Genomic DNA, 57,671 nt, shown 5'->3' on the forward strand with positions numbered 1-57,671 from the left:
CCTCCAATCTCGGCATCAAGAACCTCCAGCGCATTGTGCCGAACCTCACCCAGTGGATGGCCGAGGACGGCAAATACTTCGACAACCTGGAGGAGGTGTACGACAACGTGATCGGCCAGCTGCGCCGCTACACCGGACACGTAACCAATAACGTGGCCGGCGTCATTGAATGGCAGCGGACCGCCGACGAGAACAAGCCCGTGTACGAGACCGTCGACGCCGCCCGCCAGCGGGCCGCGGTCAACTTCCTCAACCGCCAGATCTTCACTACCCCCGAGTGGCTGATCGAAGAGGAGATTCTCAACCGCATCTCCCCCAGCGGCGTGGCCAGCAAAATCGAACGGCTGCAGAAGGGCGCCCTCGGCACCCTGATGACGACCGATCGCCTCAACCGTCTGGCCGAGCAGAAGGCCATGGACGCCAGCAACTACGGCCTCATGGACCTGATGAAGCAAACGCGGGAAGGCATCTTCACCGAGGCCAACACCAACTCCACTTACGGCCGGACGCTGCAGCTGGCCTACGTGGATGGCCTGACGGGAGTACTCAAAAACGATGACGCCAGCGCCGACGTGAAGGCCGCCGCCCGGGCGACCCTCCGCAACATCAGTCTGGACATGACCAAAAAGGCCCTCAACGACAGCGACTTCCTGAAGAACGCCTTCGGCGAGCAGGGCCTCGTCAGCGGGCACCAGAGTGAAATTGCCCAGCGCATCAACGTAGCCCTCCGGGGAATGGACGCCATGATGAAAGGGAAATAATCCTTCCCCAGCGTCTTTAGTGCGGGCCAGGAACATGCTTCCTGGCCCGCATTTTTTTTGCCCATGTCGCCCGTATTGCTCCTCCATCCCGATGACCACCTGGTCGTTGCCCTCCGTGATCTGCGGGCGGGCCAGGAGGTGTCTTTGCCGGACGGAACGGCGATCACTATCCGGGAGGATATCCCGGCCAAGCACAAGTTTTCCCGGACGGATTTGGGCGACGGCGCGCAGGTGCGGATGTACGACACCGTAGTGGGCCGGGTACGTGGAATCCTGGGCGCGGGCGGCCGGGTCACCACGGACAACCTCCGGCACGCCACCGACGATTACCAGCTCGACCATCACGTCGCTCCCACTGGACGCCCCCGGACGTCAGCCACCTCCGCGATCGGCGGTGGTTGGGCTACGCCCGGCCGGATGGCCGGGCCGGCACGGCTAACTACTGGCTCATCGTCCCCCTCGTATTCTGCGAAAACCAGAACGTCGCCACCCTCCAGCGGGCGCTCTCCGAGCAACTGGGCTTCGCGGCGGGAAAAGCGTCGGAACTGGACCTCTCGGCCATGATTCTGGCGTACCGGGAGGGCGCCAGCGCGGAGGCGCTGCGGGAAGTGCCGGTGCGCTACCGGGTGACCGAACGGGCGCGCTCTCCCCTCTTCCCCAACGTCGACGGCATCAAGTACCTGCTGCACGAAGGGGGCTGCGGCAACAGCAAGAGCGACGTGGAGGCCCTGCTGCGCCTGCTGGCCGGGTACATCACCCACCCCAACGTGGCCGGGGCCACGGTGATCGGATTGGGCTGCCAGTTTGCCCAGGCGGGGATGCTGCGGGCGGCCGTGCAGCGCAGCGCCCCCGGCTACAATCGCCCGTTGTACATCCTCGAACAACAGCAATACGGCACCGAAGAGCAGCTGCTTACCGAGGCCGCGAGGGTCACCTTCATTGGCCTTACCGAAGCCAACCGGATCACCCGCAGCCCCCAGCCGCTCCATAACCTGAGTCTGGGCCTGGAATGCGGCGGCTCCGACGGCTTCTCGGGCATTTCGGCCAACCCCACCCTGGGACGGGTTTCTGACCTGCTGGTGGCGGCGGGCGGGCGCGCCCTCCTCGCCGAGTTCCCCGAACTCAACGGCGTGGAGCAGGAGCTGGTGAACCGATGCCGCACGGCCGAAAGTGCCCAAAAATTTGTGTCCCTCATGCGGGCCTACGCCGCCAGTGCCGTGCGGGCGGGCTCCACCTTCGCCGACAATCCCAGCCCCGGCAACATCCGCGAGGGACTGATCACCGACGCGATGAAGAGCGCCGGCGCCGCCCGCAAGGGCGGCAGCAGTCCGATCGTCGACGTGCTGGACTACGGTGAAGTCGCCACCCGGGCCGGCCTCCACCTGCTCAACACTCCCGGCAACGACGTGGAGTCCACCACCGCCCTGGCCGGGGCGGGCGCCAACCTGATCGTGTTCACCACGGGCCTGGGCACGCCCACGGGCAACCCGGTCGCGCCCGTCGTTAAAATTGCCTCCAACTCGGCCCTCGCCGAGCGCATGCCCGACATCATCGACTTCGACTGCGGGGCCATCATCCGCGGCAAAACCACCATCGACGCCCTGGCCGAGCAGCTCCTCAACTACCTCCTCGAGGTAGCCAGCGGCCGGGTGACGCCCGCCGCCGTGCGGCGGGGGCAGGATGACTTTATTCCGTGGCGGCGGGGGGTGTCGTTGTGAGGCGGGGAAAGAGGCTTCAGGCCTTAGGATACAGGATTAAGCAGACAGGTCAAACCTTGGCGAACATTCGGAAAAGGCTTGCTCCGCAGGCCGGTCGTGGGGAAAGCCCAATGGTGCCCGTCGCTATGCGGCGGGAAAAGAGGCTTCAGGTTTTAGGATACAGGATTAAGCAGAAAGGGCAAGCCGTGGCGAACATTCGGAAAAGGCTTGCTCCGTAGGCCGGTCGCGGGGAAAGTCCAATGGTGCCCGTCGCTATTTGGCGGGAGCAGGATGGCTTTATTCCGCGGGAGAGGGAAGTCTTGATGGGAATGCATCACCTCCCGCCATAAACCTTCGCCGGATAAATCCGGCGCTACTGAATCATCTGGTGTTCTGCCTAACCGTTTTAAGAAGAGAACCGGGCTCACCAAACCACCCGGTCGCCCAACTTCACGTTGTGCCGTTGACAGAAGCCGGCGTTGACCTCCAGGACGTACTTCGCGGGGGCTCCACTGGGGATGGGATCGGTACTCTTCGGGGTCGTATCGGGGGCGATGGAGACGATCTCCTTGTCGGAATCGATGTAGATAATGTCGAGGGAAATCAGGGTATTGAGCATCCAGAAGCTCTGGGGCTCTTCGGCTTCCATGAGGAAGAGCATGCCACGGTCCGCCTGCATTTGGGGGCGGTACATCAGTCCCTGGACGATATCCTCGCGGTTATCGGCGATTTCGATGTCGATGTTGACCAGGGCGTTGCCGGTGGTCCCATCACTGATGGTGAGTTCGCCTTCCTTGGTGAAGGTGGGCCCGCCGCTGGCGGGCTGACGGGGAATGGACATAAGGATAAAACCGATGAGGGCCAGGCCCAGTAAGCCGACGATGGTCCATTTGGCCCAGCCGGAACGCTTCTTGGGTTGGTAATTGTCGGTAATGCTGCGGCGCTTCGGCGATTTGGGTTTACGGGCCATGGAGTCTGGTAGTTGGGGAACTTTGGGGCGGAATTGTCGTATCGCGTCGCCCGAATCGGCCCAAAGATAAGACTTCGGACAACCACCCTCGCTTTTGGGCGTTTGTAAAGGGCACCAGCGATGCTGCGGCGCCAACGGCGCCCGACCTGGCATCGCCACGGCATTCAGAAAGTATCCCCGACGAAAATGGCCGCAAACGGCGCTCCAATTCTGCTCCCCTCCACGACTTCCGCCGCCGCTACGCGGCGGGCCGAAGCCCTGATCCCCACCCCCTTCGGAGAATTCCGCATGATCGCCTATTCCGCCGACCCCGAAGCCTACGCCCCCCACCTGGCCCTGGTGCACCCGGACATGGACCCCTCCGCGGAGGTGATCACCCGCATCCACTCGGAATGCATCACGGGGGACCTATTCGGGTCGAAGCGCTGCGACTGCGGGGAACAACTCAACCGCTCCATGCGCATTGCCGCCGCCGGGGCGGGCATTGTGATTTACCTCCGACAGGAAGGCCGGGGCATCGGCATCATCAACAAGCTCAAGGCCTACCAACTTCAGGACCAGGGCTTGGACACCATCCAGGCCAACGTTCACCTCGGCCTGGACATTGACGGACGGGATTACGCCGTCGCCCAGGGGATTCTACAGGACCTTGGCGTCAGTAAAATTCAGCTACTCACCAACAATCCCGAGAAGGTGGAAGCCTTCGGGGAAGGGCCGGTCGAAGTAGTACGACGCCTACCCATCGTCGTGGACCCCAGCAAAGAAAATCGGGGGTACCTCCACACGAAGGAAACCAGCATGGGCCACTGGCTCAACCTCTTCCACTAGCGCCCGATCAAGTGGCCGCCGGCAAGCCAAGGTAAGCCCAGGTTAACCCCAGCAGGATTACTCCGGCCAGCAGACTCAGCACCCAGTACCACTGCTCCCGGCGACGCTCCGCGCGATACTTCTCCAGCAGTTGTCTGACGACCAGTTTACTGGCCACGGGGTGAGGCTTGCCATTTTCCCGACTGCTCTCCCGGGAAGCCGAACGCTCAAACAGGTTATTTCTCCCCTTCCGTAAGGAGGCGTTGGCTTTGACGCTGTTGATCATGTGTGAGCTGAATCCGGCCATGGCTTTGGTGTTTGGTGTACCATTCAATATCGGTTACCACCATTTTCTTACCCAATTTACCGGGCCAATCCCGGTTCCGCATCGACGAACACCGCCCGCACGAAAAACCCCGGCCCACGTGGTTACGCGGCCGGGGGAAACCCTACAATCAGGGTTTGAACTATGTGCATCCTCCCTGGAATAAACCAATTGTTCTCGTTAATAGGGCCAGGGCGTTCGTCAACTCAATCTTTGGTCAACCATTACTAGTATTTTATCCACTTTACGGTTTGCGATCCGCTGGGAGCGTCGGTCCGCAGCAGGTAGAAGCCGGGGGGCAGGTCACGAACATCGAGGGGCTGGCCTTCGGCCAGCGTGGCGGCCCGCAGTGGACGTCCGTGCTGGTCCAGCACCGTGACCGGGCCGCCGGCGAAGCCATCCAGATAAAGCTCGTCCACCGCCGGGTTGGGATAGGGCCGGATGGCCACGCCCTCACTACGGTCAACCGTCACCAGCCGCACTTCGCTGAAGCTTTCCGTACCGTCGAAATCTACCTGGCGCAGGCGGTAGTAGTTCAGGCCCGCCAGTGGAGCTTCGTCCAGAAACGTATAGGATTGCTCCTCGCTGGTCGTGCCGGCACCTGCGACCTCGCCCAAGGCCACGAAGGAATCCCCGTCGCCGCTCCGCTCAATCGAAAAGTGGCTGTTCCCGGATTCGGAAGCCGTTTGCCAGTCGAGCAGCACCCGTTTTTTGGGCGCCAGCCGGGCGGTGAACGCCAAAAATTCGACGGGCAGTGAAAGGTCCGTGCGGAAGAGGTAGAAGGTGGAGAATCCCCCCGTGAAAAATTCGTAGAAGCGGTCCGTTTGTTGGCACCCCCGAAAGCCGACCTCGGTCAGCGCCATGGCCTCGGCGTTCTGGGCCGAATAGCCCGATCCACAGTCATCGTCGGTGGTCTTGATGATGGAATAGGTGTTGGGGTCGCCGCCGAGGGCCGCCAGTTCTTCTTCCAGGTAAAAGAGCCGCACGTAAACGGGTTCCCGATTGGGTTGCACCTCGTTACCATCTTCGTCAAAGAAGGTAATCGATATCCGTTTACTCAGGTGCTCCAGCGCACCACTTCCTTCCGTGGGGGAGCCGGTACGGTAAACGCTGGTCACCGCCTCAAATAGATTCGTGTTATTGCCGATGATGAGCTCGGCGATCAGTTGTCCCTGGGGGGTTCTGATTTCATTGACGGCCTGTCCGACCGCCAGTTCCGTGGTCGTACTCACGCAGTTGTTGCGCTCTCCCCGGAAAATGCCGTCCAGCACGTTGAGCGTCACCGTGGCCGTACAGCTGGCCTGATTCCGGGACTCATCCTCCACCGTCAACGTCACCACGGTGGCACCGGCGTCGTCGCAATCAAGGCTCGTCACGTCCAGGAACCCACCGGCGATCGAACCGCAACCGTCGGAGCTACCGTCGTCAAACATCCCGGCATTCAGGCTAAGGGTTTCGTCCTCCAGAATGGTAAAGGTCCGGTTACGGCAGCGGGCCACCGGCGGCGCGAAATCGCCCTGACTGCAGATAACTTTGACGGTGAACACCACCGTTTCCGTCACCAGATTTCCGCCCTCATCTTCGGCGGTGTAGGTGGCCGTCACGTCGTAGGTGCCGGGGTCCGCGGGGGCCGTATGAATGGCCCGGGCAGTGATCGACTGGCCGGGTTGTAGCACAAAGGAGGTAGTCGTTACTTCTCCGAAAAGGTCCGTCGTCCAGGCGTGATTCGTCAGAGGGCCAAGGCCGGTATTACTGACGGGGTACTCGACGTAAATATTTTCTCCGGCTCCCGTCGTGATCTGATCACCGCCGCCCGTTCCAGTGCCGCAGGTAGCCAGGCTGGTTGGGTCCGTGCAAATGTCCGAGGCCAGGTAAGTTTCCACGTCGAGCGTGGAGGACGGCTCCACCACGATTACGGTATACCCAAAGGTTACCGTCAGCACGTTTCCGCCCTCATCCTCGGACGTCCAGGTGGCCGTAATGTTGTAGGTGCCGGGGGCATCCGGGGCTTTTTCCAGTGTCTGCCCGATGATGGTAGTTCCCGGATCCAGGTTAAAACTCGTGTTGGCCACTACGCCGTAGCGGCTGTCCGTCCAGGCGTGGTTGGTCAGAAAACCCGGCCCCGTATTGGTAACGGGGTACCGGATCAGCAGGGAGTCGCCCGCCGCTACGGTGATCGTCGAGGGACCATCGCTGGCACCGCAGGTCGCGATGCTGGTGGGGTCCGCACACACGTCTCGCGCCCGGTAGAGCTCCACCGACAGCGTACCGCTGGGACCCTCCACAATGATGGTGTAGATGAAGGTTTCCGTCAGCACGTTTCCGCCCTCATCCTCGGACGTCCAGGTGGCCGTAATGTTGTAGGTGCCGGGGGCATCCGGGGCTTTTTCCAGTGTCTGCCCGATGATGGTCGACCCCGGATCCAGGTTAAAACTCGTGTTGGCCACTACGCCGTAGCGGCTGTCCGTCCAGACGTGGTTGGTCAGAAAACCCGGCCCCGTATTGGTAACGGGGTACCGGATCAGCAGGGAGTCGCCCGCCGCTACGGTGATCGTCGAGGGACCATCGCTGGCACCGCAGGTACCAAGATCGGTGGGGTCCGCACACACGTCCCGCGCCCGGTAGAGCTCCACGGACAGCGTACCACTGGGCCCCTCCACGATGATGCTGTAAAGGAAGGTTTCCGTCAGCACGTTGCCGCCCTCGTCTTCGGCCGTCCAGGTGGCCGAGAGGAGGTAGGTCCCGGGGACATCCGGGGCTTTTTCCAGTGTCTGCCCGATGATGGTCGACCCCGGATCCAGGTTAAAACTCGTGTTGGCCACTACGCCGTAACGGCTGTCCGTCCAGACGTGGTTGGTTAGAAAACCCGGCCCCGTATTGGTAACGGGGTACCGGATCAGCAGGGAGTCGCCCGCCGCTACGGTGATGGTCGCGGGGCCATCGCTGGCACCGCAGGTGCCAAGATCGGTGGGGTCCGCGCACACGTCCCGTGCCCGGTAGAGCTCCACGGACAAGGTACCGCTAGGTCCCTGCACGATGACGGTGTAGTTTGCCCGTCGGGTAAGCGCATTACCCGCCGGGTCTTCGGCCGTCCAGGTCAATTGATAGTTGTACGTTCCCGGTGTGAAGGGTGCGCGTTGCAGGCTCTGGGCGATAATCGTTTGCCCGGGCTCCAAATCGAAGGCAGTGCTGGCGATTGGCCCGAAGACATTGTCCGTCCAGACGTGGTTCGTCAGCGTATTCAGGCCCGTATTCGTGGTGGGAAAGCGAAGCAGAAGGCTATCGCCGGCGGCCACCGTAATGGTACTGGAGCCTCCACTGGCACCACAAGTACCGAGGTCCGTCGGATTGGCGCATACTTCCCGGGCACGGTAGAGCTCTGCCGAAACCGTCCCTCTGGGGGAGACGACATCAATTTTGTAGGTAGACTCCCGGCTCGCCTGATTCCCCCGGTCATCTTCCACCAGGGCCTCTACGGGAATTTCCAGGGTTTCGGGGTTGGTAAATCCGGGATATCTCCGGGTGATGGTGTAGGTTTCTCCCGGACCCACGAGGATATCCGAGAAAGCGACCACCTCACCAAACCGGTCGTCCCGAATGCCGAGCTTGGTGATTTTCACTCCCGCCGTATTGTTGATGACGCGGTAGGTGACCACGATGTCATCGTCCTGCCCGGGAAGGTAGGTGAGGAATTCCATTCCCTCGGGAACGGGGTCGCAGTCGTCGGGGTCGGGATTCATGCAGTAGCCTTCCGCCAAACCGACGTTGGTCGTCAGGGTGAGTTGGGCGCGAGCGCAGGTGCAAAGGAAAAGCAGAAGAGCAAGGGATAATAGAGGGCGCATAGTTCTAGAGGATTTCTCTAGGGACGGTAGCCCTGCCCGAATTCCACAACGGGCTCGAAAATACTTTTGGGGAGGCTTTCCGGGCTAACCCGACGGAAAAAATTCCCCTACCTTAGTCGAATGGCAAATTTGCTGGAACAGTTATACGTTCACCTGGACGCGGCCGACCTCTGGCACGATCGTTTTACCATCAAACGCGGGGAGCACCTCCACATGGAGGGTAAAACCGACACCAACATCTATTACGTGGAAGAAGGAACCCTGCGTTCCTACGTAGTGGTCAACGACGAAGAGCAGTGCATCCGCTTCGGGTACGCGGGGGACTTTATTGGGGCGATGGATTCTTACATCAACCATCGCCCCACCAATTTCAATACCCAGGCGTTGAAAAGGTGTACCGTTCGGGTGCTTCGCCAATCGGACTTCCAGGGCATGATGGTCTCCTCCCCCGCCCTGGCCGAATTGTGGCAGCGCATCATGAGCTGGATGATCGTAGGGCAACTGGAGCGGGAAATTGACCTGCTCACGAACTCTCCCGAAGAGCGCTACCTTCGGGTTTTAAACCGGGGCACTAGGGTGTTCCAGGAAATCCCCGCCAAGTACATCGCCAATTATCTGCGGATGACGCCGGAGACCCTGTCTCGGGTCCGGTCCCGACTGGGTTAGTCGGCGGCAACCGACGGTGTAAAACTTGCCTGGATTTTAGCGGGATTCCAGCTCCTCGATGACGGAGCGGTAAAAATCGTTGTCTGCGGACAGATCAAAATCGAAGCTGGGCAGGCTCAGGGCCGCCGAAGCTACGGGAACGGCAAGTACGGGAAGCAACAGTAGGAAATAGATCATTACGAAAGCGTTTAGGGTCAGTTAGAAATCCTGGATGGTACCAGTGTTGCCCTAGGGACGTTCCATTAACCAAAAATCCACATGGTGCCCAAAAAATCTGTCGCCAAAAAAGAAACCCGACGGAGGGGACGTCCGTCGGGTTTGCAGGAATGATCCGCAGCGTACTACTTCCCTAAGTACAGACCAAGTCCGAGTTGGAAAGCGGTCAGGTTACCGGCGGTGGCACCGCTAAGGGGCAGCAACCGGACGATACCACCCTCCAGGAAAATCCGATCAATGGGTTGATACTGGATAATTCCCCGTAGCTGGCCACTGAGCGCAAAGTTGGTCTCCTCGGACAGCTGGAGGTGTTGCCCGGCAATGACTACCGTACTCCGGTTGCTTACGCGCTGCGCCGCAGCGTAGGCACCAACACCGGCCCGGAGGCGGCCGGGTCCCAGGAGATAATTGGCGCCGAGGCTTAGTTCCTGGATGCCTCGTTCCAGGCGGTAGGTACCCGCAGTTTCGTACGGTTCCTCCGTAGTTTCTGAAGACCACGGGAAAACGGTTACGGGAAAGCGCCCTTCGGCGCTGGCGCTGGTGTAGCCTCCACGGACGTCCACCGAAAGTGGCCCCGTAAGCCCGAAACGTAGATGCGTGCCAAACTGGGTGGAAGGCGAGGGAGAAGCCACCATCATTTCCGTGGTGCCCGTGAAGTCTCCGAGGTAAAACTCCCCCGAGAAGCCTTCGAGCAAGCGTGCCATGACGTCCGGATTCCCGTAGATTGCGTTCATCACCGCGGCGGTAGATTCCGGTCCGAAATCCAGGGAGGCATCAAAGGGATTCCTGCCTGCCCCCCCAAACAATCCGACCGCAAACCTGGACCGTGGGCCACCCGGGTGGCCAAAATTCCCGACGACTTCGTCCCAGTCTTCCTTGGGGGCTCCTTCCAGGTCGTTGCCGTTTTCTTCGGGTACGCCTTCGTCTTTGTTTCCCCGATGCAGTCCGGTATTGCGCACCGTGTACGGACGGCCGTCCTTGGTCCACCACAGCCACTGCAGGTCCTCTGCTTCTACACCCTTGAGCTCCAGCTCCACCTCCTGGTTCCGTCGGATGGTTCCCGTGGTTACGAGGTTCAGTACGTACAGCGTTCCGGTCTGGCCCTGACATACCTGTTGGCAGGGTCGATCGGTTTGGCGGACGTCGCAGTCGCAGGTAGTTACGTCCTCCTCTTCAAAGACACCGCCGGACTTTGCCGGGTCGTCTTCGGAGTTTCGGGTCCGGTTGAGTACCGTAGGTGGTTTGCGGGAAACGACGTGCAGGTCATTGATGCCGAGTTCTACTCTTTCTCCGTTTCTCCGACCACTGTAGGGGTGGGATACTTTCACCTTAGTCACGGTTTCTCCTTGGGCGACGAGATCGCGGTCCAGGCTGGCGCCACTGGCGTTCGTACCCGATCGGCGCTCATTATTGTACGGCTCCGTTGCCGGGCTATCGTCGACGGTCCACCACCAGCGGCGAATCCGCAAGCGGCAGTCTTCGGAGGTGAAGGAAAGGGTAGCCACGCCCTTATTGGGTAAGCGACCCCGGATGATGTCCCAACGTTTTTCGGTTCCGTTGGTGGCGGGACCTTCGAAGTTGGCCCGCTCCGTTGAGGGGCGGCCCGGAAAGTTGTGGCTCTCGAGGGTTGCGCCCGTTTCTTCGAACTCGATGTGGAGGTCCGTCACCTCTCTTCCGGTGTTGTTTACGAAGCGGAAGGTGCCGTCGCACTGGGCCTCCAGAGGGGCGATTCCACAAAGTGGCAATACGAACAGTGCCGTGATGATGATGGATAAGGATTTCATGGGTAAAGGATTTAAGTTGATTAAAATTTGTTGCGTTGGCCAACGGTTGGCGGTAAGCGGACCGGGGTTTCGGGAGGAATACGGTGGCATGATGGGTGCGTTCCGCTTCCGGGTGGAGGCGGTCAGTAGGGGCAACCGTACTTAGTTATTCCGTTATGGAGATGGAGCCGTAGTCCCGGGCGCAATGCCACTACGTTAGCGGGGAAAGGGTTGATTTACCATAGGCGATACTTGTTTTCTCCCGGATATTTCCTCCGGACATTACAAGTATCCTCCCTCCGCGCCGGACCACCCATTACAATTTTCCGTCATCCCGAAGCGACAATGACTGGTCGAGAATCAGCCTCGGGGGCATCCATCAACGATGAACCCAATGAACGGCGGGCGGAAGGCGGCTTGCGCCATTACCTGGAATGGCAAAAATTCCCTTGGGCCGGGGTGCTACCTTCCCGCTTTGACCATTTTTTTGACTCCGGAACGGTTCCCCGTGTGCAGCTGGACCCAATAAACCCCCGGAGGTAGTTCCCCGAGGGGTAACTCAATCACCCCCTCCCCGGCTGCGAGCAACGGGGTAACGTACTGCTTTACCGGGCGCCCCACGGCGTCAAACAGGGAGGCTTCCAGGCGGGTGGCTTCCGGCAAAACGTATTGGAGCTGAGCTTCTTCCCGCACGGGATTGGGAGCCAGCGTCCAGGTCCGGAAGAACTCGGCCGCGGGGTCATCCAGGGCCGTAGCGGTGACGCAGGCCTCGCAACCGTGGATAAAAACGAAGGCTTCCTTATCCGCTTCAAACGCTCCGTGCCGGGTGCATTCCATCAAAAAGGCATCCCAGACCAATTCCGTCAGGGAGTCACAGGTGATGGGGAATAATTTGACGTCTTCAACGATGATCAGGGAAAAGGTAACCGTGGGGCTGACCGTTTGCGTTATCGGACTGGTGAGGCCATCTTCGTCGCAAACGGCAAATAGAGAAAAAGTATGCCGGACGGTCGGGAGGAGGTCCTGCTCCACGAAGGGGTCCGTAACCATAAAATCCTGGGCGGGGAGTCCTTCGGGTTGATAGCGTATTTGCCAGAAATCCACGGTATCAGCGGCATCCCAGCCGAAGGCAACGAAGCCTGGTGTGAAGGTTTCGATGAAAAGGTTGGTGGGAGTGGGGCAGGCAGCGTCTACCCCATCCTGACCAAAATCCAGGATCAGGCTGGAGCCCGTGTGTATCGTTCCGTCCGTACACTGGTTCACGGCGGTAAAGCGGTGTACTCCCTGGGGGGAGAAAGTGATGGAAATTAGCGGGGCCTCCGACCTCACCACCTCCCGGACCTCTTCCCCGTCCCGGACATATTCGTGCAGTAATTCATAGGTAAGGACTTCCGCTTCCCCGGAAAGAAGGAAGGAGGCCCGGGCTTGCGTAAAGTCCAGTTCCAGGCTCTGCAGTTGCAGCGTGGAGCCGCTACAGAGGGGCGCATCCTGAGTCCGAAGCACGCCAGGCAGCAGGCTGAGGAGCAGAAAAAAGGGGAGCAGTTTCGACATGATTGAGGGATCTAATCAATAAAATATGGTCTTAAGAGTCTCCGGAACCACTCAATCCTTGATTAAATTACCGTATTCATCAGGGAATTACAACTCCAGTCATGCATCGTCGACTCACGGAACTGTTGCGAACCTTCGGGCCAGAGGAACTGGAGCGGCTGGATTTATTCCTGCAATCCCCCTACTTTAATCAAAGTCAGGTCCTCCTAAAGCTGGGGACCTTCTATTTGGAGTACGCTCCCACTTTTGATGATGCCGGCTTCCAGGACACTACGGCCTTTGCCCGGATATTCCCGGAACACCCCTTCCAAAAATCCCGCATCAATAAGTACCACTCCCTACTGTACGGACTCGTCAGAGAGTTTCTGGTCCATCAGTCCGTTGCTGCCGGTAACGAGGAGGCCTACCGGAAGCGACTGATTGCGTACGACCAACGGGAGTTAGCGCCCCACTTTAAAAAAGAAATGGAGCAATTGGTGCGTCAGCTCGACCAGAGTCCGCTGCGGAATGCCGACCACTATTTCCAACGGCTACAGCTTGCGCGACTGAACTACGCCTACCAATCCAGGAGGGACGAACGGGACGGCGACATTGGCCTCCAACTGCTGAACGATGCCCTGGACGTGCACTTCGTCATCGAAAAACTCCGGCAACTCAACCGGATGATGGCCCGAAAGCGGGCCGTGAAGGTGGAATACGTTTACAGCCTGCTGGAGGCCACCCAACAGTACCTTGCAGACCGGGAGGTTGCGGATAATCCGGCGATCAGGGTTTACCAGTCCCAGCTTCGCCTGCAATTGTCCCCCACCGATCCGGCGCTTTACCGGGCGTTTAAACGGGAAGTACTGGAGCTGGCAAAATTTTTCACGCCCACGGAACAACGGGAGTTATTTACCTCCCTGGAAAACATGGCCAAGTACTGCTCTTCGCCGGCCGACTACCCCCGGGAGTTGTTTTCCCTCTACGAACGGCAGCTTAAGGACGGCGTGCTGGCCCCCGAAGGGGAGATTCATCACAGCCTGTTCCGTAACATCATCAGTGTGGCCATCCACCTCCGGCATTTTGGCTGGGCCGAGCATTTTCTCGCTTCCAATGCGGAGGCCATCGTACCGGGCGAGTTCCGGGAAGACGTCTGCTTACTCGCGCAGGCGGAACTAGATTTTTATCAGTCCCGTCCGGCCGCGGCCATTGCCAGCCTTCAGCGGGCCAACCCCAAAGACGTATACTACAAGCTTACGGCCAAAACCCTCCAGGCGAGGGCCTATTACCAGCTCCGGGAACTGACGGCGCTGGACAACTTCCTCAACACCTTCACCAAATTCATTTACGATCAACAAAAGCGCATCTCCCCGGGCAAGGTGAAATCCTACCGCAACTTCATCAATTATTTGCGCCGGCTGACCAGGCTGGCGACCCAGAACGCCAGGGCATCCGACCAGTTTTTGAACGGCCAGTGCATTACGGATTATGACGTTCTGGAGGGCCTCCGGGAGTTACGGGTCGACGTAGAACAAGAGGGCTTTTTTATGGGCTGTAATTGGCTTCTAGCCGAAATTAACGGCCTGACAACGGCTAAAGTCGCGGATTCCGGTCGGAAGTAGCGCTGTTTGTCCTAAACCTTGCGTTGGATCAAGATTCGGGGACCTTTCGGGGAGGATCTTTGCCATGAACCAAAACGATAGCCCCATGAAAGCCCGTTCTTCCCGCGAACTCATCGATAAACTCATTGACCGCACGCAGTCCAATCTGGAGGTGGCCCGGGAGATGCTTGCGCTTCCGGTGGACACCCTGCACCTGCGTCCACGCCCAGAAGCCTGGAATGCCCTGGAGTGCCTGGAGCACCTCAATCGGTACGCGGAATACTACAACCCCGAGATTCGTCGCCGGCTGGAATCCACCAAGCATCGGACGCAGACGGAATCCTTTACCAGCACCCGTTTGGGCAATTACTTTGCTGCGGGAATGAAGCCCGGTCCCCAGACGAAAAAGATCAGCACCTTCAAAAGTATGAACCCCCACCAGGATGATCTTGGCGTGGAAGTTGTCCACACCTTCATCAAGTATCAGGAGGACATGCTTGAGCTGCTGGAGGCCGCCCGGTCGGTTGACCTGACGCGCACCAAGACCGGCATCAGCATTACCAATCTGATCAAGTTGCGTCTGGGGGATACGCTGCGGGTGGTCGTGTACCACAACTGGCGGCACGTGGCCCAGGCCCAGGCAGCCATGGCCCAAAGCACCACCCCGATCGCGTCATAACCCGAGAGACAAGCTTACTCCGCCACCCGGTCAACAAAGGCCTCCGGATCGGTCTTTCTTTCGAGACCGCCGGGGGTCATGATCCGGACCTTTCCGTACACCGGACGTTCCTTCCATCCCTGATCGTGGAGGCCAAAGAGCCAGGCGACGTTAGCGAATGAATTGGCGTCCCGGCCGTCGATAAAATACTTGTTGTTGAGGTAAAGCGCGGTCTGGTAAGCGTAGCGCGGGGTGTTCGTAAAGCGAATGATCTGCTTACCCCAGTACATCCGCATGTGGTTGTGGAGGTAGCCCCCCTGCTTGATTTGCCGCATGGCCGCATTCCAGTACGGATCACTGGTGTCCGCGGCTTCCAGCTCGTCGCGGGTGTAGACCTTTTCCCGGTCGTCGTCCGCGTGCTTTTCGAGACTTTCGCGCGCCCAGTCGGGGAGGCAATTGTAGTTGTCGTAGTTATCGTTGTAGAAAACGAAATTGTGGGTCAGCTCCCGGCGCACCAGCAGTTCCTCCAGATAACTCTTCCGGTCGTCCGTCGCCCGTTTATCCAGCAGTTCGCTGAGCAGGTAAGCGGGGCTGATTTGTCCGAAATGCAGGTACGGGCTCATTCTACTGACCCGCTGTTCCACCGGATTGCTGCGGTAATCATCGTAGTCGGACAGTTCCTCCTTCAGAAACTTGCGAAAACGCTTTTTCGCCTCACCGGTGCCACCGGTGAAGTCTTCCACCGGTGCCACGCTCCGGTCGATGTTCATTTGATCGAGGAGGGCGTCAACGGACGTAAAATTCAGCTTATCGATGGAGAAGGACTTACTGGATTTTTGGGCCGAACGGTGGGCGGGGCGCTCAAGGTATTCTTGGTACTGCTCCATCAGCTGTTTGCGAATGGTGCGGGCAGCGTATTCCTGCTTGTCACTGGCGACCTCCACCGGAACCACCAGATCGCTTTCGACGCGAATCACCTTGACCGCCGCGGATTCCGCAACCTTCTTGCGCCACTCCCGATGAAACCTCAGGTAGCCCCGGTCGCAAACGATGAGGCTGGCGTCCTTACCCAGGGCCAGGCAGACCTCGGCCGGATCGCCGAAGCGCAGGACGAACTTGATGTTGCGGTCCAGCAGCGCCTCCTGCACTTCCAGGAGACCTTCGAGCATAAAGCGGAAATGGCGCTCGTTCCCGTCGGGATAATCCTGCATCAACCCGAAGCCAACGACCAATCCCTGGTCCAGAGAATTGGCCATCCGAACGGCATATTCCAGTGCGTGGTTCCATTCCGTGCGCTGACTGTGCTGCATCCAGTACAGGACGTACTTGCCGTCCTGATCGATGTCTTTTTCGTTGAGGGCCGTTACCCGATCGGGGTGAATGTCCGCAAAGTCTTTTGGTTCGGTGTCGGTTGCCATGGAAATCCTTTTCGTTGAAAGGAAGATGGGGCGGAGAATGTTCGGCACCGCCTGGCGGTCCGCCGACGCAAGGTTTCCTTTGGGGAAAGCAACATATTCCCCGGCCAAAACGTCATTTACCTACAAACTACCCTTCAACAACCAATGAAGCAATCCTTCTCCATTTTCGCGCTGGCGGCCGCCCTACTCTTTTCCGCCAGTTGCAACACCACAAAAAACGCCACCGCCCAAACTGAAGAACCCGTCGTCATGGAAGTCCGCAACCTGGACACGATGACGGTGAGCCCCGAAAGCAACGGGGTTATTGAATACGAAGCGGAGGTTGAAATCCCCAACGAACGGCCGGTTTACCGTGCGGCCTACCAGCGCACCTTTGACCTGCTGCACACCAAGCTGGACCTGTCCTTCGACTGGGAAAAAGAAATGGTCATCGGCCAGGCCACCCTGAAGTTGACGCCCCTTTTCCGCCCGGCGCGGGTGCTGGAGCTGGACGCGAAGAACTTTGACTTCAAGTCCATCAAGCTCTTCAACGGCACGGCCCTGAAGTACACTTACGAAGGGGACAAGCAAAAGGTCTACATCACCCTCGACCGCGAGTACCAGCGGGGAGAAGAAGTGGAGCTGGTCATTGACTACACGGCCGTCCCGGCCCAGTCCGGAGGCAGTGCCGCCATCACCTCTGACAAGGGATTGTTCTTTATCAACCCCCGCGGCGAAGAGGGGGACAAACCCACGCAAATCTGGACCCAGGGCGAAACGGAAAACAACAGCCGCTGGTTCCCCACCATCGACAAGCCCAACGAGCGCTGTACGCAGGAAATGTACGTGACGGTAGACGACCGGTTCACGACCCTCTCGAACGGTGCACTCGTGAGCAAAAACAAGAACAGCGACGGTACCCGCACCGACTACTGGAGGCAGGAGCTTCCCCATGCGCCCTACCTGTTCATGCTCGCCATCGGCGAGTTTGACGTGGTGGAAGACGAGAAATGGAACGGTATTCCCGTCAACTACTACCTCGAGCCCCAGTGGGCACCCTACGCCAAGGACATCTTCCCCTACACCCGGGAGATGCTCACCTTCTTCAGTGAGCTGACCGGCGTAGAATATCCCTGGCAGAAGTACAGCCAGGTGGCCGTACGGGACTACGTTTCCGGCGCCATGGAAAATACCACCGCCGTCATCTTCGGGGAGTTCATGCACGGTACGGACCGGGACCTGATCGACATTGACCGCAACGAAAAAATCGTGGCCCACGAGATGTTCCACCACTGGTTCGGCGACTACGTCACTTGCGAAAGCTGGAGTAACCTCACCCTGAACGAGGGTTTCGCCAACTACAGCGAATACCTCTGGATGGAGAAAAAGCACGGCGCGGATGCGGCCGATCACCACATGCTGCTGGAGCGTTCCGGTTACTTCGGTTCGGTGGCTAACGGCGAGCCCCACGAGCTCATCTGGTACGACTACGACGACAAGGAGCAGATGTTCGACGCCCACAGCTACAACAAGGGCGGTGCGGTGCTGCACATGCTCCGTCACTACCTGGGCGACGAGGTCTTTTTCGCCAGTCTGGAATACTACCTGACGGAGAACCAGTACTCACCGGTGGAAGTCGATGAACTGCGGATGGCCTTTGAAGAAATTTCCGGAGAAGACCTCAACTGGTTCTTCAACCAGTGGTTCCTGAAGGCCGGTCACCCCCAGCTCAGTCTGGAAACGAGCTACGCCGACGGAACGATCAGCCTGACCGTCGAACAGACGCAGGATACCGAAAACAACGTTCCCGCCATTTTCCGGCTGCCGGTCAACGTGAACATCTACACCAACGGCCAGACGGCGCCCCGCACGGAGCGCATCGTGGTGGACCAGCGTAAGCAAACGTTCACCTTTGCCTCCGACGATGCGCCCGACGTGGTCATTTTCGACCCCGAGCACGTAATCCTGGCCACATACAGCTACACCAAAACCGCCGACGAACTGGCGGCCCAGTTCAGGGTAGCGCCCAATTTGGTGGATCGTTACCTGGTACTGCAACGGATGTCCAACAAAGACGACAGCCCCGTCAAGGAGGCCACCTATTCTGCCGGACTTCAGGACCCGTTTTACGCCGTGCGTACGCTGGCACTGGAAAGCATGGGTGCGCCTACAGAAGCTCAGTTGCCGCTGATCCGAAAGATTGCCATGGAGGACCCCCACTCCGAGCCCCGCTCCACGGCCATTGCCCTGCTGGCCGCCATGGAGGATACCAAGCTGAAGGAGATCGCCACGGCGGCCCTGGACGCTCGTTCCTACCGCGTGGTGGCCGCCGGCCTGAGTGCGCTGGTGGCAGCCGACCCCACGGCGGCGGCGGCCGCGGCCGCCAAGCTGGAGGGTTCCGACAACCCCGACATTACGGCGGCCCTGGCGGCCCTTTACGGACAATCCGGTGACCTGAGCAAGCTTCCCTTCTTTGAGAAGCAGTTCAGCAGCATTGACGGCTTCCCCGCCATCGAACTCTTCGGTGCCTACCAGGGCCTCCTCTCCTCCGGAGACGCCTCCGTCATTACGGAAGGCGTGGAAAAACTCCAGGCCGTAGCCACCAATATGGGACAAAGCCCTTGGCGCCGGCTGGCCGCCACTAAGGCCATCAACGACCTGATGAGCGGCATGATGGAGGGAGAGGAAAACGCGGCACTGGTGACCATGATGAAGGAAACCATCAAGGCCATCAAAGCCGTGGAAACCGAGCCCCAGTTGCTCCAGATCTACCAGCAATACGGCGGATAAGGCGTCAAATACCGTCCAAAACCCCGATTTGGCAAAGAAATTAGTCCTACGGTACACCAATCAGGGGGGACGGGCGTTTAATGGACAAGTTTTAACCAGCGCGGCGATGCACTCCATCGCCGCGCTATTTTTTCGGTATGCGCGCAAATCGTTTTCTCCCCCTACTGTTCCTTCTCGGCCTGCTGTCCTCCTTTTCCGCAAAGGCACAGCTGGAAATGCGTGGTCTGGAAATTGGCCCCTGGGCCGGTGCCTCCTTTTACCTCGGCGACCTGAACACGGACTTCCGCTTCGACCGCCCCAACCTGGCCGGCGGCTTTGCCGCTCGCTACAACTTCAACCACCGGCTGGCGGCCCGGGTGAGCTTCAACTACGGTAAAATCGAAGCTTACGATAGCGACAGCAGTAACCCCTTCGAACAAAACCGCAACCTGAGCTTTCAGTCGGCCATCTTCGACGGAACGGCGCAGTTCGAGTTTAACTTCCTGCCCTATTTCCACGGCCATAAGGAATACTTCTTCACGCCCTACGCTTTCGCCGGAATCTCCGTATTCAATTACAACCCCAAAACGGAAACCGACGACGGGGAGCTGGTGGAACTGCGTGGACTGGGCACCGAAGGACAGCTTCGCGGAGAAGAATACCTCGTATTGAGCAGCGCCCTGGCCTACGGCATCGGCCTCAAATGGGACCTCTCCTACGAACTGAGCATGGACCTCCACGTGGGCGTCCGCAATGCGAGCACCGACTACCTGGACGACGTCAGCACCGTCTATCCGGATGCTTCCGACCTCTTGCGCAGTCGCGGCCCCCTGGCGGCCGAGCTATACGACCGCAGCCTCCTGCTCGACGGTGAAGGCAACCGTATCGACCGGGAAGGAGAACAACGCGGAGACGACACCATGAACGACCGCTACATCTTCGTCGGTCTCGGGTTCAATTACTACTTCGGTGACGTCCGCTGCCCCGATTACGGCAATAAACGCAGCCGTCGCCGGCGGCGCTAGTAGTCCGCTTGCTACCTTTGCTCCCATGGTTGAACAAACGTCCTTCACGCTGGCGCCGCGTCCGCGGGGCTACCACATCATTACCCGGGAAATCCTGAGTCAGCTACCCCCGCTTCCGCCCAAGGGTATGTTGCACCTGTTCATTCAGCATACCTCGGCCGCGATCACGGTGAATGAGGCCGCGGACCCCGACGTACTGACCGATTTTGAATCGGTCTTCAATCACCTCGTACCGGAGAACCTTCCCTTCCTCGTTCACACCATGGAGGGCCCCGACGACATGCCCGCCCACATCAAGGCCGCCATGATCGGGCACAGCGTCACCATCCCCATCACCAACGGCCAGCTCAATCTCGGCACCTGGCAGGGCATTTACCTCTGCGAATTCCGCAACCGGGCCAGTGGTCGCAAGATGGTCGCTACGGTTTACGGATAATCCGTTGGCAGCCGTTAATGGTAAGTACGAATTGAGCACAGCGGAATAATCGTCATGGCTTACGCAGGTGCCGGGCCTTTGCGGTCAATAGCCATGAGGTGGGATGCCCCCGGCCGCAATTGACCTTCGATGAGGGGACTATCTTTACTGGGCGGATACATTCCCTTAATGCCCCCTCATGAAGTACATTTCCTCGAGCTTATACCGAAAAATGATCGGCCAGGCCCGGGCCGAAGGCATGACCAGTGCGGACCTCTCGGTATTTGCCCTCCCCGACGAGCAGCTTCGGGCCGTGGAAGCCGTGCCCGCCGAGCAGTTTTTCGAGCTTCACGAAAAGTTGGACGAACACCTCGGCCCGGGCTTTGCCGTCCGGGTGGGCCAGGAAATGAAAATCGAGGATTATGGGGTACTGGGGCTGTCCTGGAGAACCTGCTCCCGAGCCGGAGAGATTTTCGAGCGCTGTGAGCGCTACTTCATGCTGCTGTCCAACACCTACCTGTTTAAGGTCAATCACCGCGGAGCACTCTCCGACATTCTGCTCCTCCGCGAGCCCCACCGCAGGGGCGTGGCCCTCTCGAACGAAGCAACCCTTTCCGCCTCCGTGGTCGTTCTGCGGGCCATGACCGACGCTGACATCTATCCCGTCAGCGTCTCCTTCAAGCACGCCGCTCCGGCCAACACCGCCAGCCACCAACGGGCCTTTCAGTGTCCCGTCCACTTTGACCAGGACTTTTACCGGCTCACCTACCGGCGGGAAGATCTCGACCGCCGGACGGCCAAAGCCGATAAAAGCATCAATAGCTTCCTATTGGACCGGGTCGCGGAAGAAACCGAGGGCATCACCGTGGGCGCCGACGAACTGGCCCGGGACCTCGAAACCCTGGTCCGGGATGCCTTACCCAGCGGCATCCCCACCCTCGGAGCGATGGCCCAGCATATGGGCATGAGCAACCGTACCCTGACCCGCCGATTGACGGAACGAGACATTCAGTTCCGGGAGCTCGTGCACAAGGTGCAGGAGCAAGTCGCCCGGGAGCTGCTGAGTACTTCGGCCAACAGTGTGGCCGAGATCGCCTTCCAGACGGGTTTTTCCGAACAGAGTGCCTTCAGCCGGGCCTTCAAACGCTGGACGGGAAACTCTCCGGCCGCCTACCGCAGGGGCTTCTGAACTTAAGCTGTTCCGTGAATTAATCCTTTGGCCATCAAGTCCTTGAATTTTCCAGTAGCGGCAAGGCATGCCTTGCCGCTACCATTTGCCCCTCTGAACTGCCCCGATTCCGCAGGAACCGCTGATGAAACCTCACGGAACAGCCTACTTCTAAACTATTTGGCAAGCTACATTTCTCATCAGGGTCAGGTTATCCCCAAAACTGTAGGCCAACCCTACGGGCCTAATCCTGCGTCGTTCTTTTTCCACTAGTGGGGCATTTGGCGCAAAGTGCCAAAACATTGGCCCGCTAAGTCAAGCATCCCCCTGAGTACGGCCGGAATTTTACATCCGTAATCAACAACGATTATCGGATGATGAAAATACTCCTATTCCTTTTCGCCGGCACCTGCTTGCTGGCTGCCTTCCCGGCGCCCCCGAATCAGCCGGTTGTCACGACCGATCCGCTGAAGGAAGCGGCCTACCAGATCCTGGAAAAAAAGTGCAACGTCTGCCACCGGAAGAAAAATCCCTTTATGGTCTTCAAGCCCCGGAACATGGAACGACGGGCCGAAAAGATTTATCGAGCCGTATTCGTACAGCAGCGCATGCCCAAACAAACCGGAACACCCCTGACCGAGGAGGAGTACCGGACCCTCAAAACCTGGCTAGAACAACAAAATATTCTCCCATGATCCTTACCACAAAGACCCTGCTGCTGTTTGCCGCCATCTTCCTGACCGGCCTGTCGGCCGGCCTCTTCTACGCCTGGCAGGTGTCCGTCATCCCCGGCACCCAACGGATCAGCGATTCGAGTTACCTCGAGACCATGCAATCCATCAACAAGGCCATTCTCAACCCCGCCTTTTTCCTCATCTTCTTCGGGTGCTTACTTGCCCTGGGGGCCGCTACGGCCCTCCACTACCAACGGGGAACCTCCTTCTGGCTCCTGCTCGCTGCCTTCCTGATCTATCTGATCGGCACCTTCGGCGTAACCGCCTTTGGCAATGTCCCGCTAAACGACCAGTTGGAAGTCCTGAACCTCACGGACCTCGATGCCGCCAAATCCGGAGCGTTCCGGCAGACCTACGAACGGGGCTGGAACTGGTTCCACCTCATCAGAACCGGCTGTTCGGTCCTGGCTTTCCTCCTGGCCCTGCTGGCGGCTTTTCAACCCCTAAAAGCTTAGTTCTCCGCGGTAACCGGAGAAGTTAATCCTCCCATTCATTTAACCCCCTGAATCCATTAATCATGAAAGACAACATATTAGTCATTGGCGGAACCGGAAAAACCGGCCGCCGGGTAGTCACCTCCTTACGGGCCCTTGGCCATCACGTCCGCATTGGCTCCCGCAGTCAGACTCCGGCCTTCAACTGGGATGACCCCAGCACCTACGCACCCGTTCTCGAAGGCATGGACAAGGCCTACGTGGTGTATTCCCCCGACCTGGCCGTTCCCGGCGCGAAGGATGCCATCCGGGCCCTGGTCCGGGAATCCCGGAAGGCCAAGCTCAAGAAAGTAGTTCTGCTCTCCGGAAAAGGAGAACGGGAAGCAGAAGCCTGCGAAAAAATCGTAGCTGATTCCGGCCTACCCTACACCCTGGTGCGGGCGTCGTGGTTCAACCAGAATTTCAGCGAAAGCTTTCTACTGGAACCCGTGCTTGCGGGTCACGTAGCCCTGCCCATGCCCGACGCCGCGATTCCCTTCGTCGACGCCGACGACATTGCCGAAGTCGTCGTAAAGGCCCTGCTGAACGATACCCTCGACGGGCAAACCCTGGAAGTCACCGGCCCCGAAAAAATCACCTTTGCCACGGTCGTCCGGGAAATCGCGCGGGCCACTGACCGGGAGATTACCTACCAGGCCATTTCCCTGGAGGAATACGGCAGGGCACTCCGCAACGCCCGGCTCCCGGACGATTACGTATGGCTCCTGGAATACCTCTTCCGGGAAGTGCTCGGGAACGACGAGAACCAAACGGTTTCGCCTGACTTTGAGCGTCTGACCGGCAAGCAGCCCACCTCCTTCCGGGAATACGCTCGCAGGGTAGCCCAAACGGGCGTGTGGTCGCCCAAAATCGTCTCGCCGGTCTAAAAATCGGTCGGATGGGTCGCCCATTGGTCGCTCCAATGGGCGGCCTTCTCTTAACCCGGCGTGGCGGATAGCTCCAGGTGGAGGATGGGATAAGGCTTCCCGGTCCCGTCCAGGGGTGACCGCCCAACCAGCCTGAATCCATAATGCCGATAAAAGCCCAGCGCGCCCTCGTTCTGTTCGTTCACGTCTACCTTTCGTACCCCCATCTCCCGGATGGCATACGTTAACAGCACACCTCCAAGTCCCTTCCCCCGATGATCGGGGTGGAGAAAGAGCATTTCCAGTCCATCGTCCGCTACGCCTAGGAATCCCATGATGTTACCAGCAGCATCGCGGCCGGCCCGTAGGGTCACGGCGTCCAGGTACTGCTCCAGGATCAGGGGACGGAAATACTGGATGTCCGCTTCCCGCAGAAAATGGTGGGTGGCACGAACCGAGGCCTCCCAGAGATCTACCACCACTGGGTACTCTTCCCGCTCAATGGGGGTAATTGAAAAATGCATACCTGATTAGTTAACGGCGCCATGGCCAAAATAGCGGTCGGCCGCCCTCCGACACCCTGTAGGTGACGAGCAAGCGGCCGACCAATTTGACGGAGCCTTATCTCCGCTATTTTTACGCTACGTGACTTACTGCACCTGGAAAAGTGCGTTGGCGAACAGCAATTTACCGTTTTGCCAGAAGCCCCGGTAGAGGGGATTATCCACCAGGTAAATTACGTGGCCACGCCCCATATTCTCTACCCCGAAAACCAGGGTTTCCTGAATCGTCTCGTAGGCCCGGTTGCCAATGAAGCCGGACACGAAAGGCTTGGTCCGCAGGCGGCCCACGTTCTGCCCGTTATCCAGGTACTCGTAGGCGGTACTTCCGGTTTTCAGGCTGAAGTACTGGTCACCGATGCCGAAACTCAGGGGGTGGGTATCGTCAAATTCCACGCCGAGGATGGCCCCGGGATTGAAGCTCTCGATGAAGCGACGTTCCTGTCCCGCGTAGGGCAACAGTCGGGAATCTTCCTCTCCCTCATCGGCGTCTTCCTGCTCCTTGGAGTCCAGGCCGAAGGCGTCATTACCCGCCAGCGTCCGGTTGGCCGAGCCAATGGCGATCACCTTGCCGCCACCCCGGATCCAGTCCGTTAGAACTTCCGTTTCCCGTTCTCCCAGGCGGTAGTAACCGGCCGGCATGACCAGGACGTTGTAGTCGCCCTCGGCCACGTCCGTCAGGTCATCAACCCAGAAGAGACTGACCGGGTAGTCGAGGTCCTGCTCAAAGTAATACCACACCTGACCGAACTGATTGGGGTTGGTGCCTTCGCCACTCAACACGGCCACCTTGGGAGCGTCGATGAGGTCGTAGTTGCTTCCTCCGAGGTCCCCACCGGCGTTGACGCTGAAACCCGTCTTCAGGATATCCAGCGATACCTCATTGGCGTTGGCGGCTTCGCGGACCTTCCTGGTGAAGTCTGCCGTCTTCCGGTTGTCTCCGCGATTAATGATCAGCGTTCCCGCCGGGTAGGTTTTTTCGCCGAAGGTAAAGTCGGAGGCAGAGGTACGGACCTGCACGCCGGCTTCCAGGACGTCCCCCAGGAAGCGGGCGGAACTCATGTCTTCCCAGGCCACGGCGTAGGCGTAGACCCCGCTGAGGTCACCGTTGAGTGGACTGGCGTAAGCGGTCATTTCCACCGGTGCCGTTTTCACCGTCAGGCGCTGGGTGCTGGCGTAGGCGTCAAGTCCGTAGGCCATCGGGAGGGACCAACTGGTGATATCATAGGTCACCGAGTCTTCCACGAACACCTGGGGGTCAAACAACACCTGGGTGAGGACGGACCGGGGCTGAAAGGCACTGATGATCAGGTCACCGGCCTTTAACTCCGCGGAAACCTCCCGGCCTTCGCGGTAGGAGTACATCCGGCCGCTGGTGCCGGCCTGGGCCTGCTGGTAGAGAATGCCGTTGCGGTCCAGAAGGGTCGTCAGGGCCTTCATCCGTCCCCGGGGCGTGGCTCCGCTGACGACGTAGGTAAGGTATTCTCCCTGGGGGTCGGTAACCGCCCGGGTAAAGTAGTCTTCGAACTGCCCCACGAGGCGGTCAGCTTCCCGGTGGGCGATTTCCACCGTACTCAGGGCGGTCGTGCGGTGGTGGGTTACGCGGTCGTCCAGCGTCAGGACGTCTCCGGTCGGCAGGTCGATGGCCCGGCCGGCACGGCTGTGGCCACCCTGCTCGTAGGTCATACCGATGGCTCCGTTGAAGGTGGGCCAGGTGTCCCCGTAGCTGGGGTACAGCAGGTCAAAGCGCTCGCGGGTGAAGTAGAGCCAACCCTCGCGATCGAAGTAGCGAGCGTGGTTCTGACCGATTTCGACCTGAAAGTCTCCCTGGAAGTCGGTAATGTATTCGTGGAAGGGCGCGGCCGCAGGTGCAAAGTAGTAGGGCGAGGTGTAGCCCTGTTCGTGCAAATCCGCGTGGACGTGGGGCATCCACTCCTTGTACTTGACCATCCGCTGCCGGGACTCGACCTGGGTCTGCCAGGCCCAGTCGCGGTTCAGGTCGAACAGGTAGTGGTTGACCCGGCCTCCGGGCCAGGGTTCATTGTGCTCGCGGGTGGCGGGATGGGGGTCCAGTCCCTTGGTGGCCGTCTGGCGGTACCAGTTGGTGTAGCGGTTGTAGCCGTCCGGGTTGATGCTGGGATCCAGCACGACCACCGTATTTTCCAGCCAGGCGCTGATGCGGGCGTCGTTGGTGTTGGCCAGGTCGTAGAGGACGCCCATACTGGCCTCCGAGCCGGCCGCTTCGTTGCCGTGGACGCTGAAGGAGAGCCAGACGATGGCAATGTCACCGATGCTCTCGTCGGCTTCTCCGGGAGGCAGCAAACCGGCCTTGACCAGGTTGTTCTTGCGGATGGCCTCCAGGCGTTCCATATTTTTGGTGGTGCTGACGTAGGCCAGCAGCAGCGGGCGGGCTTCGTTCGTGCGGCCGTATTGCTCGAGCTTGACGCGGGGGCTGGCCTCGGCGATGGTTTCGTAGTAGTCCACCAGCATGTGGTGGGGCGTGAAGGTTTCCCCAAGGTCGTGGGGCAGAAATTCACTGGGAGTGGGAAGCTGGGCGCCGAGCGCCGTAGTAAGGAGCAGGCAAATGGCCCAAAGGAATGATCTCATGATAATCTGGGGAACAGGTTAAGGAGCGTAAAACTACAAAAGAGCCGGCAACGAATGCTTACGCTGCACGGCAGACACAACTAAGGACCCCGGTTCTCAGTTTTAAACAGTGATGATCCATTGGCTTCGGGATCGGCAAACCCCTGATTTTGTCGATCTTGGCTGCCGGAGGAACTTCATCAACTTCCCTAACTTCTTTGCCCATGCGTACCCTTCTGCTCTGCTCCCTGCTGATGATTCTTTGCACCTGCGTCCGCGCCCAAACCTTGACGGTAAGCGACGAGATGACGATGCGAACGGACACCCGCTACGACCTGATCGGGAAGCTCGGGGGGCAGGTGTTGCTGCTGCAGGACCGGGAAAACAAGCATCTGCTGACCGCCTACGACCGCGGCATGCGGCAAAGCTGGGAAAAGGAGCTGGAGCTCCGGGGCCGCAACATCCGGGTGCTGGAGTCGGTCGCCCGGCAGGACGGACAGGGCTTTTACCTCCTGTACCTGTTCCGGGAAAAGGGGAAAAACCACCTGCAGCTCGACCGCTACAATCCCGCCGGCAACCTGCAGGACAGCACGACCCTCATCGATTTCGGGCTCTTCGTCAGCAACCCGGAAGACGAAATTTTTCGCTCCGAAGACGACACCAAACTGCTGGTCCTCCTCGTCGAGCAACAGAGTGAGATCCGCTACGTCACCGTCGACCTGGAAGCTATGGAGGTGATGTACGACAGCAAGCTGACCCCGGAGAAATTCTTCTTCAACGACGATTTTCTGCAGGCCGAAGTCACCAACGAGGGCGACATGTACTTCATCATCGAGCGGTACAATTTCCGGAGTAAACGCAAGGACCACGAATACGAGATTCACCAGTTTCGGGCCAACAACCGTCAGGTATCCAGCTTCAACGTCAACCTCAAGGACAGCCTGACCTACGACATTTACTTCCGCTTCGACAACCTCAACAACCGCCTGCTGGCCGGCGGACTGTACTCCACCAAAGAACTTACGCGGGCCAACGGCTACTTCTTCCTGAAGATCAACCCCGGCAATCCCAGTGCGCCCTCCACCTACTTTCAGCCCTTCCCGATGAGCCTGATCGAGAACGTGACGGAGAAACGGGTGAACAAGAAGAACCCCAGCATCGACGAGCTTTCCGTCCGTGACATGGTGATCCGGCAAGATGGCGGAGCCGTGATCATTACCGAACGCAACCGGCAGCTGGAGCGGCGCAGCAGCGCCGCGCGGGCCCAGGTGATCAACAACTTCGGGATTCGCCCCCTCATCGATTACCACTACAATGAGCTGATCGCCTTTTCCGTCCACGCCGACGGGCAGCCGCACTGGACCAACATCCTCCACAAAAAGCAGTACAGTCAGGACGACGGTGGGGTGTATTCCAGCTACCTCCTGATGCGGAGTCCGAGCCGACTTCGCTTCCTGTTCAACGACGAAATTCGCTTCGAGAATACCGTGAGTGAATACGTCATGAACGGACGGGGAGAATTCGACCGTAACAGCTTGTTCCACACCCGGGACCTCAACCTCCGGCTGCGGTTCCGCGACGGCATTCAGGTGGCGGGTAACGAAGTGATTCTGCCCAGTGAGCACCGCAACAAACTGCGGCTGGTCAAGATGACCTACGAGGGGAAGTAGTTTGGCACTTCTTCCGGCCATTAGGTGACTAGCAGCAGAGTGCCTACCTTGGGAAAAACCTACCGTAATAATGAGATTATCGTTTTGTGCTTTCCTGGCGATTGGTGTAGTGCTGCTGGGGTCAGGATGTACCCCGAAGTCCGCCGAGGCCGTCGCCGCGGCGACGGCGACGACCACCACCGTAGGCTACGACAGCACGGTGGACCTCGCCCCCGGCGAAAGTCTCCAGTTGGAAAAGTCGACGAGTAATTTCACCTTTCTGGGGGTGGCTAGCGACAATCGGTGTCCGAAGGGCGTCAACTGCATCCAGGCGGGTGCGGCCGTGGTGCGCATCGGCTTGCCCGACGGTGGGGTCCGGGAGCTGACCGTCCGGGCCGGAGAAAAGACCCTTCCCCGCTTCAGCGTGAAGGACGGGCTCGTGCAGCTCCTGGCACTCAATCCGTACCCGGAATACGAAAACAACATTCCCGAGCAGGATTACCGCCTGCGCCTGAAAATTATGCCGGCGGCGGCCCAGTAAGGTTAATCACGATAATTCTCCAGCATGTTCTTCCCCATTGGTGATGACCAGGTGCACCGCGGGTTCACCCCCTTTTTCTCCTACGGCTTCATCGCCCTCAACGTGATGATTTTCTTCTACCAGTCGTCCCTGGGTGAGGCCGGAGCGGAATTCATCTACAACTACGGCTCCATCCCCCTGGAATTTGAACGCGGAGAAGATTACCACACCCTCATCACCAGCATTTTCCTGCACGGCAGCTGGATGCACCTGATCGGCAACATGCTCTACATGTGGATATTTGCCGACAACATCGAGGCCAGCATCGGCAACGTCCCCTTCCTGATCTTTTATTTTCTCGGCGGACTGGCCGCCAGCCTCTGCCACATCTACTTCAACGCCGGCAGTCAGATTCCGGCGGTGGGCGCCAGCGGCGCCCTCTCGGCGGTGATGGGGGCCTACATCGTGATGTTTCCCAAGTCCAACATCCGCGGCTACCTCCTTTTTTTCCGGATCAACGTGGCCGCCTGGGTCTTCCTCGGCTTCTGGTTCTTCCAGCAATCGCAGGCGGGCTACGCCAGTCTGGGGGACACCAGCGGCGGCATCGCCTGGTGGGCCCACATCGGGGGCTTCGTCTTTGGGGTGCTGTGCGGCTTCTTCTTCCGGCAACGTTACGGCGTGCCGGAGCTGGACCGGGGAAGGGACCGGTATGCGTAGGAAGTTTAATCCGGGTCGACCAGCTTGCGGAGCACGTTCAATTCAGGCCGACCGGCTTGCGGAGCAAGCCTGATCCAGGGCGCAAGCGCGCAGGTGCCGGCGCTATCGGTAGGGCCAGGGAATCTGGTACATTTAAAACTACTGGTCCTTCCGTGGGTTTACAAGGGATACCAATAGCTACGGCCCTAGCGGAGATCGTAGGTTAGCAAGAACAGGAAACGCTTTATGGCAGATACTCCCAAACGAACGGACGTCAACCAACTCGGTGAATTTGGCCTCATTGACCACCTGACGAAGGACTTCGGTCACCGGCAGCTCACTACCCTACTCGGCGTGGGGGATGATGCGGCCATCATCGACACCGGCGGTCCGGAACAGTTGGTCGTCAGCACGGACATGCTGGTGGAGGGCATTCACTTTGACTTTGCCTACACCCCCCTGAAACACCTGGGCTATAAGGCCGTGGCGGTCAACGTTTCGGACATCTGCGCGATGAACGCCCGTCCGCAACAGATCACGGTCAGTATTGCGCTCAGCAATCGCTTCAGCGTAGAAGCGTTGGAGGAGCTTTACGCCGGCGTTCGGCTAGCCTGTGAATTTTACGGCGTGGATCTCGTGGGGGGAGACACCACCAGTTCCACCCGGGGACTGATCATTTCGGTGACGGCCATCGGCCGGGCCCCCGCGGGTCGGATTACCCGTCGCAGTGGCGCCAAACCCGGCGACCTGGTATGCATCACCGGGCACCTCGGCGGTGCCTACCTGGGCCTGCAGCTCCTCGAACGGGAAAAGCAGGTTTTTCTGAGCAACCCCGAGATGCAACCCAAGCTCGACGGAGAGACCGCTCCCCTACTCGAGCGCATCCTCAAACCCGAGGCCCGCACGGACATGATCGATCTGTTCGCCAAGAACGACATTGTGCCCACCGCCATGATTGACATCAGCGATGGCCTGGCCAGCGAAATCCTGCACATCTGCAAGGCCTCCGGCGTGGGGGCCATCATTGAGGAAGGGAACGTACCCATCGCCCAGGAAGCCCAACTTCAGGCCCTGGAATTTAACCTCGACCCCATCACGGTAGCCCTCTCCGGAGGGGAAGACTACGAGTTGCTCTTTACCATCGATCCGGGTGAGGTGGAAAAAGTCCGGTTCCTGCCCGACCTCTTCATCGCCGGTGAGATTACGGAGGCCAGTGAGGGAGTGCAGCTCCATACGACGGGGGGCAATATTCACCCCATCACGGCCCAGGGATGGAATCATTTTGAGGGCTGAGGGAGAGAAAGGAAGAAGGAAGAAGGAAGGATGCTAAGGCTAAGGAAGTAAAGGGAAAAGTAGGGAAGAAGGAGCCATCTGCTAGCGCATGACCAGCTCCTCGCGGTCGGGTCCGGTAGAGACCATTGAGACCCGGGTACCAAGCTTTTCTTCCAGGAAGGCGACGTAGTCCAGGCAGGCCTGGGGCAGGTTGGCTTCTTCCTTGACGCTGGTCAGGTTGGTATTCCAGCCGGGCACTTCGGTGTAGACCGCCTCGTAATTTTCGTGGCAGAGATCGAAGGGAAGCTCGTGGGAGAGCTCACCCTCCACGCGGTAGGCGTCGGCGGCCTTCAGGGTTTCGAACTTATTGAGTACGTCCACCTTGGTAACGACCAGCTGGGTCACGCCGCTGAGCATAATGGTGTAGCGGAGCTGAACGAGGTCGATCCACCCGCAGCGGCGTGGCCGTCCGGTGGTGGCGCCGAATTCTCCGCCTTCCTTACGGATGAACTCACCGACTTCATCGTGCAGTTCGGTGGGGAAGGGGCCGCCTCCGACCCGCGTGCAGTAGGCTTTGGTGATGCCGATGACTTCGCCGACTTTTTGGGGAGCGATGCCAAGTCCCGTGCAGACCCCCGCCGTGATGGTGTTGGAGGAGGTCACGAAGGGGTAGGTCCCGAAGTCAATGTCGAGCATACTGCCCTGAGCACCCTCGGCGAGGATTTTCTCTCCGGCATCGATGGCCTGATTGATCCAGAATTCTCCGTCGACGAAGGGAAGAGATTGGAGGCGTTCTACGGCCTTGAACCATTTCTCTTCTTCACCGGCCAGGTCAAACTCGATATAGGGGTAGAGACCGACAAGGTCGAGGTGCTTTTGTTTCAGGCGTTCGTAGCGCTCCCGGAAGTCGGGGGCTTCCACGTTACCGACGCGCAGGCCGTTGCGACCGGTTTTATCCATGTAGGTAGGTCCGATGCCCTTCAGCGTGGAACCGATTTTGCGGTCGCCCTTGGCGTTTTCCCGGGCGGCGTCCAGCAAACGGTGGGTGGGCAGGATGAGGTGGGCCTTGCGGGCCACGAAGAGGCGGCCGGCGTAGTCGACGCCAGCGGCGTCGAGTTGGTCCAACTCCTTACTCAGGGTGATGGGGTCGATGACGACGCCGTTGCCGATGAGGTTTTTCAGTCCCGCGCGGAAGATGCCCGAGGGTACCGTGTGCAGCACAAACTTCTTTCCGTCAAAGATGAGGGTGTGTCCGGCGTTGGGACCGCCCTGGAAGCGGGCGATAATGTCGTATTGGGGGGCAAGGACGTCAACAATTTTTCCTTTGCCTTCGTCTCCCCACTGGAGACCTAGAAGTACGTCTACGGCCATGAATTACGGCTTTATGCGGGTGGCGGTGGACTATTCCACGCCGTACCCTCGAAAACGTGGTCAAAGGTACGAAGAGATTTGATGTTTGAGATTTGAAATTTGATGTTTGACGTTTGATGTAGGGGGAAGGATGCTGGTCCTGGGGAGGGGCGCTTGGAGTTTGACGTTTGATGTTGAGGAAAGGGCATTGGTCTTGGGGAGGGACGCTGGGATTTTGATGTTTGACGTTTGACGTTTGATGTAGGGGTAAGGATGCTGGTACTGGGGAGGGACGCTGGGATTTTGATGTTTGACGTTTGATGTAGGGGGAGGGACGCTGGTACTGGGGAGGGACGCTGGGAATTTGATGTTTGACGTTTGATGTAGGGGGAAGGATGCTGGTCCTGGGGAGGGGCGCTTGGGTTTTGATGTTTGACGTTTGATGTAGGGGGAAGGATGCTGGTCCTGGGGAGGGGCGCTTGGGTTTTGATGTTTGACGTTTGATGTAAAGGGAAGGGCGCTGGGATTTTAGTATGTTGGTACTTTAGTCGGTTAGTCTTGCACTTCCCTGAATAGTTTGGGGAAAGAGGAGGGGCAGAGACCGTTTAATGGGGCATAGATGGGCGGTGCCAATGCTGCCGGCAATGCTAATTTCGGGTAGGTCATGGCACCTGCGTCAGCTAAATTGAATATTCCGGGATGCTTCACGCGCACAACATCCTGCTGGAGGGGTTGTGAAACGCCTAGCGCCAGGAGATGGAAAGTTTAATGTTTGGGGTGAAGCCGAGTCCCATGGTATCGATGATGTCGAGGGAGAATCGGGAGGGGTTCAGGCGATCGGGGTCGCGGCGGGAGAGGAAAAATTGTCGGTGCAGGATATTCGACTGGTCGTACACGTTGAGGAAGGAGATGCCTAGTTGCCCCCGGAAGGAGTTATCCGGTGGTTGCCAGTTGTAGAAGAGGGAGAAATCCAGGCGATGAAAGGCGGGCAGGGTGATAGCATTAAGTCGGCCGTAATCGAGGCGGGCCCGTACCCGGTCGTCCACCACCTCTTCCCGGACCCTGAGGACCCGGGTGAAGCGTGCTCCGGTGTGCCACCGCCATCCGAGGGAGGCGGTCCAGGGCCCCACGGAAAAGCTGTTCATCAGCTGTAGTTCGTGGCGGCGATCATTATCGGCCGGGACGGGCGGGCGGCGTCTTCCCGGAAATTCCCATTCCGATTTACTCAGGGTATAGATTACCCAACTGCGCCAGGGGCCGATTCTTTTTTTGAGGAGTGCGTTGAGTCCCTGGTTGCGGGAAGTGATCTCCACGAAAACGTTGTCCAGCTGATCAATATCGAGGGAGGTGGAGGAGAGTCCATTGATCCGTTTGTAGTAAAGCTCCACGTCAAAGAACCAGGAGCCAGGCTGACCGGTAAAACCAAGACTGACCTCCCGGCCGTTGGCCACGGGGAATTTTTCTCCATCGGCCAGGACCCAGAGTGCAGCGCTGTTGCCGACGGACTCCGGATTAAAGTCAATCAGCTCAACGGGAAACTGGTGGGTCTCACCGAATCCGGCCTTTAACCACCAGGACTTACCGACCCGATAGCTTCCGTCCAGACGGGGCTCAAAAAACAGCTCGTCCGTGGGGGCGTAGTACTGTGCCCGCAGTCCGACCTCAACGCTCAGTGGCGAAGAGGGTCGGTTCCAGGCCCAGCTACCGAAGGCGGCCATCGCCTGGGCTTCTCCTTCGTTAACGGCCCGCCGCTCCCGGTCGGATACCAGGGTATTAATCCCCGTCAACTCGAGGGTATGCGCAAACTGCTGCCCCTGTAGCCCGACCTTGAAGCGACCATTTTCCGGCGTGATGCGCTCGTATTCTGCCCGGAGCGAGTATTCTTCGATGCCGCTGAGCCTTGACTCCGAAATTTCGGTGTTCCGGGCGGAGTATTGATTCCCCCCCTGATTTTCAAAGCGCGTAAAGGCCGCCTGCAGGAGAATACTTTCTCCCTTACCAACCGATTGGCGCAGGTTGAGTCCAAGTCCGTGGTTATCCGTTTCCAGGGCATCCGTAAACTGCCGGGTGCCGGTGGAAGCATAGGTGAACTGGTCGTACTGGGTGAATCCGCTCAGCGTGAGGTCCGTTTCCCGGCCGATGTCCCAGTGCAGGCGACCATTGAGTTCGCGGAAGTTGAAGGATTCGGTTTCCTCTCCACCGAAGATCTCGTGCAGATTGGCGCTTTGCAGCACACCGTCCCGGTAGCTGCTGTAGGTGGGGCCGGTCAGGAGTAAGTCCACTGAGGACCGACCGGCAAGGTGGAGGTCCGACGAACCGGCCACCAGGGGCACCTTCAGGTGACCGTCGACGCCGAGCAGGCTCAGTCCGGCGCCACCCTGCAGGTGATCGACGACCTCCCGGTCCGTTTCCATATTGATCAGTCCGGAAACGCGACCGCCGAAGGCGGCATCCGCCTGCCCGCGCAGGATTTGCATTTTGTCAATCAGCTCCGGGCTGAAGTTGGAGATCATCCCGAAGTAGTGCCCCGGGGAGTAGACGGGAATCCCGTCCCAGAGGATCAGGTTCTGATCCCGGCTCCCCCCACGGATACTCAGGTTGCCCGCCGTTTCGCCCTGGTTGGTGATGCCGGGCAGGAGGCCGGCCAGGCGGTAAACCTCCTGGTCCACGAAACCGGGAACATTGGCGCTGGCGTTGGGAGTGAGGGTGAGTCGGCGACCGTCGGGGGAAGCCAAGATACCGTCCGTGAGGTATTCCCGGATTTCGATGGTCCCCAACTCGACGGCCAGGGGCGTTAGCCGGATAACCTGATCGGGGGAAAGGAGCAGGTCACGGAGGGATAAGCGTTGTTGCTCGAACCCCAGGTTCGACACCAGGAGGGTATCCCGCACGGAAGAGAAGAGCCTTAAGGACATACTACCCTCCTCATCCGCTACCCCACCGGCGCGGCTTCCGAGCAGGCCGATCTGGGCGAAGGACAGTCCCTTCCCCTCCGGATCGACAATGTGCAGGGGAATTCTCCACTCCCGATCAGCACCTTCGGCCAGACGCCTTACCGTGACGTAGCCTTCCCGGAGCCAGCGTCCCTGGAGGCCGTAGGCGCCCAACAGTCGCTGCTCCACCCAGTTCCAATCTGCCGCCCGGAAGGAGCAAGAAACGCGGATGCCTTCGAGATCGGCATCCTGAAAGGAGAAGCGCAGGCCCCGTTCCGTTTCCAGCGACTGGAGGACATCCTTCAGTGGTACGTCCGTGTACTCGGCGGAAAGGGAGAAGGCGTCCGGTGACTGTCCGTGGAGGCTCATCATCGCGCCCCACAGAAAAAGCCAAAACACTATCCGGATCCTCGTTTGCTGAGGCATGCCATTATTCATTCGGAAGGACCTCCAGGCGGCGGCCTTCTAATTTATACGTCAATCGGGTGATTGGATCGAAGATGACCTCAAGGGCCAGGGGTAAATCGTCATTCGGGAAGGTGACCGTGATCGGCTCGCCGTCCAACAGGCCTTCGGGAGCGGACAGTTCCAGATCATACTGTCGGGTCAACTCGGCCAGCACTTCGGCGAGGGGCCGTCGGGAGAAACGGGAGCTGCCGTCCAGCCAGTCGGTAATCTCCCGGGCCAGGGTATCCGCAGTGACGGGCGTCTGGCCGTCCGCGTAGGCAACCGATTTTCCGGGCGTCAGCAGAAAGGTATCCCGTACGCCGGCGAAGCTGACCGACACGCGTCCTTCCGTGCAACCAACTTCCATGAAGCCGTCGCGGGTGTAGACGTTGAAGGCCGTTCCCAGTACCGTTACGGTACCCAGGGACGTGTTGACGGAAAACGGCTCGGCGGCTTTTTCCACCTCAAAGAAGGCTTCTCCGGTAAGGGCTACCTGCCGCTGTCCTTCGGGTTGATCGAAGCGGAGTTCACTGTCCGCGTTCAGGCGTACGGTGGACCCTTCGGGCAGCCGAATGACTTCCGTGCTGCCGGGTGCACTAACGAACTGATTGGAAGAACCAGGGAAGAGAAACCACACGGATAGCAGAACGCCCACCAGAGCGGCGGCGGCGGCCATCCAGGGCACGAGTCTTAGGGCGATGCCGCGGGATGCCGTGGACTTGGGGGTGGCCGGGGACTTGGCCAGGGTCGCCCGCAGGCGCCCCAACTCCGCCCGAGCGTCGTAAGCCGGGAGGGAGACCTTATCCATGGCCGCGACGATTTTCTCGTAGTCACCGAAGTCACTACGGGCCCGCAGGGCGGTTTCTTCACCGTCCTCCAGCTCCCCGCTGATCCAGCGGGCCAAAAGCGTGTCGTCCGAGAATTTTTCGTCTGCCATGGTGATGGTCAATTGGTGAAAGCAGGGCTTTCTGCTGACTGTAATCCCTTACTTCCCGAATACCCTACCCCTGCGGGAAGATTTTTTTAAATACCGGGATGCAACTCCCGCAAAGTCGTCAGGGCGCGGTGCATTCTTTTCTCCACGGCCTTCTGGCTGATGTCGAGCAGCTCAGCAATTTCCCGGTACTTCAGGCCATCCATCCGGTTGAGCAGGAACACCTCCCGGGCGCCTTCGGGGAGATTGGCGATGGCCCCCATCAGCTGCTCGTGAAATTCTTTTTCTTCCAGGACGGCTTCGGGCGAGGGGGCGTCTTCCGTCCGGTGGCTGGCCCAGTCGGTATACTTTTCGGCGACGACCGTGCGGCGGATTTGCTTGAGGAATAAATTTTCCGCTACCCGGAAGAGCCAGGCCTTGGCCGCTTCGGGAATGACCTTGCTGCAATTTTCGTAGAGTTTGAGGAAGGCGTCCTGGACCAGATCCGCGGCCCGCTCGGCGTCGCCCGTCCGGTAAAGCAGGAAATTGCGCAGCAGGGGTGCCACCCGCAAAAAGGTCTGGTCAAAAACCGATTCCTCACATACTCCGGCGGGGCCTGAATCTTCCACGGAAAAATAATTTTTCAGAAAAATTGACTCGAAAGGTAGGGTAAAAATTGTCCAGGGGATTAAAGAAAATGTTCCGCGGCGCCACTGGAACAACATAATCCCATCACTCTTAACTGGCACGTTGCCAATTAATACCCAAATCAAAATCCATGCGTACCATCATTAAAACAATGCCCCTTGCGCTGCTGCTTTGCGGCCTCGGTTTTTTCTTCACGAGCTGCGATGAAGATCAATTTCAGGAAAGCATCGAACCGACCCTGGAAGCCGACTTTGAAATGAACGAGATCGTCGCCCTGGCCCTGCCGCCAGCGGAGGCGACCAGCACCCTGACCAAGAGCGATCGTTGCTTCACCTTCGTCTACCCCGTAACCTTCAGCCTCCGCGGCGGCACGGAAGTGACCGTGGAGAGCGACGAAGAACTGGAGGCCCTGCTCACGGACGTCCGTGGCAACATGGGGGCCCTGCGCCCCAACTTCCCCATCACGGTCCTGATCAACGGAGAGGAAGATAACGCCCGGACCATCGCCGGCGCGACCGCCTTCCGCGCCCTCGTGGATCGTTGCGCCGGGGATAACGACGGGCAGCGCGACTGCTTCACCTACAACTTCCCCATTGACCTGACCATTGACGGCGCTACCGTAACGGTAAACAGCGGGGAAGAATGGCGTGCCGCCATTCAGGAAGCCGGCCGCGGTGCTACCATTCGCATCAACTTCCCCATCACCGTAACGGTGGGCGACAACACCCTGACCCTGGAGAATGCCGTGGCCCTGCAGCGCCTCCGCCGTCGCTGCGCCATCCGCAACGACCGGGTGGACGAACGCGGACACCCCTGCTTCCGCTACGTATTCCCCGTGGACCTGACCATTGATGGCGCCACCGTAACGGTGAACAGCTACCAGGAATGGCGTGATGCCGTGGTGGAAGCCGGACGCGGTGCGTCCGTGGAAGTCAACTTCCCCGTAACGGTCGTCGTACCCGGGCAGGATGCTCCCCTGACGGTGGAGAGCCGCGAGGAGCTGCGCGACATTCGCGAAAGCTGCGTGGAGGACCGCACGCCGGGTTGCTTCTCCATCAACTTTCCCATCCGCCTGATGGTGGGTGACCGGGTGATTCGGGTGAACAGCTTCGCCGAGTGGCGGCGCGTGATCGCCCGCGCCGGTGGACGTAACGTAAGCATCGTCTTCCCCATCATCGTCACCTACGACGACCGCGACCGCCGCGTGCTGGTCAACAACGCCCGGGAATACCGCCGCCGCATCGCGGCCTGTCGGGCGAGTGACGAGATCGAAGCGCCCTGCTTCCGCTTCGTCTACCCCCTCGACCTGGCGGTTGGCGACCAGGTATTCACGGTAAATAACCTGCGGGAGATGGCGCGCGTCCGCGCCGAGGCCGGCGACCGGGACGTGAGTTTCGTCTATCCCTTCTCCGTTACCCTCCCGACCAGCGATGCCCCCACGGAAATTGAAGATCCGGAAGCCTACGCCCGACTCCTGGCCTCCTGCCAGGAATAAACGATAAGCCTAACACTATCTTTTAGTATTTCTTCGCGCGGCCGGATTCCCGGCCGCGCTTTTTTTGTGTGGGGCTGGGGGGCTTCCCCGTAGCACACTCAAAGGTGCTGCGCACCCTTCGAGGTGCAAGGGAGGTTTCCTCGACTCCTCGAAGCGCGCTGGCCTGACGCAGTCAGACAGCTCCTTTGAGCGTGCCTTCGGGGAAACTTCAAGTAATCAGCACAAGTGAGGGATTTCCGCAAGCACACTCAAAGGTGCTGCGCACCCTTCGAGGTGCAGGAAGGTTGGTAAATTCGAAAGCTTTCTCCTACCTTAAGGATATGCCTAAGAAACACCCTACACCACTTTATCCTAACGGTTACTACCATATTTTCAACCGAGGTATTGACCGTGAAATTATTTTCCAGGAAGCGGAAGATTTTCAGGTCTTCAAGAGACTGCTGCAAAAGTATATACCTGAAATAGGGGTTCTCCATGCTTATGCACTCATGCCTGATCATTTTCACCTGGTTATCAGCACACATTCCGCCGAGAATCTCGCCCCCTTCAGATTAAAGGATCCCCATGGTTTATCCAGAGTGATTGGACACCTACAAAACGCCTACGCCAAGCGATACAATAACCGATACCGTAGGGTAAGCGGCCTATTTGAAAGAAAATTCGAACGCAAGCTCGTTGCCTTAAAAGAATACTTCAGGACGCTTATCCTTTACCTACACTTCAATCCCCAGAAACACGGTTTCATCCGTTCATACAAAGACTATCCATGGACTTCCTTTCAAGAATACTTGAGGTCAAATAACCAAGCGCTCATCAACCCACAAAAGGTGCTTTCCCTTTTCGGTAGTCGACAGCAATTCCTAGAAGCTCACGAGCAACAAGACAACATTTTTTGGGCCAAAATCCTGGAGCCATAAATCTTCCTCGGCTCCTCGAAGCGTGCTGGCCTGACGCAGTCGGACAGCTCCTTTGAGAGTGCCTTCGGGGGAAATTTCAGGAATCAGCGCCAATCATGGATTTCTGGAAGCACACGCAAAGGTCCTGCGCACCCTTCGAGGTGCAAGGGAGGTTTCCCCGCCCCCCTCTGCACCTGCGCTCCGCCGCAATTAATTTAATTCGGCGATCCCGACGAGCAAACGGAACTCGGGACGTCGCCCAAATCTTCGCCCTAAGCCGAGAAGCGGACCAATTTCCGGGACGGCGGTTGAACACAAATGTCTGCTGGTAGATTAAGTAGGCGATTTCGTAGAGAAAGGAGGTCGTTTAACAATCCATTAAAGATATCGCGGCGTCCTTTGTGGCGAATTTCATTGAAATGCTTGTTTGAACTTCAATCAAGCCAGCAAACCAAAACCCAAAAAGCTCTAAGCCTTGGCCCAGTTGCGGGCTCCCCAAACAACCTAGCATGCGCAAATTTTATTTTCTTGCCCTGCTCTTCGTCCTTGCCGTTTCGAGCCTCGCCGCTCAGGATAAGGTAACCATGAAGGGCTACGTTCGCGACGCGAGCAACGGCGAAACCCTCATCGGTGCCACCGTTTTCCTGGAGGGTACCACCCGGGGCACCACGACCAACGAATACGGATTTTACAGCCTCACCGTGGATCCCGGTGACTACGTCGTCGTGGCCACCTACCTGGGCTACGACGACCAGCGGGTAACCCTCCAGCTGCTCGGCAACATCACCCAGGATTTTGAGCTGTCCGAAGCCGGCACCCAACTACAGGAAATCGTCGTCACCGCCGAAGAAGAGGACCAGAACGTCAGCACCGTGCAGATGAGCGTGGAACGGCTGGACATGGCCACCATCGAGCGGCTACCCGCCCTGCTCGGGGAGGTGGACGTACTGCGCAGCATCCAGCTGCTGCCCGGCGTAACGACCGTGGGCGAAGGCGCTGCGGGCTTCAACGTACGCGGGGGCAGCATTGACCAAAACCTGGTGATTCTGGACGAAGCGCCCGTCTTCAATTCCAGCCACCTTTTCGGCTTTTTCTCGGTCTTCAATCCCGACGCGGTGAAGGGCGTCAAGCTCTACAAGGGCGGCATCCCCGCCCGCTACGGCGGGCGACTGTCGTCGATCCTTGACGTGCGGATGAAGGAGGGCAACAACAAGAAATTTCAGGCCCAGGGCGGCATCGGGACCATCTTCAGCCGCCTGAGCATCGAGGCCCCCATCGTCAAGGACAAATCCTCCTTCCTGCTGGCCGGCCGCCGCTCCTACATCGACGTGCTGGCCGCCCCCTTCCTCGGTGATGGCCTTTCGGGGACGGCCCTGAACTTCTACGACCTGACGCTGAAGACGAACTACAAATTCAGCGACAAGGACCAGATTTTCCTCTCCGGCTACCTGGGACGCGACGTCTTCAAGCCCGGCGATCAGGCCGGCTTCAGCTGGGGCAACGCCACGGCCACCCTGCGCTGGAACCACCTGTTTAACGACCGGCTGTTCAGCAACCTGACCTTTTACTACAGCGACTACGACTACGCCATCGACTTCGGCGACGACCCGAACGAAGACGCCTTCAACTGGGACGCGAGCATCATCAACCTGAGCCTGAAGCCGGAGTTCAGCTACTTCATCAACCCCGACAACGTCGTCCGCTTCGGCGGACAGACGATCTACTACCGCTTCGAGCCCGCCAACGCCGTGGCGGTCAGCGACGGACAGGAGATCAACATCAGCATCACCAATCAGTGGGCGCTGGAAAACAGTATCTTCCTGGAGAACGAGCAGAGTATCTTTAAGCAGCGCATGAAGCTCAACTACGGCCTGCGCCTCTCCCACTTCGCCTACCTGGGCGGCCGCAACCTCTACACCTTCGGGGAAGCCCCCGCCGAAGGACTGGCGCGCCCCCTGACCGGCATCACCCCCACCGAACGCGGCGAGGTGATCAAGGAATGGTTCAACCTGGAGCCCCGCGTGTCGCTGCAGTACCAGCTCAATCCGGCCAGCTCCCTGAAGGCCAGCTACCAGCGCACCGCCCAGTACATCCACCTGCTGAGCAACACGGCGGCCTCCATCCCGCTGGACATCTGGACGCCCAGCACGAACAACATCGATCCCCAGCTGGCCGACCAGTTTGCCCTGGGCTACTTCCGCAACTTCAAGGACAATGCCTACGAGTTCTCGCTGGAGGGCTACTACAAGGACTTCGACAACCTGATCGACTACGTCGACGGCGCCGACCTGGTGCTGAACGAATTCGTGGAGGGGCAGGTCCTGGTGGGTGAAGGCCGGGCCTACGGTGCCGAGCTGCAATTCAAGAAAGTCAAGGGACGCTTTAACGGCTGGGTCAGCTACACGCTCTCCCGCACCGAACGGCTGGTGGAGGGCGTGAACAACAACGAGTGGTACCCCAGCCGCTTCGACCAGACCCACAACCTGAACATCACGGGCTTTTACGACCTGAGCGAGCGGACCGAGCTGAGCGCCACCTTCGTGTACAACACGGGCACGCCGCTCACGCTGGCCACCAGTGGCTACTACCAGCTGGGCTACTTCGTGCCCAACAACGACGGCGACGGACGGAACAACTTCCGCATCCCGGACTACCACCGCCTCGACCTTTCGGTGACGATCAAGCCGAACCCCGAGAAGGCCGACAAGCGCTGGCGGGGCACCTGGGTCTTCGGGGTCTACAACCTCTACGCCCGCCGCAACCCCTTCACCGTCTTCGGCGATCAGGTCGAGGGACGGCCGCTCGTCGGGCAGCCCGTCGACACCCAGGCCATCCGCCTCAGCGTGGTGGGCAGCATCATCCCCAGCATCAGCTACAACTTCAAATTCCAGTAAACACCTCCACCCGCGGCCGCTTTTTGGGCGACATAGCGCGGGTGCCAAGAAAAATGGGTAAAGCCATGAAAAACATCATCAACATAGTCCGTCTCGGATTGCCACTTCTGGCCGTGAGTCTGCTCTTCCTCCGCTGTGAAGACACCATCGATCTGCCCTCCAGCTTCGAGGAGCCCCAACTGGTGGTGGACGCCTGGCTCACCAACGAGTCCGTCCCCCAGACGATCAACCTGACCCTGACGCAGGACTTCTTCGACAACCGCCTGCCCACCACCGTCACCGACGCCCAGGTGGTGGTGTGCCAGACCGAGATCGGCAGCAACTGCTTCGTCTTCGAGCACACCACCAACGGGCAGTACGTCTGGACGCCCGCTCCGGGGGAAACCCTCGGGGAAGTCGGGGAAATCTTCGGCCTCGGCATCCAGCGCGGGGAAGAGCAGTACGCGGCCCTGGCGCCCCTCAAGCGGGTGCCGGTGATCGATTCCATCAGCATCCAGTTTGAGGAAGAATCCCTCGCCCTGGACGAGGGCCTCTACGCCCAGGTGTACGCCCGCGACTTCGTCGGCATCGGCGACACCTACTTCATCCGCAGCACCATCAACGATACCCTGCTGCAGCGCCCCCAGGAGATCAACATCGCCTTCGACGCTACCTTCGACGCTGGCAGCGGTACCGACGGCATTGCCTTCATCTTCCCCATCCGCTTCGGCATCAACAAGCTGGACGATAACGGCGCCCCCATCCCCCTCGTGGACGGGGACAAGGTGGAGGTGGACCTGTGGTCCATCAGCACCGAGGCCTTCGCCTTCCTCTCCATCGCCCGCGACCAGATCACCAACGGCGACAACGGCATCTTCGGCATCCCCGTGGCCAACTCCCCCAGCAACGTCATCAACGTTGCGACGGAGGAACCCATCCTGGGGGTCTTCAACGTCGCTGCGGTCAGCAGCGCGGAGAAGGTGGTCGAGGAGTAGGGAAGGATTGGATGATGGAAGGACGGAGGGATTGAAGGATAGAAGGATTGAATTAATCAGGAAAGCCCTTTAGGGGCGGGAGGACCGGATGGCGGAGGGCCGTTCGGTTCTTTTTTTGGAAGGCTATCAGGGAAATGGAGCCCCCTCTGGCTTCTGCAAGGTTCGATACTACGGCATCCTGGCCACCCGGAACAGAACGACGCGGCTCCGTAAGTGCCATCAATTACTGGGCAGCATCCTCCAGCGAGGTGCCAAACTGAATTGGCGGGAATTATCCGAAGAGGTTACCGGCCAGGCGGCCAACCAGTGCAGCATCTGCGGCGGCCCGCTCGTCGTGGTGGACTTCCTGATCCCCCCGCGTTCACCCCCTTACCCGATAACCCGATTGCCCACACCTATTCCCACCGTTCCTGCTTCCGCGACCGCGTAGTGTTCCGCTACGGGAATAACCGTGTGCATGCTTTGCGGTCCTTGACCAGAAAGCTTTTTTGGCATTTGATTTTTTAGTCCTAAAAACCCTACCTTAAAGCTGAAAACACCCATCAACTAATCACCTCATCAACCCTGTTCCAACCATTGCATCCCCATAGAAAGTCGGCTTCGTTCAACGACCAGGTGGACCCGGCCATCCACGCTGCGCGTGGCGGCGGATACCTGGCTTAATGTTGGCTGCAAATCATGCTATATTTGTTGAAATATAGACTTGTCTACTAGTCACACTTTAAATATAAAGCATAATGTATTTTGAATGAGGTATTTTGTAGATATAAATATTTAAATGTTTTAAATTGGTGGCTGGTTAATTTTAGAAATGGATGCTAATTATTGTGAATCTATTAAATTGAAGAATTGCTTGAATACTATTACTTAGGATTTTGATAGTTGGTAAGCAATTAGAAATAATCGGATAAATGAATTTGTACTTGAGGCTATAATTAAAAAAATGCGCGAGAATTATATGTATCCTCTTGAAGTTTGTATTTTGCAGTAAACTTATTTAAAGCGTGCCTCTTACTTGAAAGAAATGGGATAATGATCTGTATTCTTAATTAAAGTATCTAAATTAAATTATTATGAAAATTAGTATTGGACCCTATGAGGTTTTTTCGAGTGGAACAATTGTTGGAGTCCTAAATGAACCTATAACATTTGAATTCAATGGGTTGACTTATAGGTTTGTGTTCATCAAAGATCCAGATAGAGAAACTCCTCATTATGAAGGAAGAAGTATTGAAGGAATGGAAAATGGTATAGAAATACTTCTTATTAACCATGACCAAGATCTAGGAGCTGGCTTTGTAGATCCAGTTAAATTTGGAGTCTTAAATGGAAGAGACCTTTATTTTAATTATAGAACTTATTCTTTAAATGGGAATAATGGCACCGGCGGACACTTATTGCATTATTCTTGGTTGTTAGGAGAAAAAAAATAGGTATGAACGGAGAAAATAAAGCGCAAATACCTGAAGTAAATGAGATGAGCATTTACGAGGGGGGATCTTTAAATAGAATAGTGATAGATGACCTCCTTGAAAATGAGGTGGCAATCAAGCAATTGGTCAATAGACATAATACTACACTTAAAGATTTAAAAAAGTCAAGAGAAGAAACTGCAAATTTACGAGCGAGTTTAGAGTATCTCCGGACAACACCATTTATTGCGATACTTGCATTGATTAGCAATAGCATTGGTTCTTTATTAATCGCGATTAGTGTCAATTTTATCACTGATGAAAAAGATCAAGATTATGAATATTTGATACTTATTGCTGGTATTGCTTTAGTGTTTTTAGGGTCTTTAAGTACAATTTTATATCCATATGCAAATAGATGGTTTAATAAGAAAGAATAGTTGTGAACTTTGTTAAGTTATATGAAATTTGATCTGCAGCCAACACAGCGCCAAACCCATTAAGCTAAGCCATTTCGGAGCCATTTTAGGCTACTGACAAATGAGCTATAATCAAGGACTTGTGGGAGGTGTGAGCGAGTATTAACTTTGAGGCACTACGACTTCGTCCAGCTGCGTAGCAGCTCGCGGGAGGCCATTATCCTTGATCGTTTTTAGAACGTACTGCGATAATTTGATTCGTAAATATGTCTTTCTTGTGCCCTGATGAGTCTGCGTTTTCGGACGCGGCTTGGGCGGAGTCTGTAGGGTTCGAGATGGCGGCAGATTTGCTCCTTAAGCACCTTTGTTTTAGCCCGCCATTTACTCTTTGAAGAGCAGAAGAAAATTGGTATCCACCGTTTGATTAAACCGGCGGCCACATTCCGGTTAATCTGGTAGAAATATTGGCGGTTTTCGGTTGCTTTTTGGACCTGCTGCTCGGTCGAAAATTCCAGGACACTGTTGATGTTATAGTTCCAGAAAGTGGCCCAGATATCCTGCTCCACTCCAGGTTGAGTGTAGGCGGAGACCAGTGCGAGCTGCAAAAAGGACTTCAGATTGTGGAAGGCAGTTTCTACACCCCAGCGCCATCCATAGAGCTCGACAATCCGCTTATAGTGGAAGCGTTTACGATCCATAAGGCTAGTCATGAGGACTTCGATTTCTCCGGAGGGTAAAATGACCTTGACCAGCCGAACGGGAAAGATCGCTTTCCATTCCGGGGCTAATCCCAGGTCACGTAAGGATCGGTACGCACGATCTTTTAGCACAACATTGATAACCTGCTCTTTGTCAGACCCTTTGACGAAGCCTCTTATATCCGGTGAAAGTCCTTTCTTTACTCTGATGACAAAGTGAGAGCCGTAGCGGCGATGTAGAAACGGCAAGCCGTAGCCATCAAATCCACGGTCATACACGTAGATCGCCTCCTTGGGTAGCTTTGCCACATTGGTGTAGGCGTGGGTGATCTCCGCACTTTTCTGAGTATGGAGGTCGATGCGAAAAATGATTTTATTCAGTAGGTCAAAGGTGGCCAATATCCGAGTGGAGGGTACTCGATCATGTTGGTTAAGATGATAGCCGAAGGCCTGTCCAATCCAGGGTTCCCTGGGTAGCCGCTGCCCAGTGCCATCGACGGCAAAAACGCGGAGCCCTCGAAAAGTGTGATGGTGGGAAAAGCAGGCGTAAAATTGCTTGGCCGAATGAAGGAAAAAGTCTTTAAAAAACTGTGGTTTGATGAACTGCCTGCGTTGCACAAATGCGGACTTGGTCACCGCCTTCTGGTTTAAACCTGCAAAAAAGTCAAATAACTCGATGGCCGTTGACTTGCGCATCAGGCCGACGATCAACCCAATGGTCCGTATGAAGGTAAGTGGACTGTTCCGGATAAAGGAAGTGAATGGAGCATATAGATACTGCTGCCTTCGCTGGGTATTCAGTAGGCAAAACTCCTGCATTCGATTCAGATAAGGATACAATGGATTACGCATCCCGAAGTATCGGGAAAAAGCTTATGTTTGGGAAGGCCTTGGCTGAATGGTCATGAACAATGCGCCACCGCCAACCGCTATCGCGGCTGACGTTGGCGCTCACGTTCTATGTCATAAGAAAAAATAAAAATGGGAAGTCTATTAGAAATAATTGGAAGTCATAAACTCAAATTCAACTCTGGTGAAGACGTTGTAAATCAATTCCAATCTATTTTTAATGTGAAAATCAAAAACGGAAATTATCAATCTAACGAAGTGAAAAACAAACACGAGAACCCTAATCAAATCGAATATTTTGTAGCGTTAGATTACTTGGAACAAAATTTCATAAGATGGAAAGAGGTAAGGATTATGACGAATTTCAAATTTTGCTCAGAGATAAACATTCACGGAAAAACCCTCAGTTTCAATAATGGTTGCAGATATAAATATTGGAAAGGGAATTTGTTTGAAGAAGAGTATCAAGAGGATTTAAAAAGGCAATACGCACTCTGTAAAACATATTGGAAAGAAGTTCATAAATTTTCAAAAAAAACAACAAAACGACTTGGTGGTGAAATGCAAATCTATTTTGAAGATAGTAGATTTCAAGAAGAAATCGATTTGTGTTTTCAAGGCAATTCACTAAATTATGTTTTCGATGCTATGAAAGAAAAATGGGAACCAACAGAAATAGATGATGCAAGAAAAAGGAAAGATGAGTTTCTCGTCAAAAACGGATGGTATTTTGAAAAAATGAATACGACATAGAATCGAGTAGGGTAAAGAGCCACCCAATAGTGACTCCTTATCCCTCTCACATTTACCCGACTAAGGAGGCGGGCCACCGTACGTACGGTTCTCGTATACGGCGGTTCATCAACCATGGAAAAGTTGTTCGTAATATTTGGTGAAAGACCGATAACCTCGCTGGGCTAACCTGGCTTCGGTGACCGTAGTACCCATGATGGGCGATTGCGCGATGGCCCAGCCGCCCATGCGGGAGCGGGACCAGGCGTAAGCCATCCTCTTTCTACTGATCGCGGCCGCATCTACTTTCCGGAGATTGTTGGCTACGGCCTTTGACATGATGTGCTGCCTTGACCGCTTCGGAAAGCCTCTTATACGGTTCCTGTTCGTCCGTACCAGTATCTGCAGTCCCGCTTACTTTAGACCCGGAGTCGCCTCACGCGCCCTTGCGGCTTGCTAGGTAGCTTCACCAACTCGCTACCAGTGGACTTGCACCACTTAGAAAACTCGCTATCTTTAAAGCGAAGGATATGCATTCCAGGCACACACAATGTACATGACGATCATGCTCCTAACGTCGCACGCCGCATGTACTAACCGTCAGACTGTGCGAAAATTCTTATCTTATATACTAAAATCAGAAAACGCCTAGAATGCCTAGAAAACAAGGCCAGGACGTAATTCAGTATGGTCTATTTGCCACGCCGCTAGAGGAGATGATCGCCTCAGATAATGAGGTATGGGTCATCAAAGCCTTTGTAGACCAGTTAGACTTAGCGGATTTAGGCTTTGTGCAAGTCAAAAGTCAGGGCAGAAGCCGATATGCTTCGGATGTATTGCTTAAAATCTATTTGTACGGCTACTTGAACGGGATTCGATCGTCGAGGAAGTTAGAGAAAGCTTGCAGGGTCAATATCGAGTTGATGTGGCTAACCGGTAGGTTGGAGCCTGCCTATCATACGATTGCCGATTTCCGCAAGGACCACCCTCAGGCACTCAAGAATGTCTTTCGTCAGTATCCGCTGTTGTTGAAAGATTGGGAGATGTTAGGTTTAGAGACTTTTGCCATTGACGGCACCAAGATCCGAGCCCAGAACTCCATGAAACGTAACTTCAATAGGAAAAAGTTCAAGCGGCATCTGGATCGTATTGATGTACAAATAGAACAAGCCCTTCAGGACTGGGAAGCCGCCGATGAAAAGACCCAGCAAGAGACAAGGCCAGCAGTAGATAAACTACTGAAGAAGCTGGACGAGCGCAGGTTGGGGTATGAACGCTTGGATCAAACCTTGGAAGACTCGGGTGAGACCCAGATTAGGTTGACGGATCCAGATACGAGATCCTTACCGCTTCATCGCAATATCGTGGAGGTCGGATATAACGTCCAGCAGGTATTAGACGACAAGGATAATTTGATTGTAGCGCATGAAGTAACCAATGAGAGTGACATCAATGCGCTTGGCGATTTAGCGGTTGATAGTTGCAATGCATTGGGTTTATATCGGGAAGACAGCATCATCGTACTAACCGATAAGGGCTATCACAATGGTGGCGAGTTACAGTACTGCCAGGAAAATAACATAAGCACCTTGGTGGCTGAACGAAAGCCGTTCAATTTCTTAAGTAACTTAAATATAGGTATAATCGAAGGTGTTAAATACACCGTTGTAGCTGGAAACTTGGATCAATACCTCAATAATACTTTATCTGGTAAAGGACTGTTGGATAAGCTATACAAGCTTGGAGGTGAGCTTTTTTCCAGAGGTGTTCCGAATGGTATAGCGCTAGGTGTTGAAAGAATGAAATTGTTTCCCGATTTATCAATGCCAGGAACAGTCTCTGATGCAGACGCTCATTATATCAATTATTATGATGAGCGTTCAAGTCTAAAAGTCATAATGAATTACCTTACAAATGCCTGAAAATAATATGAAAAAATATGCTTTTTTAGTTGGCGTAAAAGACTATGGGCATCTGAACAGCCTTAGTACCCCCTTAAACGATATTCGAGCTCTGGGAGATTTGTTGAGTAAAGAGTTTGACTTTGAGGTTGATTTATGTGAAAATCCTAATATTGATACACTCAAGGACTATTTCGGAAAACACATACCTGATCGTTTAGGAGGTGTAAACTATAACGCACAAGTCCTAGTCTATTTTGCCGGTCATGGTTTTGCCGAGAATAGTGAGGACGGTATAAACGGTTATCTGATACCTTCTAACGGTGTGCCCTGGAATAAAAGTTCATGGTATTCCATGGAAAAGATGATCGACTGCCTGGGAAATTTGGAAGTAAAACATCTTTTGCTATTACTTGATTGTTGTTTTGGAGGTGCTATTCGATGGGCTTCACGCTACCGCGCTTCTAATTTTTTGCTGTATAATAAACTGTCAATACAACATTATAAATATTTTATAGAAAGTCCATCTTGGCAGGTGCTTACATCAACTGCTCCAAATCAATCCGCATTGGATTTCATAGACCATGGTCTTGGGGCCGATCATTCTCCTTTCGCCAAATGTATATTAGATGGACTGAAAGGTGAGGCTGATTTAAATCCTGACAAGGTTATCACAACTTCCGAATTATTTACCTACGTTCAGAACCGCTTAACGGTCATCTCTAATAAAAACAATAACAAACAGAATGCAGGACTTTATCCACTTAAAAAACATAATAATGGTGAATTCTTATTTTTTATGGATGGGTTCAATCCTGATGACCTAAATCCTATTCATTTTAGAAATCCGTACAAAGGCTTGGGTGCATACGATACAAGTGACGAGCCACTATTCTTTGGAAGAAAAGATACTATTGTTGAATTACTTGAAAAGATTAAAGATGAGGCTTTAACTGTTGTAATTGGTGCTTCTGGAATTGGAAAATCATCTTTGGTAAAAGCTGGAATTGTTCCGCGGCTTTCAGAAAACTTACAGGTTGAGATCATCGAACCTGGTAGGAGGCCCTTGAAGGAGCTAAATAACATAGGTGTATATGACATCCTAATAGTCGATCAACTCGAACAATTAGTAACTCAATCAAACAAAGTAGAGTCTTTACTGTTCTGGAAATCAATAGAAAAAAATATCGTTTCGGGCAAAAAAATTATTGTTACTGTCAGAATTGATTTTGAAAAACAATTAGGCATACCCGAGGTGTTAGAAAAAAAATGGCAATCAGGACGCTACTTAGTTCCACCTTTTAGTACTGAAGAATTGAGGGAGATCATCGTTACGCCCGCATTAAGAGTAGGTAGATTCTTTCAGCCGATAAATCTGGTCGATGAAATAATTGACGAGGTCATTCATTACCCAGGATCCTTACCACTTCTTTCTTTTACAATGGAGCAATTATTTGAAAATTGCAAAGACGATCTATTTCGCAATATTTCGAAAGCTGAATATGTCAATTTGGGAGGAGTGACAGGAGCGCTACAAACTAGTGCTGATCAAACTTACCAATCTCTTGGTGAAAAAGCGGTAAAGGTCACCAAAGAACAAGCGACAATGTGTAAACTGCTTTTGCGAATGGTCTCAATTTCAGGAGGAGAAACTGCCGGCAAGCGTGTTTACAGTTACGAATTAGAGTTTGATTCACAGGAGGAAAATGTGCGCATTGCTAGAGTTTTAAAACTGCTAATAGACAAGCGATTGATCAATGCGAGAAAAGATTTCGAAGATCAGGTTTATTATGAACCCAGTCATGATGCTTTGGTTAGGACTTGGCGAATGATGCAAGGGTGGATCAAGGAAATAAAAGCTGAAAATTTGTTGCTTCATTCTCGACTGGGTAATGCCATACTAGACTTTGAGCGGAATAAAATAAAATCCAAATTCCTTTGGCATAATAATGCAAACCTACAACTGATCGAAGAATCACCCCTTTCGCTAAATAGAAAAGAGAATTCTTTCGTAAATGCTAGCAAAAATCAAAGACGCTGGAATACTATTAAAGTCTGGTCAGTGGTCTTTGTGGCTTTTGCTATAATATCTGGATTAGGAATCTATGCAAACAAGGAAAGAAAATCTGCTTTGACAACTTCTTCAATTTATGAGGCTGATAATCTAATCTTAGAGGGTGATGGCTCTGTGGCTTTAAGAATACTGTCGGATTTATATGCTGATAATAAAGAGAATTCTCAACTGCTTTACAGTCTCTCCAAGCTATCAACTGGGAAAGCCAATCTGTATGATATAATACTACCGGGGTCAGTCGATTTTTGGGTTTCCAAAAACCGACAAAATATCCTAGTTTGGGAAAATGAGGGGATATCCATTTTCAACTATGATGGTTCTTTAATTTCAAGTCAGTTTAGTTTTGACCCAGTTTTATATCAAGTGCCTTATTCAAGTGATTTACTATTTGATTATTACCATGAAGGTTCAAATAGTATTGTTATGGAGGATAGCATTGGTGAGTTCTACCTTTGGAATTATCAAGAGAATAGTTTATCTAAATTAGATCTTGCTCAGTCATTAGGGAATCCTACCAAGGATCCTTTTTTTTACGGAAATTATATTATAACAACATCTTCCGAAAGTGACACACTTATAGTTTTTAATATTGCTGGATCCAAAAGGTCTTTCAGCTGGGGATCCAATATTTCAGATATCATAGCATTTGATACAAATAAATTCGCTGTTTTGTTAGAAAGTGAAGAATTAATAATTATAAATTCAGAGGGTATAGAAAGGAGGCTTCCACTCGATAAATCAAAATTGGGAACTCTTAATAATTTTGTTGCAATTAAAGGAGGCTTTGTAATCTTTTTCGATAATGCAACCGTAACATACTCTACTTCTAAAATTTCGATCGGCCCAAGCAACGGCATGCCCATTTATGATAGTCCATATTATCTTGAAGATTCAAGTCAAATTGTCCTCTATAATGAAAACTCAGGCAAACTTGTTCAGTATGATCCATATAAGCAAATCTATTTGAATTCAATTCAGATGGATAGAGAAATATATGATATGCAGAGCTCTGAAAATAAAAAAATATCTGTCGTGTCTTCTGATTCAACTCTGTTGATACTTAATTCTGAATTAAAAAAGATATCAGAATATCGTCACTTCGATGAAATCGACTTTTATGATATCTCGCCAAAAGAAGATTTTATATTGCTGTCTTCGGGAAATTCTGATAATACCTTACAAGTCATAAACCTGTATGGACACATCGTCGGTACATATAATCAAAGCAATGCATTTATTGAAAAGGCATTGTTTCTATCTGATGAAAAAATTTGGTTATTGTCGAGAGATGGAAACTCAATAATATGGGAATGGAATAAAATCGGATTAATCATATCGGATACCATTTCTCACAAACAGGACCTAACTGAAAATTATATAATTAGGAGTAATAACCTAATCAAATCCGGTAAAGAAAATATCAAAATCAATGATTGGATAAAAATACAAGATTTCAATGGAGATCCAGTCATTCTGAAGGATAACTTATTTGAATATTCAAACACAAATTATTATAGGGTAGATTCTGAATTTGAAAGAATTGGTGCTTATTATAATGGATCTCTAAAAATATTCGATATCAATAGTAAAGCAATAATATGGAGTTATTCAACAAATAGGACTGATTCCATAATTGATTTTTCTTTTCATGACGGTGAACTTACAATAATCGAAAGTACCAATGGTCATATAAATTTACTATTTTATGACAATGCACTTAATAGACAGAGTGCAGTTTCAGTAAACCATGTTTCATCAAGAACTTATCAAGACTTCGAAAGTATTGATAGAAACTTTAAGCTTCTAAATTTTATTGACGAACGGCGATTCTTGGTCAATATTTCTAAAGGAAAAGCAATTGAGATTCCACTTTCCCAACAAGATTTGGATTTTATACAAATAGTCTCATTGCTTAACAAAACAGTTCTCGGAATTGTCTTTCAGGATGCAAGTCAAAACTATTACACCGACTTGTGGAAGATGGAAGACAATACAGATTTCGAGGTTCCCGATTTAACTGTCTGTGGTATTGCAAAAAATGCTGGCAATCTTATTGGTGTTTTACCAATGAGAAATGATTGTTCAGATGAGCTGAGATTTATAGATTCATCCTTTGAATTAGTATTTATGTCTAGTGAACATGACTTTTTTAATAGATTGTTTGGAGACAGAATTATAACTTTTCCATATTATACTGAAAATATCACTGCACCTAGGATATGGAGCAATGGTGGGCGAGATTTCATTGAATTTGAATTATTGAGTCAATATGAATCGGATGGAATGCTTTTTATTGATGAAATTTTGCCAGATAATTTATTTATAGGCCTGTATAGTGAATTGCCAAGTCTTTATTGTTTATGGGATGGTAAAGGTAAAATAATTACTACCTTGAAAAGGCAGGATGCTAATTGCAATGATGAAGAAAATTTCGATACTTCTTTAAGCAGAAAGATGTTCGCAACAACATGTTATGATGGTTTAACTAGAATTTACAATTTTGAAGGCTCTTTAATAAATGAAGTAAGAAATAGTAAAGATTTTGCATATACTACAAAATTCGTTGGTGACGGAGAATATTTGTACGTTGAAACAATAGACAGCTTTAAAGTTTGGTTGGTAGATCATTCAAAAATGCTCGATAAGATGGCATGGATTTTAGAATAGCAGGAATTTGTAGCCTTCCCCAAAAACTGGACAGCTCGTTTTTTTGAAAATCTTTAAATTCGAGTTGTTATGAAAAAGAACCGATTTAGCGAGACGCAGATCATTACTGCGCTCAAACGCAACGAGCAGGGTGTCTCGGTCAGCGACTTGGCGCGCGAACTGGGCGTGTCGGCTGGTACGATTTACAACTGGCGGCAAAAGTATTCCGGCATGGAGAGCAGCGAACTCAAGCGCCTCAAAGAGTTGGAAGAAGAGAACCGCAAGCTTAAACAGCTTTTCGCCGATCAGGCGCTCCAGATCACCATGTTGAAAGACGCCCTGGGAAAAAAGTGGTAGGGCCTTCTGCCAAACGTGCACTCGTGAGTTATCTCAAAGACAAGTACGAAGCTAGTCTGAGTATGATCTGCCGTACGGTGGGTCTGGCACGCTCGAGTTGCTACTATCGCACGCAGCGCGACGACTCCGTCGTTGAGGACATACTACGCAGCTATGCTCGGAGGATGCCCACACGAGGCTTTGACGAGTACTATGGGCGCATCCGGCAAGAAGGCCTTCTATGGAACCGTAAGCGCGTCCTGCGCGTGTATCGCAAACTAGGTTTGGTCAAACGTCGAGCAGTCAAGCGCCGCCCGCCGAGTCGGGACCCTCAGCCCTTGCAAGAGCCTACACAGCTCAACGATACCTACAGTATGGACTTCATGTCGGACAGCCTGGAAGACGGCCGCAAGTTACGCGTGCTCAACGTTATTGATGACTATAATCGAGAAGCGCTCTGCTGCGAAGGTAGCCTGAGCTATCCGAGCGGACGCGTGATCCGTACCCTGGATCGTATTGCCGAAGAGCGGAGATGCTATCCAAAGCGCATCCGCGTAGATAACGGACCGGAGTTTACCTCGGCTGCATTCACCGACTGGGCCGTCGCCCACCGGATCGAACTCCTCTACATTCAACCGGGTAAACCAACGCAAAACGCATACATCGAACGCTTCAACCGACACTTCCGCGAAGATGTGCTCGACGCCTATCTCTTCGATAGCTACGAACAGTTCAACATCATCGCCGATCGCTTCCGCCACGATTATAATACCTACCATCCGCACGCGGGCAACGGTGGGTTACCTCCGAAGGTATTTGCCGATTCCTGCGACCAGGATCTTGCCCGGTCTGTCGAGTCGAGCAAGGCTAAAATGAACGCGCCGCCCTTAAGGGCCGGCGCGGCCTTGCACGATCGCATCCCGGACCAAGGGGGGCTGTCTACGGGTAGCAAACACCCCGAAATTGTCTAATTTGAGACTGTCCAAAGTTTGGGAAGGCTACACTATGTTGAATGTTAAAAAAAAATACCTCCCACAACGCTACCCCCCCCTTACTAAAGTCTCCCCCCCCCCCCAAAGCTCCTCCCTCACAACCCATAACAAGAAAACGCAGCACAGTGTATCCAATCCTCAAAAGGACGCTGCGAGCGCGATAAACCATAGTGGGCAATTATCTGGTTAATGCTGTTCTGGGCAGTAAAGTCGTCGGCCGGGATGGACGATTGCATTTGTTTGGCCTCTGCGGCAAGCTCTTCGGCGGTAAGGGTGCTTAACCACCTATTGGCTACTGCGGTGGCCTCCGCGGCACTCTTTCCTGCGTCAATTTGTTGGTAGAAATGATGGGAGAAAAACAAGGCTGCCAGGTCATTCACCGACCAACTGGTGGTGACCACATTTTGTACGCCAACCGTTAATAACGCATTGGGGAAACCGGTGGACTCATCGGGCAGGTCGGCGTCACTAATCGCGGTTTGACAAGCAGAGAGTACGGCTAGCTGCACGCCACTTAAATCTCCTTGGTGATGAATGAGTTCTTCGAGGATCAACTCATTGTCCGTTCCAATGACCACTCTTGACGAGAGTGGATCGGCGGGACTAAACTTCGCGTGGCACGCAAGGTGCAGATGAGTGGAACTGGAGGCTGCCGCAAAAAACTCATCGTTTTTGGCCCCTTTGGCGGCTAATTTGACCCCATGACCGGTGCCCTCGAATTGTGTTGCGGTGACCAATGTCTCAACCAGGGCGTAGGGGAGTTCTTCTTCATCTTTTCGGTCGGGAGGAGCTAGGGCAAATAAGGTGGGTTCCCTGCCGGAGGAGGCGTTTGTTCGATTAGCAAGTAAGGGGGCTAGTACCCTGGCACTGGGCAGCATGCGAAAAACTACGTTGGACTCGTAAGTGGCGGCGTGCAAGGGCAGTTGGCCTAAGGAACCCAACGGAATGAGCGCTGCTTCTGCGTGGCCCATTTTATTGAGCGTGTCCGTAATTGTCGAAATTATCCCACCGAGTAACGGAACGCAGGTATTTAGTGACTCCTGAAGATCTTCGACTTCTTCATAAATCGCGGCTCGAAGATATCCTGGGAGCTCTTCGTTGCCGTGTAACAAAATATTGGTTTCCCTGCTGCCAAAACCCGAAATGCTCAAGGTATAGATTAGACCATTGGGCGACACAATGAGTGCCATGGTCCCGTGCATGGTTGCTAGTAGATAAATTATCGGGTAACCTACACTTTCGGCAAACGCTGAGATGTCTTTTGCCGAAAGTTCAGTCGTAGGAAGCGTGCCGGCATGCGCCTGAGCTTCTGCCAGTACCGTGCGAAGCGCTTTGCGGGCTTCGGCCAACTGGTTTCCTAACTCGATCCTCGCCGACGCCGCCTTATCCACCACGCCTTTGGGATCCTTCGTAATACGAAGGGATAAATCGTCAGGAGAACGTTGCACGAAGTCCGATAATTTATTGGTTACTTCCCTGATGGAATCAGTGCCTTCGGTTCTTAGCTGTCTCTCCAATTCAGACACCCGACTCCTGGCGGCTCTAACCTTTTCTACCACCTTTTCGGGCAGAGAGGTCAATTCAATCTCGGCGGCAAGAATCTGCTCAACGGATCCGCGGGCTAGCCCCCGTTCGGCCAGCTCCACGGCGACTTCCCGTTGTTGGCCTCTAGCCGCAGCGTAGGCCCCAAAAATGAAATATCCCCGCATTGTCTTAAGTACATCCTCCTGACTTTCCTTCGTTTTGCTCAGTTGGTAGAGGCTATTTCCTATTTCTATGGCGGCAAGGTGGGCGTTCATGGATCGCTCCCAATCCTCGGCGGCATGGGCCAATTCCCCAATGCGTTCCTGCAATTCTTGGTATAGTCGTGGATGACCATCCGGAGTGATGCGTTCAAGGGCAGCTTCATAGGAAGCAAAGGCTTCGGGAAGAAAATTATCCTGTTGAAGGTATAGATAATAGGTAGCCAAAATTCTCCCTATTCCTCCCGTCCATTCCGCCCACTTAGTTGGCCTATCTTCTCGCGAATAATGCTCCAAGGCTTTTTGGTGATTGGATAATAAGGCAGTAAGGTACTGGTGGATGGTCTCAGGAGA

Annotated in this window: 44 protein-coding genes and 1 pseudogene (2 of these 45 running past the window's edge); 29 read left to right on the top strand and 16 right to left on the bottom strand. The window is 55.1% G+C overall.

Translation table 11 applies throughout. The annotated features are described in order from the left end of the window. From E1J53_RS11825 to E1J53_RS11830, 3 genes are all read left to right on the top strand, one after another. Positions 1–761, top strand: partial view of a zinc-dependent metalloprotease gene (locus E1J53_RS11825; protein WP_134273159.1) — the 3' end only. The gene continues 1,684 nt to the left of window position 1, outside the view; the window shows 761 of its 2,445 coding nt (coding positions 1,685–2,445); the start codon falls outside the window, past its left edge; its stop codon occupies positions 759–761. 63 nt (positions 762–824) lie between these two features. Beyond that, complete coding sequence (locus tag E1J53_RS24670; protein ID WP_368671748.1) at positions 825–1,325, top strand: UxaA family hydrolase; 501 nt, start codon at positions 825–827, stop codon at positions 1,323–1,325. After that, positions 1,211–2,479 carry a UxaA family hydrolase gene (locus E1J53_RS11830; RefSeq protein WP_368671751.1) on the top strand — a complete coding sequence of 423 codons (1,269 nt, stop codon included), beginning with the start codon at positions 1,211–1,213 and terminating at the stop codon, positions 2,477–2,479. The genes E1J53_RS24670 and E1J53_RS11830 overlap by 115 nt, the downstream gene beginning before the upstream one ends. A 403-nt stretch (positions 2,480–2,882) precedes the next feature. Here E1J53_RS11830 and E1J53_RS11835 read toward each other — a convergent pair whose 3' ends face one another. Then, complete coding sequence (locus tag E1J53_RS11835) at positions 2,883–3,428, bottom strand: DUF192 domain-containing protein (protein WP_173021460.1); 546 nt, start codon at positions 3,426–3,428, stop codon at positions 2,883–2,885. Positions 3,429–3,614: 186 nt separating this feature from the next. Here E1J53_RS11835 and ribA point away from each other — a divergent pair, with 186 nt between their 5' ends. Continuing rightward, positions 3,615–4,256 carry a GTP cyclohydrolase II gene (ribA, locus tag E1J53_RS11840; RefSeq protein WP_173021461.1) on the top strand — a complete coding sequence of 214 codons (642 nt, stop codon included), beginning with the start codon at positions 3,615–3,617 and terminating at the stop codon, positions 4,254–4,256. A gap of 7 nt (positions 4,257–4,263) precedes the next feature. Here ribA and E1J53_RS11845 read toward each other — a convergent pair whose 3' ends face one another. Together E1J53_RS11845 and E1J53_RS11850 are read right to left on the bottom strand one after the other, a co-directional pair. Then, complete coding sequence (locus tag E1J53_RS11845; RefSeq protein WP_134273162.1) at positions 4,264–4,542, bottom strand: hypothetical protein; 279 nt, start codon at positions 4,540–4,542, stop codon at positions 4,264–4,266. Positions 4,543–4,787: 245 nt separating this feature from the next. Further along, positions 4,788–8,402, bottom strand: a complete 3,615-nt coding sequence (locus tag E1J53_RS11850) for a T9SS type A sorting domain-containing protein (protein WP_134273163.1) — start codon at positions 8,400–8,402, stop codon at positions 4,788–4,790. Positions 8,403–8,522: 120 nt separating this feature from the next. Here E1J53_RS11850 and E1J53_RS11855 point away from each other — a divergent pair, with 120 nt between their 5' ends. After that, positions 8,523–9,068, top strand: coding sequence for a Crp/Fnr family transcriptional regulator (locus E1J53_RS11855; protein ID WP_134273164.1), 546 nt, complete (start codon positions 8,523–8,525; stop codon positions 9,066–9,068). A gap of 36 nt (positions 9,069–9,104) precedes the next feature. Here E1J53_RS11855 and E1J53_RS11860 read toward each other — a convergent pair whose 3' ends face one another. From E1J53_RS11860 to E1J53_RS11870, 3 genes are all read right to left on the bottom strand, one after another. Next, the gene (locus E1J53_RS11860; RefSeq protein WP_154640187.1) at positions 9,105–9,245 is read right to left on the bottom strand and encodes a hypothetical protein; all 141 of its coding nucleotides are present in this window, start codon (positions 9,243–9,245) and stop codon (positions 9,105–9,107) included. Between the two features lie 164 nt (positions 9,246–9,409). Then, positions 9,410–11,068 (bottom strand): hypothetical protein, encoded by a 1,659-nt coding sequence (locus tag E1J53_RS11865; RefSeq protein ID WP_134273165.1) that lies wholly within the window; start codon positions 11,066–11,068, stop codon positions 9,410–9,412. Between the two features lie 441 nt (positions 11,069–11,509). Then, complete coding sequence (locus tag E1J53_RS11870) at positions 11,510–12,598, bottom strand: T9SS type A sorting domain-containing protein (RefSeq protein WP_134273166.1); 1,089 nt, start codon at positions 12,596–12,598, stop codon at positions 11,510–11,512. A 101-nt stretch (positions 12,599–12,699) separates the two neighbouring features. Here E1J53_RS11870 and E1J53_RS11875 point away from each other — a divergent pair, with 101 nt between their 5' ends. Continuing rightward, positions 12,700–14,199, top strand: coding sequence for a hypothetical protein (locus E1J53_RS11875; RefSeq protein ID WP_134273167.1), 1,500 nt, complete (start codon positions 12,700–12,702; stop codon positions 14,197–14,199). An 85-nt stretch (positions 14,200–14,284) separates the two neighbouring features. Next, positions 14,285–14,857, top strand: a complete 573-nt coding sequence (locus E1J53_RS11880) for a DinB family protein (protein ID WP_134273168.1) — start codon at positions 14,285–14,287, stop codon at positions 14,855–14,857. A 14-nt stretch (positions 14,858–14,871) separates the two neighbouring features. On the opposite strand, the gene E1J53_RS11885 is transcribed toward E1J53_RS11880, so the two are convergent. Continuing rightward, positions 14,872–16,254 (bottom strand): deoxyribodipyrimidine photo-lyase, encoded by a 1,383-nt coding sequence (locus tag E1J53_RS11885; protein WP_134273169.1) that lies wholly within the window; start codon positions 16,252–16,254, stop codon positions 14,872–14,874. Positions 16,255–16,398: 144 nt separating this feature from the next. Between E1J53_RS11885 and E1J53_RS11890 the strand changes: the two genes are divergently transcribed. From E1J53_RS11890 to E1J53_RS11920, 7 genes are all read left to right on the top strand, one after another. After that, positions 16,399–19,023, top strand: coding sequence for a M1 family aminopeptidase (locus E1J53_RS11890; protein WP_134273170.1), 2,625 nt, complete (start codon positions 16,399–16,401; stop codon positions 19,021–19,023). A gap of 137 nt (positions 19,024–19,160) precedes the next feature. Then, positions 19,161–20,027: a DUF6089 family protein gene (locus E1J53_RS11895; protein WP_134273171.1), complete on the top strand. Its 867-nt coding sequence runs from the start codon at positions 19,161–19,163 to the stop codon at positions 20,025–20,027. A 25-nt stretch (positions 20,028–20,052) separates the two neighbouring features. Then, positions 20,053–20,463, top strand: a complete 411-nt coding sequence (locus E1J53_RS11900) for a secondary thiamine-phosphate synthase enzyme YjbQ (protein WP_134273172.1) — start codon at positions 20,053–20,055, stop codon at positions 20,461–20,463. A gap of 178 nt (positions 20,464–20,641) precedes the next feature. Further along, complete coding sequence (locus tag E1J53_RS11905; RefSeq protein WP_134273173.1) at positions 20,642–21,631, top strand: AraC family transcriptional regulator; 990 nt, start codon at positions 20,642–20,644, stop codon at positions 21,629–21,631. Positions 21,632–21,984: 353 nt separating this feature from the next. Continuing rightward, entirely contained in the window at positions 21,985–22,305 is a 321-nt protein-coding gene (locus E1J53_RS11910) for a hypothetical protein (protein WP_134273174.1), read from the top strand. Beyond that, positions 22,302–22,799 carry a DUF1772 domain-containing protein gene (locus E1J53_RS11915; RefSeq protein ID WP_134273175.1) on the top strand — a complete coding sequence of 166 codons (498 nt, stop codon included), beginning with the start codon at positions 22,302–22,304 and terminating at the stop codon, positions 22,797–22,799. Before E1J53_RS11910 ends, E1J53_RS11915 begins: the two co-directional genes overlap by 4 nt. Positions 22,800–22,861: 62 nt before the next feature. Further along, complete coding sequence (locus tag E1J53_RS11920) at positions 22,862–23,704, top strand: NmrA family NAD(P)-binding protein (RefSeq protein ID WP_134273176.1); 843 nt, start codon at positions 22,862–22,864, stop codon at positions 23,702–23,704. Between the two features lie 50 nt (positions 23,705–23,754). Here the strand turns inward: E1J53_RS11920 and E1J53_RS11925 are convergent, their stop codons facing one another. Further along, positions 23,755–24,207, bottom strand: coding sequence for a GNAT family N-acetyltransferase (locus tag E1J53_RS11925; protein WP_134273177.1), 453 nt, complete (start codon positions 24,205–24,207; stop codon positions 23,755–23,757). A 126-nt stretch (positions 24,208–24,333) separates the two neighbouring features. Beyond that, on the bottom strand, positions 24,334–26,850 hold the full coding sequence (locus E1J53_RS11930; RefSeq protein ID WP_134273178.1) for a M14 family metallopeptidase: 2,517 nt from the start codon (positions 26,848–26,850) through the stop codon (positions 24,334–24,336). A gap of 203 nt (positions 26,851–27,053) precedes the next feature. Between E1J53_RS11930 and E1J53_RS11935 the strand changes: the two genes are divergently transcribed. The 4 genes from E1J53_RS11935 to thiL all read left to right on the top strand — a co-directional run bounded on the left by E1J53_RS11935 (position 27,054) and on the right by thiL (position 30,987). After that, a complete protein-coding gene (locus E1J53_RS11935; protein ID WP_134273179.1) occupies positions 27,054–28,499 on the top strand; it encodes a hypothetical protein in 1,446 nt (481 codons plus the stop codon). Between the two features lie 70 nt (positions 28,500–28,569). Then, complete coding sequence (locus tag E1J53_RS11940; RefSeq protein ID WP_134273180.1) at positions 28,570–29,019, top strand: hypothetical protein; 450 nt, start codon at positions 28,570–28,572, stop codon at positions 29,017–29,019. A 24-nt stretch (positions 29,020–29,043) separates the two neighbouring features. Further along, positions 29,044–29,715 (top strand): rhomboid family intramembrane serine protease, encoded by a 672-nt coding sequence (locus E1J53_RS11945; RefSeq protein WP_134273181.1) that lies wholly within the window; start codon positions 29,044–29,046, stop codon positions 29,713–29,715. A 225-nt stretch (positions 29,716–29,940) separates the two neighbouring features. Further along, complete coding sequence (gene thiL / locus E1J53_RS11950) at positions 29,941–30,987, top strand: thiamine-phosphate kinase (protein WP_134273182.1); 1,047 nt, start codon at positions 29,941–29,943, stop codon at positions 30,985–30,987. An 81-nt stretch (positions 30,988–31,068) separates the two neighbouring features. Here thiL and E1J53_RS11955 read toward each other — a convergent pair whose 3' ends face one another. The 4 genes from E1J53_RS11955 to E1J53_RS11970 all read right to left on the bottom strand — a co-directional run bounded on the left by E1J53_RS11955 (position 31,069) and on the right by E1J53_RS11970 (position 37,238). After that, the gene (locus E1J53_RS11955) at positions 31,069–32,337 is read right to left on the bottom strand and encodes an adenylosuccinate synthase (RefSeq protein ID WP_134273183.1); all 1,269 of its coding nucleotides are present in this window, start codon (positions 32,335–32,337) and stop codon (positions 31,069–31,071) included. A gap of 722 nt (positions 32,338–33,059) precedes the next feature. Beyond that, entirely contained in the window at positions 33,060–35,648 is a 2,589-nt protein-coding gene (locus tag E1J53_RS11960; RefSeq protein WP_173021462.1) for a TonB-dependent receptor plug domain-containing protein, read from the bottom strand. Positions 35,649–35,679: 31 nt separating this feature from the next. Then, a complete protein-coding gene (locus tag E1J53_RS11965) occupies positions 35,680–36,633 on the bottom strand; it encodes a FecR family protein (RefSeq protein ID WP_134273185.1) in 954 nt (317 codons plus the stop codon). 86 nt (positions 36,634–36,719) lie between these two features. After that, positions 36,720–37,238 (bottom strand): RNA polymerase sigma factor, encoded by a 519-nt coding sequence (locus E1J53_RS11970; protein ID WP_368671749.1) that lies wholly within the window; start codon positions 37,236–37,238, stop codon positions 36,720–36,722. 149 nt (positions 37,239–37,387) lie between these two features. Here E1J53_RS11970 and E1J53_RS11975 point away from each other — a divergent pair, with 149 nt between their 5' ends. The 6 genes from E1J53_RS11975 (at position 37,388) to E1J53_RS12000 (ending at position 45,368) form a co-directional block, all read left to right on the top strand. After that, positions 37,388–38,752, top strand: coding sequence for a hypothetical protein (locus E1J53_RS11975; protein WP_134273186.1), 1,365 nt, complete (start codon positions 37,388–37,390; stop codon positions 38,750–38,752). Between the two features lie 320 nt (positions 38,753–39,072). After that, positions 39,073–39,669, top strand: a complete 597-nt coding sequence (locus E1J53_RS11980; RefSeq protein ID WP_134273187.1) for a transposase — start codon at positions 39,073–39,075, stop codon at positions 39,667–39,669. A gap of 488 nt (positions 39,670–40,157) precedes the next feature. Further along, complete coding sequence (locus E1J53_RS11985) at positions 40,158–42,542, top strand: TonB-dependent receptor (protein WP_134273188.1); 2,385 nt, start codon at positions 40,158–40,160, stop codon at positions 42,540–42,542. A gap of 65 nt (positions 42,543–42,607) precedes the next feature. Then, positions 42,608–43,516, top strand: a complete 909-nt coding sequence (locus tag E1J53_RS11990; RefSeq protein ID WP_173021463.1) for a DUF4249 family protein — start codon at positions 42,608–42,610, stop codon at positions 43,514–43,516. A 1,073-nt stretch (positions 43,517–44,589) separates the two neighbouring features. Continuing rightward, entirely contained in the window at positions 44,590–44,949 is a 360-nt protein-coding gene (locus tag E1J53_RS11995) for a DUF6864 domain-containing function (protein WP_134273190.1), read from the top strand. Positions 44,950–44,951: 2 nt separating this feature from the next. Continuing rightward, the gene (locus tag E1J53_RS12000; protein ID WP_134273191.1) at positions 44,952–45,368 is read left to right on the top strand and encodes a hypothetical protein; all 417 of its coding nucleotides are present in this window, start codon (positions 44,952–44,954) and stop codon (positions 45,366–45,368) included. A 212-nt stretch (positions 45,369–45,580) separates the two neighbouring features. Here the strand turns inward: E1J53_RS12000 and E1J53_RS12005 are convergent, their stop codons facing one another. Continuing rightward, entirely contained in the window at positions 45,581–46,741 is a 1,161-nt protein-coding gene (locus tag E1J53_RS12005; RefSeq protein WP_173021464.1) for an IS4 family transposase, read from the bottom strand. Positions 46,742–47,026: 285 nt separating this feature from the next. Between E1J53_RS12005 and E1J53_RS12010 the strand changes: the two genes are divergently transcribed. Continuing rightward, complete coding sequence (locus tag E1J53_RS12010; protein ID WP_134273193.1) at positions 47,027–47,647, top strand: hypothetical protein; 621 nt, start codon at positions 47,027–47,029, stop codon at positions 47,645–47,647. A 108-nt stretch (positions 47,648–47,755) separates the two neighbouring features. Here the strand turns inward: E1J53_RS12010 and E1J53_RS12015 are convergent. Beyond that, positions 47,756–47,899: pseudogene (locus E1J53_RS12015) on the bottom strand (group II intron reverse transcriptase/maturase); the annotation flags it as partial. Positions 47,900–48,279: 380 nt separating this feature from the next. Between E1J53_RS12015 and E1J53_RS12020 the strand changes: the two are divergent. From E1J53_RS12020 to E1J53_RS12035, 4 genes are all read left to right on the top strand, one after another. Continuing rightward, on the top strand, positions 48,280–49,548 hold the full coding sequence (locus tag E1J53_RS12020; RefSeq protein WP_134273194.1) for a transposase: 1,269 nt from the start codon (positions 48,280–48,282) through the stop codon (positions 49,546–49,548). After that, positions 49,541–54,268, top strand: coding sequence for a caspase family protein (locus tag E1J53_RS12025; protein ID WP_134273195.1), 4,728 nt, complete (start codon positions 49,541–49,543; stop codon positions 54,266–54,268). Before E1J53_RS12020 ends, E1J53_RS12025 begins: the two co-directional genes overlap by 8 nt. A 69-nt stretch (positions 54,269–54,337) precedes the next feature. Further along, the gene (locus E1J53_RS12030; RefSeq protein WP_134273196.1) at positions 54,338–54,604 is read left to right on the top strand and encodes a transposase; all 267 of its coding nucleotides are present in this window, start codon (positions 54,338–54,340) and stop codon (positions 54,602–54,604) included. A 23-nt stretch (positions 54,605–54,627) separates the two neighbouring features. Continuing rightward, positions 54,628–55,554 (top strand): IS3 family transposase, encoded by a 927-nt coding sequence (locus E1J53_RS12035; protein WP_368671750.1) that lies wholly within the window; start codon positions 54,628–54,630, stop codon positions 55,552–55,554. Positions 55,555–55,670: 116 nt separating this feature from the next. Here the strand turns inward: E1J53_RS12035 and E1J53_RS12040 are convergent, their stop codons facing one another. After that, positions 55,671–57,671, bottom strand: partial view of a CHAT domain-containing protein gene (locus tag E1J53_RS12040; protein WP_134273198.1) — the 3' portion only. It continues 831 nt past the right edge of the window; only the last 2,001 of its 2,832 coding nucleotides appear in the window; its start codon lies off the right edge, out of view — the gene reads right to left on this strand; it ends in the stop codon at positions 55,671–55,673.

This window comes from Lewinella sp. W8, from assembly GCF_004375085.3.
GTDB lineage: Bacteria > Bacteroidota > Bacteroidia > Chitinophagales > Saprospiraceae > Neolewinella.

Coding starts and splice junctions, on each gene's coding strand:
- E1J53_RS24670 (WP_368671748.1), top strand. CDS start 825: ATGTCGCCCGTATTGCTCCTCCATCCCGATGACCACCTGGTCGTTGCC.
- E1J53_RS11835 (WP_173021460.1), bottom strand. CDS start 3,428: ATGGCCCGTAAACCCAAATCGCCGAAGCGCCGCAGCATTACCGACAAT.
- ribA (WP_173021461.1), top strand. CDS start 3,615: ATGGCCGCAAACGGCGCTCCAATTCTGCTCCCCTCCACGACTTCCGCC.
- E1J53_RS11845 (WP_134273162.1), bottom strand. CDS start 4,542: ATGGCCGGATTCAGCTCACACATGATCAACAGCGTCAAAGCCAACGCC.
- E1J53_RS11850 (WP_134273163.1), bottom strand. CDS start 8,402: ATGCGCCCTCTATTATCCCTTGCTCTTCTGCTTTTCCTTTGCACCTGC.
- E1J53_RS11855 (WP_134273164.1), top strand. CDS start 8,523: ATGGCAAATTTGCTGGAACAGTTATACGTTCACCTGGACGCGGCCGAC.
- E1J53_RS11860 (WP_154640187.1), bottom strand. CDS start 9,245: ATGATCTATTTCCTACTGTTGCTTCCCGTACTTGCCGTTCCCGTAGCT.
- E1J53_RS11865 (WP_134273165.1), bottom strand. CDS start 11,068: ATGAAATCCTTATCCATCATCATCACGGCACTGTTCGTATTGCCACTT.
- E1J53_RS11870 (WP_134273166.1), bottom strand. CDS start 12,598: ATGTCGAAACTGCTCCCCTTTTTTCTGCTCCTCAGCCTGCTGCCTGGC.
- E1J53_RS11875 (WP_134273167.1), top strand. CDS start 12,700: ATGCATCGTCGACTCACGGAACTGTTGCGAACCTTCGGGCCAGAGGAA.
- E1J53_RS11880 (WP_134273168.1), top strand. CDS start 14,285: ATGAAAGCCCGTTCTTCCCGCGAACTCATCGATAAACTCATTGACCGC.
- E1J53_RS11885 (WP_134273169.1), bottom strand. CDS start 16,254: ATGGCAACCGACACCGAACCAAAAGACTTTGCGGACATTCACCCCGAT.
- E1J53_RS11890 (WP_134273170.1), top strand. CDS start 16,399: ATGAAGCAATCCTTCTCCATTTTCGCGCTGGCGGCCGCCCTACTCTTT.
- E1J53_RS11895 (WP_134273171.1), top strand. CDS start 19,161: ATGCGCGCAAATCGTTTTCTCCCCCTACTGTTCCTTCTCGGCCTGCTG.
- E1J53_RS11900 (WP_134273172.1), top strand. CDS start 20,053: ATGGTTGAACAAACGTCCTTCACGCTGGCGCCGCGTCCGCGGGGCTAC.
- E1J53_RS11905 (WP_134273173.1), top strand. CDS start 20,642: ATGAAGTACATTTCCTCGAGCTTATACCGAAAAATGATCGGCCAGGCC.
- E1J53_RS11910 (WP_134273174.1), top strand. CDS start 21,985: ATGATGAAAATACTCCTATTCCTTTTCGCCGGCACCTGCTTGCTGGCT.
- E1J53_RS11915 (WP_134273175.1), top strand. CDS start 22,302: ATGATCCTTACCACAAAGACCCTGCTGCTGTTTGCCGCCATCTTCCTG.
- E1J53_RS11920 (WP_134273176.1), top strand. CDS start 22,862: ATGAAAGACAACATATTAGTCATTGGCGGAACCGGAAAAACCGGCCGC.
- E1J53_RS11925 (WP_134273177.1), bottom strand. CDS start 24,207: ATGCATTTTTCAATTACCCCCATTGAGCGGGAAGAGTACCCAGTGGTG.
- E1J53_RS11930 (WP_134273178.1), bottom strand. CDS start 26,850: ATGAGATCATTCCTTTGGGCCATTTGCCTGCTCCTTACTACGGCGCTC.
- E1J53_RS11935 (WP_134273179.1), top strand. CDS start 27,054: ATGCGTACCCTTCTGCTCTGCTCCCTGCTGATGATTCTTTGCACCTGC.
- E1J53_RS11940 (WP_134273180.1), top strand. CDS start 28,570: ATGAGATTATCGTTTTGTGCTTTCCTGGCGATTGGTGTAGTGCTGCTG.
- E1J53_RS11945 (WP_134273181.1), top strand. CDS start 29,044: ATGTTCTTCCCCATTGGTGATGACCAGGTGCACCGCGGGTTCACCCCC.
- thiL (WP_134273182.1), top strand. CDS start 29,941: ATGGCAGATACTCCCAAACGAACGGACGTCAACCAACTCGGTGAATTT.
- E1J53_RS11955 (WP_134273183.1), bottom strand. CDS start 32,337: ATGGCCGTAGACGTACTTCTAGGTCTCCAGTGGGGAGACGAAGGCAAA.
- E1J53_RS11965 (WP_134273185.1), bottom strand. CDS start 36,633: ATGGCAGACGAAAAATTCTCGGACGACACGCTTTTGGCCCGCTGGATC.
- E1J53_RS11975 (WP_134273186.1), top strand. CDS start 37,388: ATGCGTACCATCATTAAAACAATGCCCCTTGCGCTGCTGCTTTGCGGC.
- E1J53_RS11980 (WP_134273187.1), top strand. CDS start 39,073: ATGCCTAAGAAACACCCTACACCACTTTATCCTAACGGTTACTACCAT.
- E1J53_RS11985 (WP_134273188.1), top strand. CDS start 40,158: ATGCGCAAATTTTATTTTCTTGCCCTGCTCTTCGTCCTTGCCGTTTCG.
- E1J53_RS11990 (WP_173021463.1), top strand. CDS start 42,608: ATGAAAAACATCATCAACATAGTCCGTCTCGGATTGCCACTTCTGGCC.
- E1J53_RS11995 (WP_134273190.1), top strand. CDS start 44,590: ATGAAAATTAGTATTGGACCCTATGAGGTTTTTTCGAGTGGAACAATT.
- E1J53_RS12000 (WP_134273191.1), top strand. CDS start 44,952: ATGAACGGAGAAAATAAAGCGCAAATACCTGAAGTAAATGAGATGAGC.
- E1J53_RS12005 (WP_173021464.1), bottom strand. CDS start 46,741: ATGCGCAAGTCAACGGCCATCGAGTTATTTGACTTTTTTGCAGGTTTA.
- E1J53_RS12010 (WP_134273193.1), top strand. CDS start 47,027: ATGGGAAGTCTATTAGAAATAATTGGAAGTCATAAACTCAAATTCAAC.
- E1J53_RS12020 (WP_134273194.1), top strand. CDS start 48,280: ATGCCTAGAAAACAAGGCCAGGACGTAATTCAGTATGGTCTATTTGCC.
- E1J53_RS12025 (WP_134273195.1), top strand. CDS start 49,541: ATGCCTGAAAATAATATGAAAAAATATGCTTTTTTAGTTGGCGTAAAA.
- E1J53_RS12030 (WP_134273196.1), top strand. CDS start 54,338: ATGAAAAAGAACCGATTTAGCGAGACGCAGATCATTACTGCGCTCAAA.